General features: G+C 66.0%; 36 protein-coding genes and 1 tRNA gene. 14 read left to right on the top strand and 23 right to left on the bottom strand.

Annotation, left to right across the window (positions count from 1 at the left end; all coding sequences use genetic code 11):
- Positions 1-7 precede the first annotated feature (7 nt).
- Positions 8-901 (top strand): S8 family peptidase, encoded by an 894-nt coding sequence (locus tag HMPREF9006_RS09920; RefSeq protein WP_083806978.1) that lies wholly within the window; start codon positions 8-10, stop codon positions 899-901.
- A 166-nt stretch (positions 902-1,067) separates the two neighbouring features.
- Here HMPREF9006_RS09920 and HMPREF9006_RS09915 read toward each other — a convergent pair whose 3' ends face one another.
- From HMPREF9006_RS09915 to HMPREF9006_RS09905, 3 genes are all read right to left on the bottom strand, one after another.
- Positions 1,068-1,418: a hypothetical protein gene (locus HMPREF9006_RS09915; protein WP_009213471.1), complete on the bottom strand. Its 351-nt coding sequence runs from the start codon at positions 1,416-1,418 to the stop codon at positions 1,068-1,070.
- A gap of 220 nt (positions 1,419-1,638) precedes the next feature.
- The gene (locus HMPREF9006_RS09910; protein WP_009213470.1) at positions 1,639-2,271 is read right to left on the bottom strand and encodes a DUF4232 domain-containing protein; all 633 of its coding nucleotides are present in this window, start codon (positions 2,269-2,271) and stop codon (positions 1,639-1,641) included.
- 108 nt (positions 2,272-2,379) lie between these two features.
- A complete protein-coding gene (locus tag HMPREF9006_RS09905; protein ID WP_009213469.1) occupies positions 2,380-3,882 on the bottom strand; it encodes an amino acid permease in 1,503 nt (500 codons plus the stop codon).
- Between the two features lie 196 nt (positions 3,883-4,078).
- Here HMPREF9006_RS09905 and HMPREF9006_RS09900 point away from each other — a divergent pair, with 196 nt between their 5' ends.
- Positions 4,079-4,771 (top strand): MgtC/SapB family protein, encoded by a 693-nt coding sequence (locus HMPREF9006_RS09900; protein ID WP_009213468.1) that lies wholly within the window; start codon positions 4,079-4,081, stop codon positions 4,769-4,771.
- A gap of 73 nt (positions 4,772-4,844) precedes the next feature.
- Here HMPREF9006_RS09900 and HMPREF9006_RS09895 read toward each other — a convergent pair whose 3' ends face one another.
- From HMPREF9006_RS09895 to HMPREF9006_RS09880, 4 genes are all read right to left on the bottom strand, one after another.
- A complete protein-coding gene (locus tag HMPREF9006_RS09895) occupies positions 4,845-6,815 on the bottom strand; it encodes a variant leucine-rich repeat-containing protein (RefSeq protein ID WP_009213467.1) in 1,971 nt (656 codons plus the stop codon).
- 147 nt (positions 6,816-6,962) lie between these two features.
- Positions 6,963-7,039, bottom strand: a tRNA-Met gene (locus HMPREF9006_RS09890).
- A gap of 108 nt (positions 7,040-7,147) precedes the next feature.
- Positions 7,148-7,888: a hypothetical protein gene (locus tag HMPREF9006_RS09885; RefSeq protein ID WP_156794410.1), complete on the bottom strand. Its 741-nt coding sequence runs from the start codon at positions 7,886-7,888 to the stop codon at positions 7,148-7,150.
- Positions 7,889-7,931: 43 nt separating this feature from the next.
- Entirely contained in the window at positions 7,932-10,961 is a 3,030-nt protein-coding gene (locus HMPREF9006_RS09880) for a UPF0182 family membrane protein (RefSeq protein WP_009213465.1), read from the bottom strand.
- 175 nt (positions 10,962-11,136) lie between these two features.
- Here HMPREF9006_RS09880 and HMPREF9006_RS09875 point away from each other — a divergent pair, with 175 nt between their 5' ends.
- The gene (locus HMPREF9006_RS09875) at positions 11,137-11,703 is read left to right on the top strand and encodes a PPA1309 family protein (RefSeq protein ID WP_009213464.1); all 567 of its coding nucleotides are present in this window, start codon (positions 11,137-11,139) and stop codon (positions 11,701-11,703) included.
- Between the two features lie 93 nt (positions 11,704-11,796).
- Here the strand turns inward: HMPREF9006_RS09875 and HMPREF9006_RS09870 are convergent, their stop codons facing one another.
- Positions 11,797-12,975, bottom strand: coding sequence for a YlbL family protein (locus HMPREF9006_RS09870; RefSeq protein WP_034232434.1), 1,179 nt, complete (start codon positions 12,973-12,975; stop codon positions 11,797-11,799).
- 137 nt (positions 12,976-13,112) lie between these two features.
- Between HMPREF9006_RS09870 and HMPREF9006_RS09865 the strand changes: the two genes are divergently transcribed.
- Both HMPREF9006_RS09865 and HMPREF9006_RS09860 read left to right on the top strand, forming a co-directional pair.
- Positions 13,113-14,591 carry a zinc-dependent metalloprotease gene (locus tag HMPREF9006_RS09865; protein WP_009213462.1) on the top strand — a complete coding sequence of 493 codons (1,479 nt, stop codon included), beginning with the start codon at positions 13,113-13,115 and terminating at the stop codon, positions 14,589-14,591.
- 95 nt (positions 14,592-14,686) lie between these two features.
- Complete coding sequence (locus HMPREF9006_RS09860) at positions 14,687-15,565, top strand: hypothetical protein (protein WP_009213461.1); 879 nt, start codon at positions 14,687-14,689, stop codon at positions 15,563-15,565.
- 7 nt (positions 15,566-15,572) lie between these two features.
- On the opposite strand, the gene HMPREF9006_RS09855 is transcribed toward HMPREF9006_RS09860, so the two are convergent.
- Positions 15,573-17,585 carry an ATP-dependent DNA helicase UvrD2 gene (locus tag HMPREF9006_RS09855; protein ID WP_009213460.1) on the bottom strand — a complete coding sequence of 671 codons (2,013 nt, stop codon included), beginning with the start codon at positions 17,583-17,585 and terminating at the stop codon, positions 15,573-15,575.
- A gap of 15 nt (positions 17,586-17,600) precedes the next feature.
- A complete protein-coding gene (gene nudC / locus HMPREF9006_RS09850) occupies positions 17,601-18,545 on the bottom strand; it encodes an NAD(+) diphosphatase (RefSeq protein ID WP_009213459.1) in 945 nt (314 codons plus the stop codon).
- Between the two features lie 36 nt (positions 18,546-18,581).
- Here nudC and rph point away from each other — a divergent pair, with 36 nt between their 5' ends.
- Entirely contained in the window at positions 18,582-19,349 is a 768-nt protein-coding gene (rph, locus tag HMPREF9006_RS09845; protein WP_009213458.1) for a ribonuclease PH, read from the top strand.
- Positions 19,346-19,960: an RdgB/HAM1 family non-canonical purine NTP pyrophosphatase gene (rdgB, locus tag HMPREF9006_RS09840; RefSeq protein ID WP_009213457.1), complete on the top strand. Its 615-nt coding sequence runs from the start codon at positions 19,346-19,348 to the stop codon at positions 19,958-19,960. The genes rph and rdgB overlap by 4 nt, the downstream gene beginning before the upstream one ends.
- A 429-nt stretch (positions 19,961-20,389) precedes the next feature.
- Here the strand turns inward: rdgB and HMPREF9006_RS09835 are convergent, their stop codons facing one another.
- Positions 20,390-20,722, bottom strand: a complete 333-nt coding sequence (locus HMPREF9006_RS09835; RefSeq protein WP_009213455.1) for a CBU_0592 family membrane protein — start codon at positions 20,720-20,722, stop codon at positions 20,390-20,392.
- An 86-nt stretch (positions 20,723-20,808) separates the two neighbouring features.
- Between HMPREF9006_RS09835 and HMPREF9006_RS09830 the strand changes: the two genes are divergently transcribed.
- Positions 20,809-21,723 carry a LysR family transcriptional regulator gene (locus HMPREF9006_RS09830; RefSeq protein WP_009213454.1) on the top strand — a complete coding sequence of 305 codons (915 nt, stop codon included), beginning with the start codon at positions 20,809-20,811 and terminating at the stop codon, positions 21,721-21,723.
- Positions 21,724-21,746: 23 nt separating this feature from the next.
- Here the strand turns inward: HMPREF9006_RS09830 and HMPREF9006_RS09825 are convergent, their stop codons facing one another.
- Genes HMPREF9006_RS09825 through clpS form a run of 4 tightly spaced genes read right to left on the bottom strand, consistent with a single transcriptional unit; the run spans position 21,747 to position 24,252 of the window.
- Positions 21,747-22,544 carry an MBL fold metallo-hydrolase gene (locus HMPREF9006_RS09825; RefSeq protein WP_009213453.1) on the bottom strand — a complete coding sequence of 266 codons (798 nt, stop codon included), beginning with the start codon at positions 22,542-22,544 and terminating at the stop codon, positions 21,747-21,749.
- Positions 22,541-23,371: a glutamate racemase gene (gene murI, locus HMPREF9006_RS09820; protein ID WP_009213452.1), complete on the bottom strand. Its 831-nt coding sequence runs from the start codon at positions 23,369-23,371 to the stop codon at positions 22,541-22,543. Before murI ends, HMPREF9006_RS09825 begins: the two co-directional genes overlap by 4 nt.
- A gap of 16 nt (positions 23,372-23,387) precedes the next feature.
- A complete protein-coding gene (locus HMPREF9006_RS09815) occupies positions 23,388-23,960 on the bottom strand; it encodes a DUF2017 family protein (RefSeq protein WP_009213451.1) in 573 nt (190 codons plus the stop codon).
- Between the two features lie 4 nt (positions 23,961-23,964).
- Complete coding sequence (clpS, locus tag HMPREF9006_RS09810) at positions 23,965-24,252, bottom strand: ATP-dependent Clp protease adapter ClpS (protein ID WP_009213450.1); 288 nt, start codon at positions 24,250-24,252, stop codon at positions 23,965-23,967.
- 82 nt (positions 24,253-24,334) lie between these two features.
- On the opposite strand from clpS, the gene HMPREF9006_RS09805 reads away from it, so the two are divergent.
- The gene (locus tag HMPREF9006_RS09805) at positions 24,335-25,678 is read left to right on the top strand and encodes a nicotinate phosphoribosyltransferase (RefSeq protein WP_009213449.1); all 1,344 of its coding nucleotides are present in this window, start codon (positions 24,335-24,337) and stop codon (positions 25,676-25,678) included.
- A gap of 22 nt (positions 25,679-25,700) precedes the next feature.
- Here HMPREF9006_RS09805 and HMPREF9006_RS09800 read toward each other — a convergent pair whose 3' ends face one another.
- The 7 genes from HMPREF9006_RS09800 to HMPREF9006_RS09770 form a co-directional block, all read right to left on the bottom strand.
- Complete coding sequence (locus HMPREF9006_RS09800; RefSeq protein WP_009213448.1) at positions 25,701-27,440, bottom strand: DEAD/DEAH box helicase; 1,740 nt, start codon at positions 27,438-27,440, stop codon at positions 25,701-25,703.
- Complete coding sequence (locus tag HMPREF9006_RS09795; RefSeq protein ID WP_009213447.1) at positions 27,437-27,760, bottom strand: DUF3039 domain-containing protein; 324 nt, start codon at positions 27,758-27,760, stop codon at positions 27,437-27,439. The genes HMPREF9006_RS09800 and HMPREF9006_RS09795 overlap by 4 nt, the downstream gene beginning before the upstream one ends.
- A 125-nt stretch (positions 27,761-27,885) precedes the next feature.
- Positions 27,886-28,659: a glucosamine-6-phosphate deaminase gene (gene nagB, locus HMPREF9006_RS09790; RefSeq protein WP_009213446.1), complete on the bottom strand. Its 774-nt coding sequence runs from the start codon at positions 28,657-28,659 to the stop codon at positions 27,886-27,888.
- A 70-nt stretch (positions 28,660-28,729) separates the two neighbouring features.
- A complete protein-coding gene (locus HMPREF9006_RS09785; protein ID WP_009213445.1) occupies positions 28,730-29,407 on the bottom strand; it encodes a copper homeostasis protein CutC in 678 nt (225 codons plus the stop codon).
- The gene (locus HMPREF9006_RS09780) at positions 29,404-30,336 is read right to left on the bottom strand and encodes an ROK family protein (protein ID WP_009213444.1); all 933 of its coding nucleotides are present in this window, start codon (positions 30,334-30,336) and stop codon (positions 29,404-29,406) included. Before HMPREF9006_RS09780 ends, HMPREF9006_RS09785 begins: the two co-directional genes overlap by 4 nt.
- Positions 30,333-31,790, bottom strand: a complete 1,458-nt coding sequence (locus tag HMPREF9006_RS09775) for a M81 family metallopeptidase (RefSeq protein ID WP_009213443.1) — start codon at positions 31,788-31,790, stop codon at positions 30,333-30,335. The genes HMPREF9006_RS09780 and HMPREF9006_RS09775 overlap by 4 nt, the downstream gene beginning before the upstream one ends.
- Positions 31,787-32,935, bottom strand: a complete 1,149-nt coding sequence (locus HMPREF9006_RS09770; RefSeq protein WP_009213442.1) for an ROK family transcriptional regulator — start codon at positions 32,933-32,935, stop codon at positions 31,787-31,789. The genes HMPREF9006_RS09775 and HMPREF9006_RS09770 overlap by 4 nt, the downstream gene beginning before the upstream one ends.
- A 250-nt stretch (positions 32,936-33,185) precedes the next feature.
- On the opposite strand from HMPREF9006_RS09770, the gene HMPREF9006_RS09765 reads away from it, so the two are divergent.
- The 4 genes from HMPREF9006_RS09765 (at position 33,186) to HMPREF9006_RS09750 (ending at position 39,004) form a co-directional block, all read left to right on the top strand.
- Complete coding sequence (locus HMPREF9006_RS09765) at positions 33,186-34,985, top strand: peptide ABC transporter substrate-binding protein (protein ID WP_009213441.1); 1,800 nt, start codon at positions 33,186-33,188, stop codon at positions 34,983-34,985.
- A gap of 77 nt (positions 34,986-35,062) precedes the next feature.
- The gene (locus HMPREF9006_RS09760; protein ID WP_009213440.1) at positions 35,063-36,022 is read left to right on the top strand and encodes an ABC transporter permease; all 960 of its coding nucleotides are present in this window, start codon (positions 35,063-35,065) and stop codon (positions 36,020-36,022) included.
- Complete coding sequence (locus tag HMPREF9006_RS09755; RefSeq protein WP_009213439.1) at positions 36,019-36,918, top strand: ABC transporter permease; 900 nt, start codon at positions 36,019-36,021, stop codon at positions 36,916-36,918. Before HMPREF9006_RS09760 ends, HMPREF9006_RS09755 begins: the two co-directional genes overlap by 4 nt.
- A 10-nt stretch (positions 36,919-36,928) precedes the next feature.
- The gene (locus HMPREF9006_RS09750) at positions 36,929-39,004 is read left to right on the top strand and encodes an ABC transporter ATP-binding protein (RefSeq protein WP_009213438.1); all 2,076 of its coding nucleotides are present in this window, start codon (positions 36,929-36,931) and stop codon (positions 39,002-39,004) included.
- A 158-nt stretch (positions 39,005-39,162) separates the two neighbouring features.
- Here the strand turns inward: HMPREF9006_RS09750 and HMPREF9006_RS09745 are convergent, their stop codons facing one another.
- Positions 39,163-39,444 (bottom strand): HU family DNA-binding protein, encoded by a 282-nt coding sequence (locus HMPREF9006_RS09745; protein WP_009213437.1) that lies wholly within the window; start codon positions 39,442-39,444, stop codon positions 39,163-39,165.
- A gap of 432 nt (positions 39,445-39,876) precedes the next feature.
- Here HMPREF9006_RS09745 and HMPREF9006_RS09740 point away from each other — a divergent pair.
- Positions 39,877-41,758, top strand: a 1,882-nt coding sequence (locus HMPREF9006_RS09740) for a solute carrier family 23 protein (protein WP_034231776.1), incomplete at its 3' end; no start/stop codon positions are given.

Here is a 41,758-nt window from a genome sequence, read left to right as displayed (position 1 = left end):
TACGAGTCTGGCGAGCAAAACCCACGGGACCGCAGTCGTGTCAGTTCTCGCCTCGCCTACATACGGTATGGCTCCCAAGGCCACCGTACTGAGCTATCGAAGTCGGGTAAAGTCCGATCCGGATGCGTTGGGCGAAGATTGCAAGAGTAAGTCAGGAAGCATGATCGCTCAGGTTGCGCTCATCAACCAAGCAGTCAACGACGGTGCCGAGATCATTAGTGTCTCCCAGAGCACGGATGAGGAACTCAAATGGGCGATTGCGCATGCACTTAGCCGCGGAGTTATCGTTGTTGCTGCCGCCGGTAACGAGGGGGAGGATGTCTTTTCCACCCACTCCCTCGACAGGTGGTCCGGTGTCGTGGGCGTCGGAGCGATCACGACCGAGGGCGTTCCCACGGCGTATTCCTCCAAGGGCCAGGGAGTCACCACCGCGGCACTGGGCGGCCCCGTTCTCGCGCGCAACTACGAGAGCGGGCAGAACGAACCCGCCAACGGAACGTCCATGGCCACTCCGATGGTCGCCGGCTTCCTGGCGCTTGCCCGCCAGAAGTGGCCCGACGCCACCGCCAACCAGCTCCTGCAGCTGCTCACCAAGACGGCGCTCAACAACGAGGGCGCGTGGAACCCGTACACGGGATACGGCGTGGCGTCCCTCGGCGCGATGCTCAGCACGGATCCCTCCCAGTACCCCGACGAAAACCCGCTCATGGACAAGGGGGGAGGCCTCGCCCCCTCCCCCACGGCGGAGGAGGTCCGGCTGTACGCGGATGGCTTGGTCAGTCCTTCCGAAATCGAGGAAGACTCCTCCTACGTCTATCGCGGCCTCGACGAGTCGCAGCTGAAGGCCGCCACAAACTCCTACCCCACCCACATCGGGACCAGCCCCCGGTACCACCGCTGAGTGGCGTCCGCGCGGGGGCTTTCGCCCCGGCAACGCCCGCCCGTGTCCCCCGCGCGCCCTCACACGCAGATCCACAGGCACGAAAAGCCTCCCATTCCTCAGACGTCAATATCCATGTCCAAGAAACGGGAGGCAGCTCAGCCAGCCGAGGCCACGTCGCGCGCCGTCAGGAGCGGGCAACCTCGGTGGCGGGGGTCTGCACCAGACTCGACAGCGCGGTGATGAATCGGGCGATCATCGAGCGGTTGCGGCTGTCCTGCATGAGGTTGGGGAGCCCCTTCGTCGAGCAGGTCACCTCGATGACGGTGCCGCCTTCGACGGGGATGAAGCCGACGACGATGCGTTCACCCCACGACATGAGGCCCAGCGGCGTTTCGAACGTGACGACGCGGCCGTTCATGTCCGCACCCGTCAGCGTCGTCGACGGGATCGTCTGGACGGCCGCGGGGGCCGCCTGAAAAAGCTGCTCAAACGGTAGGTTGATCTGGAACGACTGCGTTGTTGTCCGCATGCCCATGGGTGTCTCCTTACGGTTGTGGTGAACGGCGCTCGCGCCTATCCAGCGAGGCTCTGGTTCCGATGACGAAAGGAATTCCTCGCCGACGCCGCCACCCCCTCGGGGCGGTGGCGCGCGTGCGGACCCTTCCAGCCGGTATAGAGAGTATCAGGCTTGTCTCCCAGAACCTATTCCGGTCGCCTGCTTCTCCCAACGAGGGTCCACGAACAGACAGAAGCTCTCAGGGGCGCGGCTCGAAGGGGCTGACCGCGACCGAGGGGATCTCCTGGCACACGCGCAGGGGCAGCTGCAGGGAGGTCGAGGCGCCGCCCCCGTCGGAAGAAACATCGACCATGTCCACGTCGGTCGGCGTGCAGCCCTCGACGCCGTCCACTGCCTCGGCGGTCAGCGTCACGCCGACGCGCCCACCCTCGGCGATCGTGTAGACGTTACCGGGATCCTCCCCGTCACGCACGGCGCTGGGCGCGGTGGTCCCGGCCGAGGAGAAGACGACCGACGGGAATCCCCCGATCCAGCACGCCGGTCCCTCGTTCGTGAACGACAGCTCAACGTATGTCGTCCCCCCGGCCTCCTGGCGGCTCGCGACTGCGGGCTGAAGGTTCGCCAGATCGCAGCGGGCCTCGTCGTCGGTGACGTTCACCTCGGGTGTCTGGGTCCCCTCGCTGCTCGCGCCGCTCTGCGCGGCGGCGTCGCTCTGCGGCGGAGCCTGCGTCGGGGAAGCCGAAGGACCGGGGGTGGTGGCCGATGCCGCGGGATCCGACTGCTGCTGGCCTGCCTTCGGCGAACACGCGCTCGCCCCGAGGGCAAGGGCGGACAGTGCGATGGCGGCAAGGATGCGTCGCGTGTTGATCATGGGCCCATCCTAAGGACCCTGGCACGAGCTTCTCCCCGCCACGCCGAGGAAAGCGCCAGGGGTGACACGACGCGCATCGGCGTGCCCCCGAGGCGGACCCGGCGCAGGCTACCGGGAGATCGGCTCGATATCGACGCCTGCCACGTCCATCTCCTCCAGGGAGACCATCCGGTCCTTCCTGGCGACGTGGAATCCCCACCACACGAGAGCAAACAGGGGCAGGCCAATGTAGGAGGAGGCGACCTCCCACACCTGCCCGTGCAGGACGGCCTCGTAGTTTTGCCCGGCCATGACCACCAGGCACATGACGAACGCGATGATCGGCCCGGCCGGGAAGAACGGGGATCGGTAGGGTAGGTCCTCCAGACGGTTGCCCTGCAGGAGGTAGGCACGCCTGAAACGAATATGACTGACGGCGATGCCCAACCACATGATGATCCCGGAAATGCCGACGATGTTGACCAGCCACGTGTAGGCGTCCTCAAACACGAGCTGCGTGAGGAAGCCGCAGGCCGCCATCACCGTCGTCAGGGCCATCGCGTAGCCGGGGACACCGCCCTTGGTGACGCGCGCGAACAGGGCGGGGGCCTGCCCCTTGAGCGCCATCGAGTGCAGCATGCGCGAGGCCGCGTACAGGCCCGAGTTGCCCGCCGACAGGATCGAGGTGAGGATGACCGCGTTCATGACGGCTGCCGCGGCTCCAATGCCCATGCGCGCGAAGACCAGGGTGAAGGGCGACTGGGCTACATTGTTGGCCGTGTCGTCGGCGGCGCTCAGCAGGCTCGGGTCCGTGTAGGGAAGGAGGGTACCGATGATCGCGATCGCTCCGATGTAGAAGAACATGATGCGCCAGAAAACCGTGCGGATGGAGCGCGGAACATCCCGGCGCGGATTCTCGGACTCCCCCGCCGCGACTCCGACGAGTTCGGTGCCCTGGAAGGAGAACCCGGCGATCATGAAGACCGCGATGATCCCAACGAAGCCGTTGTGGAAGGGGGCATCGCCGGTCGTCCAATTCGACAGGCCCGGCGAGTTCGTTCCCATCACCCCGGCGATCATGAAGACGCCCGAGATCACGAAGACGACGACGATGACCACCTTGACCGCGGCCAGCCAGAACTCCGCCTCGCCGTAGACGCGTGCCGACAGAGCGTTGAGACCGACGACGATGACGAGGAACACGACCGCCCAGATCCACGAGGGAACCTGAGGGAACCAGTAGGCCATGACCAGCCCGGAGGCGACCAGGTCGGCCGCAACCGTGACCGCCCAGTTGAACCAGTAGTTCCACCCCATCGCAAACCCGAAGGACGGGGAGATGAACTTCGTGGCGAAGGTCTGGAACGATCCCGCGACCGGCTGGTGAGCGCTCATCTCCCCCAGAGACTGCATGAGGAGAAGCACCATGAGGCCGATGGCGGCGTAGGCGACGAGCGCACCGCCCGGTCCCGCGTTGGCGACGGTCGCACCGGAGGCCAAGAAGAGACCTGTTCCGATTGCTCCGCCGATCGCAATCATCTGCATGTGGCGCGATGCCAGGCCGCGCTTGAGCTGGGTATCCGTGCGCTGGCGCAGCTCGCTGGCGACGTCATCGGGGGTTGGGGTTGCCATGACTGGGTTCCTCGTCTGTCGGTCGTGAGTCCCATCTTAATGCCCGAGGCATTGCGTCGTCGTTGAGCCTCTCTTTCCTCGGTCTTTAACGAGGCCGTGGCCGCTTTCCTCTCCTCGGTGTCCTCGTTGCGCCCCGCGTGGCCCGGCGGCGCGGCCCGGCTAGACTAATCCCACCCGTGCACACCAGGAGGCCACCATGTCGCAATCCCTCGAAAGCATCTGTTGGATGCTTCTCGCCCTCGTTCTCTCTGCCGCTATCGGCATTGAGCGCCAGATTCGCGGAAAGAGCGCGGGCATTCGCACGCAGGCGATCGTCGGCCTGACGGCTTGCCTCATGATGCTCATCTCCAAGTACGGCTTCTCCGACATCCTCGTTGACGGCATCACGCGGTATGACCCCTCGCGAGTAGCCTCCCAGATCGTCTCGGGAATCGGTTTTCTCGGGGCGGGTATCATTCTCACCAGGCACGGAGCAATCCGAGGGCTGACCACCGCTGCCACCATTTGGGAGACGGCGGCGATTGGCATGGCGTGCGGGGCGGGCTTGTGGTGGCTCGCCATCGCCGGGACTGCGCTGCATTTCCTCGTGATCGCCCTGTTGACGCCGCTCGTACAGTTCATCATCATGCGCACGCACGGACACAAGGTGACGCTGACCGTCCACTACACGCCCGGTCACGGGGTTCTCTCCGCGCTCCTCGGCCAGGTTTCTTCCCTCGGTTGGGCGGTCTCCGCCGTGTCCACCCGCACGTCCTCGAGCGATCGTTCGTCCACGGCACGTTTTACCGCCGCCACGCGCCAGGACCTGTCTCAGTCGTTACTGGTGACGACGTTGGCCGACCTTGATGGGGTTGCCGGTGTGGATGTCACCGAGGAGGAGGACGAGTAGCGCTCTTCGCACGCGCAAAGGGATGAGCCCGCGTCGCCGCGGGCCCATCCTCCTCTATCCTCCTGTCAGCACCTCACGCCTGCGGGCCGAAGGGGTTGTAGGGCTTGTTCGACTGCTGGCCCGGCTGGCCGCCGTACTGGCCCTGACCAGCCTGCGGTGCCTGGAAACCACCCTGACCCTGCGCACCGCCATACTGACCCGGCTGGCCGCCGTACTGGCCCTGACCAGCCTGAGGAGCCTGGAAACCACCCTGCCCCTGCGCACCGCCGTACTGACCCTGACCGGCCTGCGGGGCTTGGAAACCACCCTGACCCGGTCGGCCGCCGTACTGGCCCTGACCAGCCTGGGGCGCCTGGAAACCACCCTGGCCCTGCGCACCACCGTACTGACCCGGCTGGCCGCCGTACTGGCCCTGACCGGCCTGAGGCGCCTGGAAACCACCCTGCTGCTGCGCACCGCCATACTGGCCCTGACCAGCCTGGGGAGCCTGGAAACCACCCTGACCCGGTCGGCCGCCGTACTGGCCCTGACCGGCCTGAGGCGCCTGGAAACCACCCTGACCCTGCTGGTTCGCGGGTGCGGAGGCGAAGGTGCCGCCAAATGCAGTCGGGTTGTTGATCGGCGCGACCTTTCCGTTCTTGAGTTCAAGGAGGAGCAGAACGCCTCCCGCGCCGAGGCCGATCGAGAAGAGGAAGAAGAGAATGCCACCAAAGCCAAGGTCCGCGATGCCGAACACGATCTGCAGGACCCGAATAATGCCGAAGAAGGCGGCGACAATGCCGGTGGCACCGGCAGCAATGAACGCCCACTTCTGGTTGGTGAACCAGTAGGCAACACCGAGGCCGGCGACCGCCAGGAGAAGCACCATGTGGAAGAAGGCATAGCCGCCGATATCAAACAGGGAGACGGAGTAACCGCCGTACGACGCGAACGGCAGAACCATCGAGATGAAGGACAGGACGACCGCGGCGAACATGCCGATCAGCGAGTAGGTGGCGCGCACGGAGCGTCCGCTCACCTTGCCGGTTTCTGCCACGACGGCGGTCTGGAACTGATTGAACGCGGTGCCGGCGGCCGCGCCGAACTGCTGAGCGGCCGCGCCGAACTGCTGTCCCGCGCTGGCCCCCTGCTGGCCACCCTGGGGGCCGTACTGGCCCTGTCCCTGCTGGGGACCGGGGGCATAGCCCCGCTGGCCGCCCTGGGGGCCGTACTGAGCCTGCCCCGGCTGGGAGGCGGGCGCATACCCGGGCTGACCGTACTGGTTCTGTCCGAATCCCTGCTGCGGGCTCCCCTGCTGCGCGTAACCGTTCGCTTGGACGCCCGCGCCGTACTCTTCGGCGGCGATCTCAGCGGCCGTCTTCTCGCGCGTTCCTTCGACGATGGTCCGTTCGAGGTCCTCGTCCGACAGGGTTACTCCCGCCGACTGCGTTGCCTCGCTCGCCGGAGCGTATGGGCCGACCGGCGCCTCGGAAGTCCCATGGGAGACAGTGGTCTGCGCCGCGGGCGGCTCTTCGACGGGGGCGGTCATCTCTTCGACGGGCGCGAACGGGGGTTCCTCCACCGGGGAGGAGGCTTCCTCTGCCAGCCCGAGCGGAGCCTCGTCCGACGGATGCGTCTGCTCGATGGGGGCCGACACCGCTTCTGCGGGTGCCTCGGTGGCCCCGTCGTAGGTCTCGGGCGCTGCCGAGTCCGTGGTCCCCTCAGGAAGAGGATCGGCGGCGTTTCCCTGAGCCGTGGCATCGGGCTGCGCGGCCCAGGAGTCATTGGGGTTGTCGTGAGCCGCCTCGGCCTCGGGCTGCGGGTCGTAGGCTTGTCCGACCTCGGGGCTCTCGGCGAACGGCGCAGGGGCGGCCATCGGAGGCTGCGCGGGCACCACGCCCTGGTCCGCCAGCCACTGGCCGAGGGCGGGGTAGAGAGACGGGTGGGTTGCAACGTAGGGGCGCAGATCCGGGCGCGCGGCCGTAATATCCGCAAGATCCTGGGGCGTCAGCGACGGATTGCTCATGTCGGCAGCGCTGAGCTGCGACGGGTCGATAGTGCTCATCTACATTCCTCTCGCACCCAAAGGCGCACTTCCTGATGACCAACGGTCAATACTATCGCGGCGACTGACCGATAAGTCAAGGCGTTCACAGCGTGAAACGACCGGAGAACAAACAAGACCCGGCCCCTCACGGGACCGGGTCTGTGGTGGTAGCGGGGACAGGATTTGAACCTGCGACCTCCGGGTTATGAGCCCGGCGAGCTACCGAACTGCTCCACCCCGCGTCGGCTCTGTATAGTTTAGCGCCCCGCCGGGAGGGGCACAAACCGAAAGCGGTGATGTACGTCCTAGGCGCAACGGGAGCCGCGGCAGCGGTGGTGTCGGTTTCTCACCTAGTGCGGCGCGCCGCGATCCTCCTCGTCCGTCACGGCGACGGGCGTCCCGCTCGGGGGAGGAAAGGCAGCGGTTGGTACGGCGACGGGCGTCCCGCTCGGGGCAGGAAACTCTTGCCCCGCTCGGGCCCCGGAAGTCGCGCCGACGCCCGCCGCTCCCCCTCTCGGCGCGGGCGTTGGGTGCGGGCCGACGAGAGCGCCCTGCGCGGTGGCACCGCCGAGTGCACCCTCCTTGTCGCCGCGCCGTTCGGGGATCGCCAGGCAGATCGCGCAGGCGACAAGAACCCACCCGAGCACCCAGAAAGCGAGCGAGCGCCAGTAGAAGAAGGCCGACATATTGGCGTAGAGACCGTAGTTGGGAGGTCGGAAAGCAGAGTACCAAGGGGCATTGTCGCAAAAGACGCTGACGGCGGGTCTCACTAGGAGCCTCGCGACCAGGAGGAGTCCGGCGAGGGCGTAGCGGGCTCCCGTCGCGTGCGTCACCGCCACGACCACCGCGAGGATGAGCGCGGCCAGGTCGATGGCATACCACATCCACATGGACCAGTGGGAGATCAGATGGAGATACACGTCCATGCTCACCGAACCCACTGGGAGGAAGCGGGTTACCAGGTAGGTCGACTGGAGGGCCAGCACGATGCCGAGGCTCACGCGGGCGCGCAACGAGGGGGTGTTGTACGCCCGGCGCGCTCCTCCTGAAGCGAGCGTCGGCGCCGCGGTACCGGCGGCTCCGCAGACCACTTGCAGGACGCCACCGCGCGCTCCCTTGCCGGTCGGCCTCGTCCTACGAGCCGCTCTGCGGCTCAGCCGAGGGCGAGGCGCTCGGACTCGGCGAGGAGGTGGGTGTTCCCGCCGCGCCAAGCGCGCTCTGGGCGGCCTCGGCGCGAGAGAGGGCCTCGCGCAGGCGCGTCTGAGCCTGCCCGTACGCCGCCCAGTCGGACTTGCTCATCGCCGCGTCCGCGTCGCGCATCGCCTGCGCAGCGTCGTGGACGGCTTGGGTCAGCTGAGCGCTTGCGTCTGTCGAGGGCGCAGTTGCCCCGGACTGGGTGCCGTCGTCGGGGGACGGGTTCGCAGGCGCGGCCGGGGCCCTCGATGATCCCCCATCGTCAGCGACGAGCTGACGCAGGGACTCTTCGAGTGTCGGCGCGAATCCGACCTTGTCGCCGAAGGCAGTCAGGACCGAGCGAAGAACCGGGTAGGACGCCGATCCTGTGCCCTGGACGTAGACGGGCTGCACGTACAGCAGTCCCCCACCAACCGGCAGCGTCAGGAGGTTTCCGCGAATGACGGTCGAATCCGCCTGGTTGAGTAGATTCAGCTGGGTGGCGATCTTCTCGTCCGAGTCGTACTTGTTCTGGACCTGACCCGGTCCGGGGACGGTCGTGGAGGAGGGCAGCGCGAGGAGACGGAGCTTGCCGTAGCCCTCACGCACCTGGCCGGCAGTGTTTCCCGTCTCGGAGTCGACGGCCAGGAATCCGGCCATGGCTTCGCGGCGTCCCTCCCCGCCGCCACCGGGAACGAAGACTGACGTCAGCGAGAACTCGGCGCTGTCCTGGCCGGGCATCTGCATGGTCAGGTAGTAGGGGGGCTGAAGCGCTGTCGGCGGCGCAACGGGGTTGCCCGCGGCATCCACGCGCTCGGTTGCCTTCGTGGAAGAAGCTCCCCCGTAGGTTGAGGTCTCCTCGGCGAGGCGCCAGCGGTCACCACCCGAGTAGAAGCCTGCGGCATCGGTGACGTGGTAGGTGGCCAGCAGGTTGCGCTGCACCTTGAACATGTCCTCGGGGTAGCGCAGGTGGCTCATGAGGTCACCGGAGATCGCGGACATGGACTCCACGGAGCCGGGGTAGATCTTCTCCCACGTGCGCAGGATCGGATCGGACTCGTCCCACCGGAACAGGCGCACCGACCCGTCGTACGCGTCAACGACGGCCTTGACAGAGTTGCGCATGTAGTTGATCTTGTTTGCCTGGACGTACTGGCCAATCTCGGTGGACTGGGAGTCGACGGTTGCGTCCGAGAGGGCCTCGTGCTGCGCGTAGGGGTAGTTGTTCGTCGTGGTGTAGGCATCCACCACCCACACGAGACGCTTGGGCGTCGAGGCGTCGTCGTCCATGTCGACGACCGCGGGGTAGGCAGACTGCTCGAGGGTGAGGTAGGGGGCCACCTTCGCCACCCGCTGCAAGGGGTCTCGATCGTAGAGGATCTGCGACGCCTCGTTCGTCTGAGAGGAGAAGAAGAGGTCTGTTGACCCGAACTTGATGGAATAGAGGAGCTTGTTCCACACGTTGCCCACCGATGGCCCGCCGTTGCCGGTGAACGTCGTGGACACTTGGCCGCCGACGGCCGTGTCATCCGGATAGTCGAGTTCCTGCGGCTCGGCTCCCTCGGGCGCACCGACGATGGAGTAGTCGGGCGCATTCGGGCTGAAGTAGACCCTCTCCTCATAGTCGCCCATTTCACCGATTGACGGCACCGACTGCTCCCAGTACGAGGGCAGCCCATCGCTGGTCAGCTGGTTGCCGTAGGCGGCGATGGCACCGTACCCGTGTGTGTACACGGTGTGCTGGTTGACCCACGTCTGCTGTTCGGCGGACAGGCCGGAGAGGTTGAGTTCACGAACGGAGATCACGGTGTCGCGACGCTCGCCCCCCACGTTGTAGCGATCGACTTTCATTCCGGAGTTGAAGCCGTAGTACAAGCGCGACTGCTGCAGCTGCTGGACCGTCTTGGTAATGACCTTCGGATCGAGCAGGCGCACCTGCGAGGTCAGCGTCTCGTTGTCGAATTGTCCCGCCGAGGCGGTGGTTGCGGCATCGTAGTTGGTCTGATAGTCGAGGTTCTCCAACCCGTAGGCAGCCAGCGTGGCGTCGATGTTGCGCTGAATGTAGGGTGATTCGAAGCTTCGCTGGTTCGGGCGCACGCGGAACTGCTGGACGAGCGCGGGGTACGCGCCCCCCAGCACGAGGGCGGCGATGACGGTGACGGCCACACCCGTCACGGGCAGCCTCCATGTCCCGCGGAAGGCGGCGACCACGAAGAGGACGGCAACCAGGGCGGACACGGCGGCCAGGATCGAGTAGGCGGGCAGCGTCGCGTTGATGTCGGAGTAGAGGGCCCCGTGGATCGACCCGGAGTCCTGGGTCAGTAGCTCGTAGCGGCCGAGCCAGTAGTGCGCCGCGATGAAGAGCGACAGGCACGCCGCCATGATGCCGCTTTGGAGGCGCGCGTGTTTGGAGGCGTGGGGTCGTGGGGTCAGCCGCATCGTCCCGTAGAGGTAGGACACGACGATGGAGGCAACCAGTCCGATGCTGGTCACCGTCATCAGGAAGGAGACCAGCACCTTGAGGGCGGGCAGCACGAACACGAAGAAGGAGATGTCCAGCCCGAACTGTGGGTCCACCTGGCCAAAGGAGGAGCTGTTGAGGAACTGGAGGAGCGTCTGCCACTCGGTGGCCAGTCGGGCACCGTTCGTAAACCCGAAGAACAGGGCTACCGCCCAAAATGCCACGCGGCGAACGGGTTCGAGGGCCTCCTGATACCCTCGCAGCGCCGCAGACGTCTCGCCGCGCACCGAGGAGGCACGGTGTCGGTAGGCGTAGGCCATCGCACAGTACACCATCGCGGTTGCGGCCAGAAAACCGACCGCGAAGAGGCCGATGTGCGCCCCCCACTGGGTGAGGATGACGCGGGTGGCACTCATCTGGCGGTACCACAGGATCTCCGTCCACACGATGGAGGCCGCGTAGATAATGGCGCCCAGGGCGATAAGAACGACGAGCGTGATCGATGCCGGACCGGGCTTGCGGGGCTTCACGCGCGAGGTGGGCGCGTCACCGTCTCGTCGTGGCCGAGACCCGGGCGAGCGAGGGAACGAAAAGGGGGAGCTCACGGCATTCCTCTCTGTTGTACCGGCAGCTTCACAACAGTGTAGCCGCGGTCAGGGTCTTCTTCGTGTCGGCTGTGTCCGCTCTCCGTGAGATTATGGGGTCATGAGTGTTGAAATGATGCCGAGTGCGCGCCAGGTCGCGCTGGCCAACGTCGTCGTCGACATCGAGAAGGGGGCCGCGCGCGTTGGGTGGGATCACGCGCCTTCCATCTATGCGCTGGTGCCGACGTCCACGCTGTTGGCTGATCCTGGCCTTCCCGCCGACATCGCCGATCAGCTCCGCGCGGGGTGGGACGGCTCCCAGGACCATCTGAGTGCGATCATTCAGGAGGATCTCGCCCAGGACGATATCGAGCAGGTGCTCGCCCACCTGGCGTGGCCGCAGACGGTTCCCGGGGCGGCGATCACCGTGGAGCGCATCGTCGTGCCTCCGGAGGTTGAGGATGAGGCGCCCGAGGATCCCGAGGAGGCCCTCGCCTTCATCTCCGCCCATCCCTCACGCACGGACGTGCGCCTGGCGGTGGGGGTCTTGCGTTCGGGCGAGTCGTGGTGCGCGCTGCGCACCCGCGCATTCGATTCCGATGACAAGGTTGGGCAGGGTTCGGTCCTCGTTCCCGCCCTGGTCGACGCACTGCGCGCGTCACTCGAGCCGGTCGACGAGGACGACTGAGCACTGGGTCCGCGCCTCGCCCGCACCGACAGGTGAGGCCCCGCTTCCGATGCACCCGTCTCTCCTCGGGTGGTCATCGAAGCGCTCGGGACGCTACTGGCAGGTCGGCAGGGTGTCCCCGGAGCCGCTGGCGATCGAGGAGAGCGCGGTAACGGCCTCGTCAAGCGTGGAGACCGAGACGACGTGCAGGCCGTCGGGAACGTGCCCGACCACGTCGGAGCAGTTGTCGGCGGGGGCAAGGAACCACTGGGCTCCGTCGTCGTGGGCACCCCACATCTTCTGTGCGATGCCGCCGATGGCTCCGACTCGCCCGTCGTAGGACATGGTTCCGGTTCCCGCGACAGCGTTGCCCCCCGTCATGTCACCCGGCGTCATGCGATCGATGATCCCCAGAGAGAACATCATGCCCGCGCTGGGCCCACCGATTCCCTCCAGGTTGAAGGCAATGTCCACCGGGAGCGTCGGGGCGACGGACAGGTAGATGCCCAGCTTGGAGCCGGGCTCACCCTGGGAGGCGGCGACGGAATCGAAGGAGATGTCCTGCTGCTCACCATCTCGCTCGATCGTGAGGGTCATGTGTGATCCGGCCGGGACCGTGCGCATGAGCGTAAAGGGCATGGCTGCGCTGGTCACGTCGTGTCGGGTTCCGTCGGGGGTGGTGATCGCGAGCAGGCGGTCTCCCTGGGCAACGACTCCTTCCGCGTGTGACCCGTCGGTGGCCCCCTCGATGGTGACGGTCGCGGGTACTTCCCAGCCGAGGTACTCGAGCGCGGCAACCTGGGAGGTGGTCTGAGAGTTGCGCATCATCGCCTGCTGGGCCTCACTGACCTTCTCGCGCGTGGCATCGGAGGGGTAGACCGCATCATAGTCGAAGATGCGGGAGTGGGGGTCGAAGTATGCGCCGATCAGCTCCGCGAAGCTGAGGCGTTTTCCGGGTCCGCCGGATTCGGAGACGGTCACCATGCGCAGCTGCCCCTGCCCGGGCTTCGCTTTGTCCTTGTAGGATGCCGACTGCGGTTCGTCGAGCTGCACGTCTTGCCCGGTCGTGGGATCGGTTCCCGAGATCTGGATCATCGGCTCTCCGTTGAACGATCCGAGGACGTTGAAGGTCGGTCCGGGGCTATTGACCACGAAGGGGACCGGGATCCAGAAGAGCACGGCAACCATCGCGAGGGTCGCGACGATAGCCGTGACAAGACGCCAGCTGATGAGCGGTGGCTCCCCGGCGGCACCGTCGGTCGGCCTCATCACGTCGTCAGCTGCGTGGGTCATCTCCATGTCAGTCACCGGTTCATTGTGTCCCAGGCGCGACCGCATCGCACGCGCTCCTCCCCCATTCCCCTTTAGCTCTCAGCGTTTTCGCAGGCTTTTGTCAGCCCAAGCGCACGCGCGGCCGCTAGTCTGATGACATGAACGAGAACGACTCCGGCACCCCTTTTGAGGATTTCCTGCGCTCGATCCTGGGCGATGAGGCCGCCGCCGAGGCAGCCCGGGCCCTTGAGGCTCAGGGCTTCGACCCGGCGCAACTGCCACCCGAGTTCTCCAATCCCGAACGCATGCGAGCAGCTCTCGGCCAGTTCCAGTTCCTCATGAACACCACCGCGGGCCCCGTCAACTGGCGTGTCGTGGAGGATAGCGCCAAGCAGACGGCTTACGCGGGCGGGGATCCCGCACCGACGGCGACCGAGGCCGAGGCTGCCCGCCAGGCGATGAGTGTGGCCGATCTGTGGCTTGACGCGGTCACGGAGTTTGCCTCGGGTCCTGTGACGCGCGACGTGTGGACCAGGGTTGCCTGGGTTGAGCACACGATCCCCATGTGGAAGCGGATCTGCGAGCCGATCGCGCTCAATGTCTCTCGCGCGCTCTCCTCGGCTCTCTCGCAGCAGTTCGATCAGGGCGGCCTGGGTGCTATTGACTCCCTGCCCGAGGGCATGGCGGCCATGCTGGGCAAGACCCAGGAAATGATGCCGCGCCTGTCTGCGATGATGTTCTCAGCCCAGATCGCGCGCGCGCTGGCGGCCCTGGCCGGGGAGTCCTTCGGCACCTGTGACACCGGCATCCCTCTGTCCGACGCCTCGCACGCTGTCCTCGTGCCGCACAACATCGCCCAGTTCTGCGAGGGGCTGGATATTCCCTTCGATGAGGTCCGCCAGTTTCTCGCCGTCCGAGAGGCCGCACACAGGCGCCTGTTCGCATCGGTTCCCTGGCTCGAGGGCGACTTGGTGCGCGCCGTTGAGCGCTACGCGTCCCAGATCGCGATCGACACCGACGCCATCACACAGGCGGCTCGTTCCGTCGATCCCTCCGATCCTTCCTCCGTTGAGTCGGCCCTGAGCGGGGGCGTGTTCGCTCTGTCGACGACCCCCGATCAGCGCCGGGCTCTCACGCGCCTGGAGACGATGCTGGCCCTCATCGAGGGGTGGGTCGAGGTGGTGACCGCGCAGGCGACACTGCCCTACCTGCCCCACGCCGACGCACTGCGCGAGATGATGCGCAGGCGGCGCGCCACGGGCGGGCCCGCCGAGGAGGTCCTGGGCTCGCTCATCGGGTTGCAGATGCGCCCGCGGCAGGCACGAGGAGCCGCGTCGATCTTCTCCCTGGTCGAGGCCGACGGGGGGCGAGGAGCGCGAGAAGCACTCTGGTCGCACCCCGACATGGTTCCTTCGGAGACGGAGCTCGCAACCCCGGAGACCTTCCTGACGCTGCGTCAAGCGGCGGCAGCCGAGGACGCCGAGATAGATGCCGCCCTGAATTCGTTGCTGGATGGAACGCTGGGGTGGGCCGACGGCCTTCGCCCCGGAGACGAGGCCACCCCGGACTCGCAGGCGCCAGAGTCCCTTGATGACGCCGGCGACGAGGTGGAAGGCGCGGACGGCGAGACGAAGTAGACCGGTCAGTTATCCACAGACTACTCAAAAGACGAGTTCTCTGAGACAAAACAGATCATGATGGATCCAACAGGTAACAACTGAAGGAGAACATCATGAACCTGTCGCGTTACACCGCCGTCCTGTGGAGGGGGCCCGGCCGCGCCCAAGTCGGCGGCGATCGAAGCCACCACGTCCTCCTGGACAACCTGCACGCGTGCGATCAGCTATGGCTCGCCAATCACACCAATGTCGGCCAGCGCCCGGCTTCGACCACGCCCTCACCGGAACTGCTCGCCGCGCTGTCCGGGTCCGGCCTGCTCGACCACACCGACCGCAGGCCCCGCCTGTCGGTTGACGTTCTCGGCGCGGTACCGGCCACCCTCCTGGCGCTGCGCAGCCTGGTCGATTCCCTCTCCTTCGCGTTGCGCGTCGATGGCACGCTCCTCGTCGACGAGGACTGGGACCGCGTCTTTGGGGGAACCAACACCGGAACGCCACGCGCGCGGGCCGTACGGCGGGAGCTTTCGGACCTCATCTGCCCTTCTCAGCTTCACTACCAGGGTGCCACGGACCTCGCTATCGTTTCCGGCGACCGGGCGATCGACCCCGCCATCCCCTTCGATCTCACCGTTCGGGACATCCCCCACCTCCTCGTCGTTCGAGGGGAGCATTCCTACGAGATCGGCCCCTTCGTCATCCCGGGGCACACCCCCTGCTACCAGTGCGAGGAGCGGGCACGAGCGGAAAATGATCCCTTTCACCTGACGAACCTGCGAGAGCTCATCCGCTGGCCTCTCGGACCGCTCAGCCTGCTTGCACACTTCGCGGCCGCGGCATGCGTGGCTGGCCTCGTCCGCGACTTCGCGTCGGGAGCACTCAGCGTCGAGGCGTGCTCGCGGGTGACGACAATCGACGAGGAGGGACACACCACCGTCGAGCGGGTGGCTCCGTCACGGGAGTGCGCGTGCGGCATTGACACACTGGCCCTCTAGGCGCGGCTCACGCCCCCTCGTCGACGATGACTTCCTCACCGCGTACGAGGGCGAGGACCGGCGCGGCAAAGCGCTGCACCTTGACATCGCCGATCCCCCGAATCACGCGCAGCTGAGTGGTTGTCTTGGGCATGGCGACGGCTATATCTCGCAGCGTCTGGTCGGTAAAGACGGCAAAAGGCGGCACCCCGGCCTGTCGGGACACCTCGAGGCGCCACGCCCTGAGGCGCCCAAAGAGCTCGACGGCCTGCGGCGACGCCTCCTCCTCGAATGCCCGGTTGAGGGCGCGACTGGAGGAACGAGGCTTTCTCTTGGGCGCTCCGACGCCGTCAGCCTCGGGCCAGATGCCGTCGAGCAGGCGGCTGCGCTTGCGTCGCCCGCGCCCATCCGTTCCCCGCGAGCGCGCCCACGAGAGGGAGAGCAGATCCCGGGCGCGGGTGACGGCCACGTAGAGGAGCCGCCTCTCCTCCTCGCGTGCCTGCTGGGTCTTTGCGTAGGAGATGGGCAGGAGTCCTTCGGCGACACCAACGAGGAAGACGGCGTCCCATTCAAGTCCTTTCGCGGCGTGAATGGTTGCCAGCTCCACTCCCGACTTGTCGGGTTCGACCTGATAGGCGATCCTCTCGTCGAGTTCGCTGACGAAGTCGGCCAGGCTCGTCGCCCGAGAGTCATCGGCCCACCCAACGATGGCATTCATGTTGGACCAGCGTTCGGATCCCGCCTGTCCCGAGGGAGCCTCGGGCGCCCAGCCGACCCCGGAGAGAACGTCCCGCACGAGATCTGCGAGCGCCCCCTCCTCGCGTGCGGCTGCAACCGCGCGCAAGCGAGCGATGGCGGTGCGCACATCGTCGCGCGCGAAGAAGGGTTTTCCTGCGGCCACGGCGACGGGAATCCGCCGCGCACCCAGGGCCTCTTCGAAGGCTTGGGATTGGCCGTTGGTGCGCATCAACACGGCGATCGAGTGGGGGGCCATGCCGCCGGCTATCAGCTCGGCGATCTGGTCGGCGACGCCCTCGGCCTCCGCACGGTCATCCTCGTAGGTGCGGTAGGCAACCCGCGCGCCGCCATCGCGCTGGCTGGACAGACGAACAGTTCCCTCTCGGTGTTGGGACCGTTCGAGGACGTCATTGGCCAGGGAAACGATCTGCGGGGTCGACCGATAGTCTCGCGTGAGCTGGGCGATGCGCGCGCCCGGATGCTTACGCCCAAATCCGGTCAGGTACTGCGGCGAGGCTCCCGTGAAGGAGTAGATGGTCTGCGCGACGTCGCCGACGACGCAGACATCGTGGCGTCCCCCGAGCCACAGGTCCAGAAGCCGAGCCTGCAGGAGGTTGACATCCTGAAACTCGTCGACGACGAAGGATCGATACTGTTTGCGCACGACGGCGGCCACATCGGCTCTTTCCTGAAGCATGCCGCACAGGTAGATGAGGATGTCCTCGAAGTCGATGACGCCCCGCTCGGCCTTTGCATCCTCGTAGACGTCCAGCAGCCGCGCCATGTCGGAGGCGTCGAGTCCGGCGGGAACTTCCCGCCCGAGGCGCCCCACGCGCGCGGCGTAGTGCGCCGCGTCGACCATCGTGACCTTCGCCCACTCGACCTCGGCGGCGATGTCACGCACGTTTGTTCGATCGATGGCGATGCCGAGCCGTGCAGCGGAGGCGGCCACGAGGGATGCCTTGTGTGGAATCACGTCCGGGAGCGGCCCCCCGACGACGGTCGGCCAGAAGTGCCGCAGCTGGCGCAGGGCGGCGGAGTGGAACGTCCGCGCCTGCGCCTTGGGAACGCCCAGCTGGGCCAGACGATGCCGCATTTCGAAGGCGGCACGCTGAGTGAAAGTGACGGCCAAGACGTTCGACGGGTCGACCGCCCCAACCGCGGCACCGTAGGCGATCCGGTACGTGATCGCGCGGGTCTTTCCCGTTCCGGCTCCGGCGAGGACCGCGAGGGGCCCGGCAACCTGGGTCGCGACGGCACGCTGGTCGGGATCCAGGGCGTCAAGTAGTTCCTCGGGGATCATGCTCTCATTGTCCCATTAGCCTCTATCGGGTGCGTCCCGCGTGCCCGGGCCTTCCGGCAGGTCGCCCCCGTACCACTGGGCGAGCATCGCGTACGCGATCGACGAGCGTCCCGGGGCGCTCACGTCGCCGCCTTCCAGGGCCTGGGCGAGCTGACCGCGGCTGAAGAAGCGCGCCCACTCAATCTCTACGCCGTCGGCGATCGGGGTGGGAGCCTCCTCGGCTGTGCGCGCCCGGTATCCCATCATCTGCGAGCGTCCGAACGGCCACGGCTGGGTTGCCACGTAGGACACGTCTTCGATGGCGACGCCGACTTCTTCGCTCACCTCGCGCGCGACCGCGACATCCGGAGATTCCCCAGCCTCAACATAGCCGGCGATGAGCGACACGAAACCGGGTTTCCACAGCGCGTTGTGAGCCAGGAGGACGCGGTCACGGCGGTCTTGCACGAGGACGATCACTGCGGGGTCCTGTCGCGGATACTCCAGTCGATCGCAGGAGTCGCATCGCGCGGCCCATCCGCCGGTCACCAGCTGCACCGGCGCCCCACAGCACGGGCAGAAGCGGTAGTTGGCATGCCAGCCCGCGAGCGCGAGCGCGCTCAGCGCCAGGGCCGCGTCGTCCCCGTCAAGTTGCCACCCGACCGCGCGCAGGTGCTCCCAGCGGCCCCGAACCTCGTCCCGGGTCGTCTCGATCGCGACGACGGAGCGTCCGCGCGCGACCCCGATAAACGAGGCCGTCGCTCCCTCAGCAGCACGCGTGGCTTCATCCCCGGTCAGGCGCAGCAGGATCGGGGCGTTCGAGGAGGAAGCCTCGGCCTCGTCAAGGAGGACAAAGCCGGCGCCGTCCACGACGATGACATCGGCCTCACCGGCGCGCACCAGGGCAACGGGAGCCACGGATTCACGCAGAGCGACGGCCGGGTCGACGTGACCGCGGACGAGAGGTAGATCAAGACTCATGTCTCCACGGTAACGCGGTGAGCTACCCTAGGCACTATGACAAATTCTCCCCTGCGCGCCGATGGCCGCACCCCGTCCCAGCTTCGTCCCGTTTCCCTGACCCGCGGCTGGTCGGGAACCGGGGAGGGCAGCGTTCTCGTTGAGTTTGGCAACACCCGGGTCCTGTGCGTTGCTTCCTTCACCGAGGGGGTTCCGCGCTGGAAGCGGGACTCGGGTGAAGGCTGGGTGACCGCCGAGTACTCGATGCTCCCGCGCGCAACCGAGCAGCGCTCCTCCCGAGAGTCCGTCAAGGGTAAGGTGGGCGGCCGCACTCAGGAGATCTCGCGCCTCATCGGTCGTTCCCTGCGCGGCATCGTCGACGTGTCCGCCCTGGGCGAGAATACGATCGTCCTGGACTGTGATGTCCTGCGCGCCGATGGCGGCACCCGCACAGCATCCGTCACCGGCGCCTACGTCGCCCTTGCCGACGCGATCGCGTGGGCGAAGGAACGCGGAATCCTCACGCCCTCAGCGCGGGTCCTGACGGACTCGGTCTCGGCCGTGTCCGTGGGGATCATCGACGGCACGGCCATGGCGGACTTGCCCTACGTCGAAGACGTGCGGGCGCAGACGGATATGAATGTCGTCCAGACCGGCGACGGGCGCTTCATCGAGGTGCAGGGCACGGCCGAGCATGCACCCTTCAGCCGCGAGGAGCTCTCCGAGCTGCTGGATCTGGCAACGGCGGGCAACGCGCAGCTGGCGCGAGCACAAAAGCTCGCGCTTGAGGCTCCCCTGATGGAACGCGTCGAGGTGACTCCGTGAGCGCACGCCTGGTCTTCGCCACCTCAAACGCGCATAAGATCTTTGAACTCGAAGCGATTCTCGCCGATGCGTGGCGAGGTTTTGAAGCCGGATGCATTGCGCCAATGAGTGCCTTTGACGTCCCCTCCCCCGTGGAGGATGGGGTGACATTCGAAGAGAACTCCCTCATCAAGGCGCGAGCCCTGGCGCGCGCCACCGGCCTGGCAGCGATCGCGGACGACTCCGGTATCACGGTGGACGTTCTGGGCGGCGCTCCCGGGATCTTTTCCGCGCGATGGTCGGGCCGACACGGAGACGACGCCGCCAACCTGTCTCTGCTCCTCGACCAGCTCAGTGACGTGCCCGACCCTCATCGCGGGGCAGCCTTCGTATCCGCGGCTGTCCTGGTGACGCCGGGCGGCGAGGAAGTCGTTCGCCGAGGCGAGGTGCGCGGTACGCTCACGCGCGAACCTATCGGGCAGGGCGGCTTCGGCTACGACCCGATTTTCATTCCCGACGGCTATCGGGTGACCACCGCGCAGATGAGTCCGCAGGAGAAGAACGCAATCAGCCACCGCGGCATCGCGTTCCGCGCCCTCATGCCCGCCATCGTGGACTATCTGCGCGGCTGAGGCCACCCCTGGCTCGTATGCAACCGTGCCGGGCACCCGCGGGTGTCCGGCACTCTTGTTGCGCTCGCGTTCACATCATCAGCGGGCCACGAGGTTACCGATGATGGGACGGTCCATCGAGAACTGCAGAGGGTTGCGTTGTTGACGTCCTCTGCGCTGATGGACGAGACGCTGAAGGAGTGATGCGATGAAACGGGACATTGTGTGCTCCTCTTTGAGTACGTGCGATGGATCTATCACAGCACCGCACCTCCATGATGAGCGTTCTTCCGCGACTTTTCCATCGATTCTCGCTTACACCTCCATGAAGCTGGCCTTACAGACCTTTCCTTGGTGAGCCTTGACAGATCCTTGACCCGCGCCAGGATGCCGCAGGCACGCATTCGGGGGCTGGGCCCCGCCCAACCCCCGAGTTGCGCCTGGCGCCGTTCAGCGCGCGCGTGCGGGACGCAGTCGGCGGGGCATGTAGCGGCGCACGTCAAAGAAGCGGAGGACCTGCATGATGCGGCGGGCGAGACGATCGCGCACACGCCAGATCATCGTGGCGCCGACGCTGATGAAGATGGCGTTCGTCAGGAAGGACGGCCACGCGCCGGTGGACGCGCATGCGATCGCCAGGAACACGCAGCTGGAGACGTTGAGGGAGTGGTAGCGCAGCGAATCGGGCGCAAAGCGCTTGGAGGACACCAGGTAGTAGGCGGCGATCGAGGCTGCCGCGCCCACCCATCCGAGGATCGTGATTGCAAGAGAGAAGATGGTCATGACATGTATAGTGCACCCTCCACTGGTCAAGCACAATTGAATGGTTCTATAGTTATCTTACAGTTTGCCTTAATCAAGGAGTTCGCATGGACATCGATCCTCGCCGACTGCCCTTCCTCCTGTCCGTCGCCCGCGAAGGCGGCATCGTTGCCGCCGCCGACATCCTCATGGTGTCCCCCTCGGCAGTGTCCCAGCAAATCCAGAAGTTGGAAGAAGAAGTCGGCCTCAAGCTCGTCGAACGCACGACGTCCGGAGCGGTGCTCACCCCCGCGGGAAACATCGTCGCCGATGCCGGCGAACGTATCAACGCCGACATCGCCGAGGCGCTCAAGGCCCTGCGCCCCCTGACCGGTCAGGTCACCGGAACCGTCACCCTTGGGGCCTTTCTCACAATCTGCCGCTCAACCCTCATCCCTGCCCTACCGGATCTGACGGAGGCTCTTCCCGGCATCGACCTGCGCATCGAGGAAACCGAGGAAACCCCCGGCATGGCCTCCCTGCGCACCGGCCGCTACGACATCCTCGTCATCGAAAGAGACGAGAACCCTGGCCTGGCTCCGCGCGGATACACGGACGTGCCCTTCATCGACGAGCCCTGGGTCCTCGTCACCCCCGACTCCGCGCCCCCCATCGGATCGATCGAAGACCTCGCCGACCTGACCTGGCTGCGGGTCAGTCCGGGAAGCAGCGGCGACCACGTCATGCGCCGCATCACCAAGGCCTTCCCCTCCACGACGTGGGCCCCCCATCTCTACACCACCTACGAGGCCGCCCGTTCCTTGGTGCGCGCCCGCACCGGATCCACGATCCTGCCCGCGATGGCCTTGGCCGGCGCCCACACCGACGGCATGCGCGTGACCCCGCTCCCCTCCCTCGGCACCCGCAAGATCCTCCTGCGACACAAGAACCACGGCTGGTCAGAGGCGGGCGGCCCGGCCCGCGTGACCGCCTACCTCGCCGAGTGGCAGCGGCATAACGCCTACTCCACCCACGCCGACTAGCGGCTCCGGCGTCTCCTCCTCGCTCAGAGTGACACCTGCAAGCCCGCAGCCGCGAACCCCAGGGGCCCATCCCACGTCTGCCGGATCTCCGCCGCCACCCGCTCGCGGGGGGTCCAGGGCTGTATGTGGGTGGCGAGCATCCGCTTGACGCCTGCCCGCCTCGCGACCTCGCCCGCCCGACGGCCGTCCATGTGCATGTCAGGCTCGGTCTCATCGGAGGTGAAGCCCACCTCACTCAGCAGCAGATCCACGCCGCGGGCGCCCTCAATGATCGATTCGCACAGGTCGGTATCGCCGGTGTAGAACAGAGCCACCGTGCGCGACGGATCCTCCTCCGAAGGCCCCTCGATGCGCAGGCCGAAAGCCTCAACCGGATGCAGCGCGCGATACGGGCGCACGGTCAGGGGCCCCACCTCGTAGGCGTGATCAAGGCGAAGCTGAGTGAATGCAAACTCGCACTCGTATCGCTCAGGCTCCGCCGCGCCCTCGATCTGCCTGACGCGCGAAAGTGTCTGCGCGGGCCCGAGCAGCGACAGCGGCGGGCAGGAGGAACCCGGCCCCCACTTGCGATACACCTGCAGGGAAATGATGTCGCCCATGTGGTCCGCGTGACAGTGAGACAGAGCCAGCGCGTCCAGGTCCCGGGGACACACGTGCCTCCACAGAGCACCGAAAGCGCCCGGGCCGATGTCACACACGAGCGAGAACGTCCGCTCCTGCCCCGAGGCCCGATCACGTCCGCGTGCTTGAATCAGGTAGGAGGATGCGGGCGATTCCGGACCCGACATGGAGCCGGTCGCACCGATGACGGTGAGCTTCACGCGATCCCTCCACCGGTGCGCACGCGCCCGACTGATCCGACCTCGGGTCCAAGGAACCGCCTGGCCAGCAGCGGGAAGGCGTCCGAGGCGCCGGTCGCCAGGAACTGATGCTCGGGCCGAGCTCCCTCTGACCACGGGTCGTGCAGGAGAGCGCGGTCCACCAGCTCGTTGTAGGTCATGTTTGCCGTGGCCTCCGAGGACGTCACAAGGGTCACGCCATCGCCCATGACGCGACTGATGACCCCAGTGAGCAGCGGGTAGTGAGTGCATCCAAGGATGAGCGTGTCAACGCCCGCTGCCTTGAGCGGGGTCAGGTACTCGGTAGCCACCGCCTCGATCTCGTCGCCGGTCGTCACCCCGGCCTCGACAAAGTCAACAAACGCCGGGCACGCCTGCTGGGTAACCCGCAGCCCCGGGACCGCGGCGAGGGCACGCAGGTAGGCCTCCGACTGGATCGTTGCCTTCGTTCCGATGACGCCGACGTGGCGGTTGCGGGTTGCGCTCACGCTCTGTCGGGCCGCGGGAGTAATGACCTCGATGACGGGTATTCCCGCGTCGATCCAGTAGCGTTCGCGAGCATCCGCGAGCGCTGCGGCCGTGGCCGTGTTGCAGGCGATGACGAGGGCTTTGACGCCGCGAGAGGCCAGCTCATCAAGGGCGGAGAGCGTCAGCGAGCGCACCTGTGCGATCGCGCGCGAACCGTAGGGCGTGTGCTCGGTGTCACCCAGGTAAATGATCTCCTCGTCGGGAAGCTTGTCGATGACGGCACGCGCGACGGTGAGACCACCCAGACCCGAGTCGAAGATTCCAATCGGGGCGTTGTTCATGGTTTGACCTTATGCGTTAGCGCGGATTATTCACAGCTTCCAGGAGGGAGTCCTGCCACCATGTTACGAGCATATAGATGGCGGCGACAACCTGCGCGTGTTCCCCTGTCGGCTCACTCGCGGCCAGCCTCTCAACGCGCCGCGCATCCGATTGATCGGCCAGCCCCAGCTCGCCGGCCAGCCCCAAGCGAATGTCGTTGAGCGCGCCGAGCCAGGACCAGACCGCCTCGGGGCGCACGATCAGCGTGTCGGCGCCCCCATGAACGATACTGTCGAGGTCCGCGATGATGGAGCGTAGGCGCGCCGACTTCTCGGCCCGAAGCAGATCCTCCGTCAACGCGCGCATGCGGGCCGCATCCTCGCAGTCCGCACTCATGGGAGGAAGGAGCATCCCCAGGCTCCGCTCGCGCGGGGCTTCCCTGCGCAGTTCGGTCTCGGTGAGCGCGCTGAGTACCGAGGGCGTCACGGCGCACTCGCCCGGATCGTCAAGGACGACGAGGACCTCGCTGGCCAGCTGGCGCAGGAGGAGAGCCTCGCCGCTGCTCATCGACGAGGCGTAGCCGCCATCTCGAGGAGCGAAGCCCTCCATGCGCCTATCCCTTGTCCTCTTCGAGGGTGGCTCGAAGCCCGTAGGAGTGCATCGCCATGACGTCGGCCTCGATGCGCTCGCGCACCCCCGTCGAGACGGTTGCCCGTCCGCGAGTGTGTACCCTCATCATGAGTTCTTCCGCGCGCGCCGTTGAGTATCCGAAGTACTCGCGGAAGACCGCGGTCACGTAGGTCATCAGGTTCACCGGGTCGTCCCACACGACAGCGCGCCAGCGCGGCACGGCGGAAGCCGCCTCGTGCGCGCGCGGTGCCGGCTGCAGGATTGTTGTCATACGCCAACCCTAGGGTGAATCGGGTGTCCATGGAAGCGCATTCGCGCCCCCGGTGACACGCTTCTCACGGTAGACTCACACTATGCCTGCATCGACATCCACATCTTTCCTCACCGACATGTATGAGCTCACGATGCTCGACGCCGCCCTGAAGGACGGGACCGCGCATCGGCGCTGCACCTTCGAACTCTTCGGGCGCCGCCTGCCCGCGACGCGACGCTTCGGCGTCGTGGCGGGAACGGGACGCATCCTCGAAGCACTGGAACGCTTCGAGTTCGACGGCGAACAAATCGAGTGGCTTTCCAGCCGAGGGATCATCTCCGAGGAGGCCGCCTCCTTCCTGGCCACGTGGCGCTTCACGGGCGACATGTGGGGCTACGCCGAGGGAGAGTGCTACTTCCCCGGGTCTCCCCTGCTCACCGTCGAGGGGAGCTTTGCCGACTGCACCCTGCTCGAAACCCTCCTGCTGTCCATTCTCAACCACGACTGCGCGGTTGCTTCGGCAGCGTCGCGCATGACGATCGCAGCTCACGGACGCCCCTGCATGGACATGGGCGCACGCCGGGCTCACGAGCGAGCCGCCGTGTCCGCGGCACGCGCCGCCATCATCGGTGGCTTCCAGGGCACCTCCGATCTGGAGGCCGCCAAGCGCTACGGGATCCGCGCGATCGGAACCGCCGCCCACGCCTTCACCCTGTTGCACGACAGCGAGCGCGACGCCTTCGATTCGCAGGTGGCGTCCCTGGGAGCGGGCACGACTCTGCTCGTCGACACCTACGACATCGCCCAGGGAGTTGTCAACGCCGTTGAAGCGGCGCGCGCCGCGGGTGGCGAGCTGGGGGCCGTGCGCCTGGATTCCGGCGATCTCGTTGCTCAGGCCTTCAAGGTGCGCGGGCAGCTGGACGCGATGGGAGCAACCTCCACGAAGATCACGGTCACCTCCGACCTTGACGAGTATGCGATCGCAGCGCTGGGCGCGGCCCCCGTCGATTCCTACGGCGTGGGGACCAGGCTCGTGACGGGGTCCGGAGTCCCGACGGCCGCGCTGGTCTACAAGGTTGTGTCGCGCGAGGACGCCTCCGGAGCTATCGTTCCGGTCGCCAAGAAGTCCGAGTCGAAGTCGACGGTCGGCGGCCGCAAGGTGGCCGGGCGCGTGATGGGCGACGACGGCTATGCCTCCGAGGAGCTCCTCCTCGTCGGCACCTCCATGGAGGAGGGGCAGAAGCTGCTTGCTGAGCGCGGAGCTCGCCCCCTGCAGGTCCCGCTCGTGCGCCAGGGCGTCATCGATTCGACCGCTTGGAGTCCCGACGCTCTCACCCGCGCCCAGGAGCACCATCTTCGTGCCCGCAACGAGCTTCCCTACCAGGCGTGGCGGCTGTCCGAGGGAGAGGTGGCGATCCCGACCCGCTACGAGGCGATCGCCTAGGCCGGGCGCCGGGGGCGCAATCTCAGTGCCGCCCGACGAACCACTCGCGCAGCAGAGCGATGCGCGCCTCAATCTGCTCGGTCGTCGCCTGGGCGACTTCGGGACCGCCACAGCGCGAGCGCAGCCGCGAGTGGATGGTCGCGTGGGTGTCTCCCGAGCGGCGTGACCAGGTCGAGACGAGGTGCTGAAGTTCCTTGCGCTTGGCCGCGCGCAGCTTGTGGGCGGGAATTCCCGCGTTGTCCTCGCGCATCTTGCGCGCGCTTCGGCTCTTTCGCTGGGCGGCAACCTGGTCGGCCTGGCGTGCGCGTAGCAGCGTCGTCACCTGGTCGGCGTCGAGGAGGCCGGGGATGCCGAGATACTCCTGCTCCTCTTCGGAGCCAACCTCGGCCCCCGCACCCCACGCTGCGCCGTCGAAGAGGACGCCGTCGAATTCGGCGTCGGCTCCGAGGACCTCGAACTGCGACAGCAGGTCGGAGGAGGCTTTCTCCTCGCGGTTGGCAGCCGCCACCATCGCGTCCTCGGGGTTCCACATGGCGTCTTCGTCATCGCCGCGCTTGGGCCGGTCCAGCGCGTGATCGCGTTCGACCTCCATGTCTCCGGCGAGGGAGAGCAGGGGGAGGACGGAAGGGATGAAGACAGTGGCCGTCTCTCCCCTCTTGCGGGCGCGCACGAAGCGTCCGATGGCCTGGGCGAAGAACAGCGGAGTCGACGCGTTCGTGGCGTACACTCCGACGCAGAGCCTCGGCACATCGACGCCCTCGGAGACCATGCGCACGGCAACCATCCACTTGTCGGTGGAGGCGGAAAACTCAGAGATGCGATCAGAGGCATCCGCATCGTCGGACAGGACAATCGTCGGTGCCTTTCCGGTGATGAGACGCAGATGGCGGGCGTAGGCTCGCGCTTGTTCCTGGTTGGATGCGATGACGAGTCCGCCGGCGTCGGGAACGGCGCGGCGCACCTCCTCCAGGCGCAGGTCTGCCGCACGCAGGACCGCGGGAATCCACTCGCCCTTGGGGTCGAGGGCGGTACGCCAGGCCTGCTTCATCATGTCCTTTGTGAGGGGTTCGCCCAGGCGCGCGCTCACCTCGTCACCGGCGTTGGTGCGCCAGGCCATCTGCCCCGAGTAGGACATGAAGAGAACGGGGCGCACGACGGCGTCCTTGAGCGCGTCGCCGTATCCGTAGGTGTAGTCGGCGCGGGAACGCCGGATACCTTCGTCGTCTTCCGCGTAGGTGACGAAGGGAATTGGGGAAGTATCGGAGCGGAAGGGTGTTCCCGTCAGGGCGAGTCGGCGCGTGGCCTCGGCGAAGGCTTCGCGCACGCCATCGCCCCACGACAGGGAGTCTCCCGCGTGGTGGATCTCGTCGAGAATGACGAGGGTGCGATAGGCGCGGGTGCGGGCGGAGTGGACAGCGGGGTTGGACCCCACCTGCGCGTAGGTGACGGCAACCCCGTCGAAGTGCGATCCGGCGACGCCCTGCGAGTTCGTAAAGTCGGGGTCGATGTGGATCCCGAAACGCGCGGCGTTGGAGGCCCACTGGCCTTTGAGGTGCTCCGTGGGGCACACGACCGTGAGCTTGTCGACGATGCCGCGGGCAATCAGTTCGGTGGCGAGCGTCAACGCGAAGGTGGTTTTTCCGGCTCCGGGCGTCGCGACCGCCAGAAAGTCGCGCGGCGCACAGCTCATGTAGCGTTCGAGGGCGTCGGCCTGCCAGGCACGCAGCCGACCAACCGGTGCGCGCCGGGTCGTCTCGCTCACTTGTCGGAGCCCTTTCCGCCGTCGGAGAACGGCCAGTTGCGCCCGTTCTTGCCCATCGAATCGCGCAGTTCCTTGCAGGTGGGGCACACGGGGTACTGGGAGGCGTCGCGGGTAGGAATCCATACCTTGCCGCACAGGGCGACCACGGGCTGCCCCGTCACCATCGAGGAGTTGGCCTTGTCCTTGCGAACAAAGTGGGCGAAACGATCGCCGTCGCCGCCGGTGCGTTCCCGCCTGGTCTCGGTGCGCTCCAGTAGCCCGGTCGAGGATGCTGTGGAGGGCGCGGAGGGGCCGGTGGGTTCGTCGAGGGCATTACGCATGCACTCATTGTACGTCCCGCCGACGACGCCGAGGCAGTGATGCCGTGCGCCGGGAGCTAAACCCGGCAATGAGGCTGGCCTCGGCTTCGCAAGCGAAGCCGAGGCCAGGGGTCGTGGGCCGCGTGTTACAGGTGCTCCTTGGCCCACACCTCCTTGTAGAAGTCCGCTAGCTCAAGCTTGGAGGCGGCCGCCTCATCGAGGAGGACCGTCACATCCGGGTGGTGCTGCAGGATGGAGGCGGGCCAGCGCTGGGTGACGCCGCCCTCGACCATGGCCTTGACCGCGTCCGCCTTGCCTTCGCCGGTGGCGATGAAGATGTGCGCGCGCGAATCCATGATGGTTCCCAGGCCCTGGGTGACGCAGTGGGTTGGCACGGCGTCGATGTTGCCGTCGAAGAAGCGGGCGTTGTCGCGACGGGTCTGCTCGGTGAGGACACCCACGTGCGTGCGCGACGCGAGGGTCCCGCCGGGCTCGTTGAAGCCGATGTGGCCGTCCGAGCCGATTCCGAGGACCTGGATGTCGATGCCTCCGTCTGCCTTGATGGCCGCGTCGTAGGCTGCGGCGCCGGCCTCGAGGTCGTCACACCAGCCGTCGGGGCCGTGCGCGGCACCCTCGGGCATGTCGACGAGGTCAACGAGGTTGCGGTGGATGAAGTTCGCATACCCCTCGTAGTGATCGCGGGGCAGCCCGACGTATTCGTCGAGGTTGTAAGAGCGAACCTGGGCAAAGGAGATCTGACCGGCCTGGTAGCGGCGCACAAGCTCAGCGTAGAGCTTGAGAGGCGAGGACCCGGTGGCCAGGCCGAGCACAAAGTTCGGCTTGGCGCGGTACACCTCGAGGATGCGGTCTGCTGCCAGTGACGCGATCTGATCTTCGTCGTTGAAAATTCCAATTCTCATGTGGTTAACCTTACACCATGATCATCGATTTGTCAGACGAATCGATGAACAGTCGTTCTCTCTGTTCCACTCAGCGAAGCGCGGCGACGACGCGCTCGACCTCTTCCTGGTCCGTTCCGCACGCCCCGGGCGCCCGCATGTGCACCTCGCGAGCGCGCGAGGCGGCCACAACGTCGGCGACGTTGTGGGCGCGAAGCCCACCGGAGACCAAGATGATGATGTCTTCCCCTCCTCGAGCCACGAGGCGAGCGAGTGCCTCGGGCCTGGCCACCGCAGGGTCTCCCCCGGTGGTGAGAACCCGGTCATAGCCCAGCTCCATGAGGACATCGAGCCCGCGATCGAGATCCTCCACCTGGTCGAAGGCGCGGTGGAAGGTGAGCGGAGCCTCCCCCGCCTCGTCACGCAGACGAGCCGACGCGTCGACATTGATCCGGCCTCCCGGCTCGAGCACACCCACGACGAAGCCGAGGGGAACCGTGGCTCCCCTGCCCACGGAGGCGAGCTGGGCGATGTCGGAGGCGATCCGATCGACTTCTTCGCGCGAGTGCACGAAGTCTCCGGGGCGAGGCCGCACGAGCACCTGGACGCCGCCAGCGGGAGCAACCTCAAGGGCCGCCGCGACCTCGTCGAAAGCCGGGGTTAGGCCGCCGCAGGACAGGTCCCGACAGACTTCCACGCGGTCCGCTCCGCCGTCGCGTGCCCGGCGAACCCCCAGGGCATCTTCGACGCAAATTTCAACAACCGTCACGGCTTCCACCTTTCGTAGCAGCTGGATCCGCCGACGCGGGCCGCCAGGATCGCCGCGCCCCAGCGTCCGCCGGCCCCGCCCAGGGAAGCCCGCACGATCTCGGGGGCGTCGCGGAAGGTGAGCATCGACGCGAACTCCTCGCGCAGGGGGGCCAGCAGGTGTTCGCCGGCGTGGGACAGTCCGCCGCCGATGATGATGCGCTCGACATCGACGGTGAGCGTCATGTGGGTCAGCGACAGGGCAAGCGCACGCACGGCGGTCCCCCACACCTCGCTCGCCACGGGGTCCCGACCAATCCCGTCCTCGACGGCCTTGGCGCCGACGTCGCGGCCTGTTGCCTGCTCGTAACGGCGCGCGATTCCCTTGGCGGAGGCGTAGACCTCCAGGCATCCACGCGAGCCGCAGCGACAGGGCTCTCCTCCGGGGAAGACCGGGGCGTGCCCGACCTCCCCCGCGCTGAAGGTTGCCCCGCTCCACAGGCCATCTTTGAGCATGAGCGCCACGGAGATGCCCGTCCCAATCGGCATCATCAGGAAGGATGAGGCTCCGCGTCCCGCGCCGAGCAGCCCCTCGGCCAGGCCGGCGGCTCGCCCGTCGTGCATGAGGGCGGCGGGCACCCCCGTCGCCTCCTCGACCGCGCGCGCGAGTTGCACTCCGCGCAGCTCAAGGTTCGCGGCGTAGACAACGGTTCCGCTCTCCTCGTCCACGAGGCCGGGGCAGATAAGCCCGAAACCCACCAGGCCCGGATGACCGTGGGCGAGACGCTGGCCAATCGCCCCCACCTGGGACGCGACGGCCTCACGATCCGTCGCTTCGTTCCCGTCTGCGAGGATCGATCCGGCCTCGTCGACGATCATCCACTTGATGGAGGTTCCTCCGATGTCGATGCCGGCGAAAACCGGGCCGGGCGAGTCCTTGACGGTACTCATGGCTCCACGACCTGTGCGCGCAGATCGGGGGCGGTCATGTCCGGGTCGAAGGGGAACATCGGGCGTTCGATCTTGTGATGGCCCAGGCGAATGAGGTCCTGGTCCACTCCGCCGGGGGTGAGCGCCATGAGCCAACCCTTCTGCGTGTTGTACAGGTCGGGTTCGAGGTATCCGATCTTGACGACGACGACATCCGCGGCGGTGATGTCAATGTCGAGGGGCTCGAACTGGCTGAACATCGTGTACTGGTTGCGATTCGTCGTCACGATAAAGCGCAGGCCACCGACGCGTAGCGCGGCGGTGCGCCCACCCATTGGGTCGTCGGTGAGCGCCTCGACGGTTGCCCGCACGCGAATCGGTCCGGGTTCACGCGTGTCAATGTGTCCGCCCACCTCGACATCGATCTCGGCGCCGATCCCGGCCTCCCAGGCGCCCGCGGCGGCACCCGGGTCGATGATCGAGGCGTAGACAACGTCCAGGCTCGCGTCCTGGACGGGCTTCCATGCCAGGAGGGCGGCGAGCGCGACCGTCACGTCGTCGGCACCTCCGGCGCCCGGATTGTCCCCGGAATCGGAGATGAAGAAGGGCTTGGGCCCTTCCTCGGCTGCCGCCAGGCATTCCTCCATGGAGGCAACGGGTGCGACAAACTCGAAGCGATCGTGCACGTCCCAAAAATACTGGCCAATGCGCTCGGCCTGCTCCTTCACGAGATCCGCGTCGTCACCCGTGACGACGACCGCTCCCTTGCAGCGGGGCTGGTCCGCCCACGCGAAGCCGATCCAGATAGCCGCGTCGAGGATGCCCTCCATCTCCTCGATGGGGTCGATCATCTTGTAGAGGGACTTGGCGGGTTCGATGCGTGTCGAGGTCTTTTCGCCGGGTAGCAGGACGGGAACGTGGACGAGCGCCTTGACGGGCTTGGGCGCACCGTCCAGAAGGCGCCGACCCAGGTTGTATGCGGCACGGCGACGCGATTCGAGCGCGTCCTCGTGGGGGGCAAGGCGATAGCACGTGAGCAGGTCGCACCCATCGAAGAGGTCCTGGGAGACATTGCCGTGCAGGTCCATGGACGCACTGACCATGGGATCGGGGCCGATGACGCGGCGAATGGCGGTCATGAGGTCCCCCTCGGCATCGTCCATGCCCTGGACGCTCATGGCACCATGGATGTCGAAGAAGAGGCCGTCAAGGGGACCTGCCTCCCCCAGCCCCCGAAGGATCTCCTCCTTCCAGGCGTCGTACGCGCCGCGCTCGACGACGCCGCCGGGAAGGGCGCGCGCGTGGAGGATGGGGATCCACTCGATCTGTCGAGCCCAGTCCTCGTCCCTCCAGTAGAAGCGCTCCATGAGCTCGCTTCCCCGGGTGACGATGAAGTCCTCGGCTGTCGAAACATAGGGCGTGAAGGTTGAAGACTCGATGTGGATCCCTGCAACGGCGATGCGGGGCTTGGTCATGAGCGATTCTCCTTTGAGATCTTGTGGGGGGTGAGTGTCGATAGACCCCAGAGCGCGGCGTCGCGCCCTGAGCGGGATGACTCAATCACGAGGTGTTCCATGATCGAGGGGAGGCAGGATTGGTGGAGCGCGGCTCGCACTCCCGCGCTGAACGCATCGACGGCGGACAGCGCCCCGCCGACGATGACGCCCTGGGGAGCAAGGAAGGAGACGAGGTGTGCCACGCTATGCCCGAGGAGGGTGCCTGCCTGACGGATGGCTGTGGCCACCTCGGGGATTCCGTCGCGTGCCGCCTCGAGCAATTGAGCGTTGTTCTCGTAGGCGAGGCCGACAGCGGCCAAGTCGGAGCGGATCGAGTCAGCCGAAGCGATGGTTTCGAGGCATCCGACGTTGCCACACTTGCATGGTCGCCCCGCTGCCGCGTCAACGGGAATGTGGGAGATGTCGCCGGCGAGGCCGCCTCGTCCCACGAGGGGGACGCCCTCCATGAGGTAGGCCCCGCCGATGGCCGAACCCGCCTTGATGTAGATGAGCGTGTCGATGGGAGACACTCCCGACAGTCGGCGTCGATAGACCGATTCTCCGATGGCGCCCGCGCGCGCATCGTTTTCGATCGTGGCGGCGAGGCCGCATTGTCGGCTCACCGCCTCGGCGACGTTGATTCCATCCCACCCCGGCATGCGGGCCGGACGGATCACGCGCGTGTGCTCGGCATCGACGGGGCCGGGCACGGCGATGGCAAGTCCACCGACACGCACTCCCGCAGCCTTTTCTTGACGGCTGACCTCCTCCATGACGACGTCCAGGACCGCTTCGGGGCCCCGAGCGATGTCGACGAGAAGGCTGGTAGCTTCCCCCACTCCGCGGGCAGGATCCGTGAGTGCCACCAGGCCGTGGTGAGCACCGAGTTCGACGAGCGCGAGCGCGCCCGCTCCGTCGGCTGCGACGAGGCGACGAGCTCTGCGCCCACCCGTTGACACGGATTGATCGCTTTCCTCGATGACGCCGGATTCAACGAGCCGGGACACCGCTGCCGACACCGTGGACGGAGCCAGTCCCGTCTGCTTGACGATCGCTGGGCGCGTGTCCGCTTGGCCGGACACGATGAGGGTCAGGACAGTTTGGTCGACATCATGAGCGGCCATGGCACCTCCTCTTGAGCATGCACGCAGTAACCGCAACGTTACACGGCACTCCCCGTTGAGAACAGGATCAATTATGCACCATCGAATAAAGTATGGTGCTACTTTCGCCAAAGTTCATCGTTATTTTTTCGTAACATTAGCGATTTCTTCCAACTTGGCAACACTGCTCAATAAACTGTCATATGATGTATGCCATCTGGCAGGGTTGACTCCGGCCAGAGTCCCCGATCAACGTTGATTTGGAGCAGTCATGAACCTCAGAAAGAAGCGGTGGATCGCCACCGGAGCGGCGCTCGCGATGGTCGCCACTCTGGGCCTGTCCGCCTGCGGCGGCAGCAACCGCGCCGTCACCTCAGAGACCGGAAAGAACGAGGTCACCATGGCCTCGCGCATCCCGAACTGGATCTTCCCGGTCTCCGCCAAGGGATACACGCAGGGCGAGAACGGGAACTTCATCCAAGCGATGTACCGCCCCCTCTTCGCCTACAAGTCCACGTCCGAAACCCCCTACAAGATCAACCTCCCCAAGTCCCTGGGTACCGTTCCCGAGGTCTCCGAGGACGGCCTGACCTACACCATCACCCTGCGCGAGGACGCCAAGTGGAGTGATGGCACACCCGTGACCACCCGCGACGTGGAGTTCTGGTGGAACCTCGTGACCAACAACAAGGACGAGTGGGCCTCGTACAAGAAGGGCTTCTTCCCCGACGGTGCGAAGCTGGAGGTCAAGGACGAGCGCACCTTCTCGATCACGACCGAGGACAAGTTCGCCCCCGCCTGGTTCATCGACAACCAGATCAACAAGGTTGCTCTCCTGCCGCAGCACGCCTGGGACAAGTCCAGCGCTGACGAGGCCGTCTCGGACCTGGACCGCACCCCCGAGGGCGCGCAGCAGGTCTTCGCATACCTCCAGGGAGAGGCCAAGAACCTCTCGACCTACGCCACCAACCCCCTGTGGCAGACCGTCAACGGCCCCTGGAAGGTCTCCTCCTTCACGCCCGACCAGGGCCTGGAGATGGTCCCCAACGAGAACTACTGGGGCGAGGACAAGCCCAAGATCGACAAACTCATCTACAAGGCCTTCACCGGTGACGACGCCGAGTTCAACTCCGTGCGTTCGGGCAGCATCGACTTTGGCTACATTCCCGCCGCGCAGTACAACCAGCGAGGCGCCGTCGAGAGCAAGGGCTACAACGTCTTCCTGTGGCCCGGCAACTCCATCACCTACCTGGCAATGAACTTCTACCCCAAGGCCCCCGGCGCCAAGTTCACGAACCAGAAATACATCCGCCAGGCAATGCAGCAGCTGATCGATCAGAAGACCCTCTCCGAGAAGATCTGGTCGGGAACCGCCTCCCCGACGTGTGGCCCCGTCCCCATGGAACCCGACAAGGTCGGCACCCTGGACGGCTGCGTCTACCCCTTCGATCCCGATGCGGCCAAGAAGCTCCTGGAGGATCACGGCTGGAAGATCAACCCCGACGGCGCCTCCACCTGTGAGAACCCGGGCACGGGAGCCAACCAGTGCGGCGAGGGTATCGGACAGGGCGACGCCCTGACCTTCAAGCTCGTGTCCCAGTCGGGCTTCGTTTCCACACACCAGATGTTCGAGGACATCATCTCCAAGTTCGGCAAGGTCGGCATCAAGCTCGACATGAACGAGGTCCCCGACTCCGTGGGTGCCTCCCAGGCGTGCGATGACGAAACCCCGTGCACGTGGGACCTGTCTTTCTTCGGGTCCCAGACCTCGTGGGGTTTCCCGATCTACGCCTCCGGCGAGCGTCTCTTCGCCACTGACGCCCCCGTCAACCTCGGCCAGTACTCCAACCCCGAGGCCGACAAGCTCATCGAAGAGTCCACGCGTTCGTCGGAGCCCAACGCGCTGAAGGCATACAACGACTACCTCGCCGAGGACCTGCCGGTCCTGTGGATGCCTAACCCCTACTACCAGATCACCGCCGTGAAGAAGACGCTCGACCTGGGCGACATTGACGCGACCGGCGACACCTGGCCCGAGGACTGGTCCTGGACGACCGGCGAGGGTAAGTAACACCTCGCTTAGCGCCTCACGGGCAGGCGCCCGCACCCGCTCACGCGGGCGCCTGCCCCCTAACCGTGGAGTTCGCAATGATCCAATTCATCCTCAAACGCCTCGGCCAGGCAGTCGTCGTGGTCTTCCTGGTCACCATCATTACCTTCATTCTCCTCCAGTCCCAGCCGGGCGGCGCAGCCCGAGCGGCGCTGGGCAAGGACGCAACCAAGGAACAGCTCGCCGCCTTCGACCACGAGAACGGCTACGACCGTCCGATTCCCGAGCAGTACGTCACCTACCTGAACAAGATCGCGCACGGAGACTTCGGCTACTCCTACCAGCACAACCAGTCCGTCAACGACCTGCTGGCCGCACGCCTACCGCGCACCATCTTCCTGTCTCTTCTGTCCACCATTCTCGCCCTCATCATTGCCATCCCCCTGGGCGTGTGGCAGGCGGTCAAGCGTAACAAGGCGCCCGACTACGTCGTCACGATCGCATGTCTCCTGGCCTACTCGACCCCCATCTTCTTCGCGGGCCTCCTGCTGATCGTTCTCTTCTCGCAGGTGTGGCCCATCCTCCCCAACGATGCGCCGCAGGGCGAAGACCTCTCCGTCATGTGGGAGCAGTGGGATCACCTGATCCTCCCGGTGTGTGCGCTCTCAATTGGAACAATCGCCGCGTACGCCCGCTACGTCCGTTCCTCCATGGTGGATAACCTCAACGAGCAGTACGTTCGCACCGCTCGCGCCAAGGGATTGTCGGAGTTCCGCGTGGTCTTCGTCCACACGCTGCGCAACGCCATGTTCCCCGTCATCACCATGATCGGCCTCTACATTCCCGCGATGTTCTGCGGCGCCCTCGTCATCGAAACCCTCTTCAACTTCAACGGCATGGGATACCTGTACTACCAGGCGACGGGAAGACGCGACTACCCGATTCTCCTGGGCGTCGCCCTGATCGTCTCTTTTGCAACGGTCATCGGCGCCCTGCTGGCAGATTTCCTGTACGCCGCCGCTGATCCTCGCATTCGACTGGCAGGACGATCCAAATGACCACAGCAACCGCAGCCCCCACAGCGCCCGTGAAGGCGCGCGCCGTCCGCAAGTCCACGAAGCTGCAGGGCCTTCAGGTTTTCATGGAGAACCGGCTCGCCGTCTTCGGCGTGTGCCTCATCCTCATCCTGATGGCATTCTCGTTCATCGGTCCCCTCTTCTACGTGACCGACCAGATCCACACGGACCCATTGAACTCGGCCCTGCCCCCGTCCGCCGAACACCCGCTCGGCACCGATACGGTCGGCTACGACCAGCTCGGACGCCTCATGAAAGGCGGCCAGACCTCGATCATCGTCGGCCTCTTCGCGGGTATCTTCGCAACCACGATCGGCACGCTGTACGGCGCGATCGCGGGCTTCGTCGGGGGCTGGGTCGATGCGATCATGATGCGCATCGTTGACGCCCTCATGTCCGTCCCCGTTCTCTTCCTCTTCATGCTGATCGCCACGATGATCCCGCCGACCGTCCCCGTCCTCATCATCATCATGTCGGCCCTGTCCTGGCTGGGAACCTCCCGACTGATCCGAGGCGAGGCGCTGTCCCTGCGCACGCGCGAGTACGTCATCGCGATGCGCGGCATGGGCGGCTCAATGCCCCGAGCGATCCGGACGCACATCGTGCGCAACACGATCGGAACCGTCATCGTCAACGCTACCTTCCAGGTTGCCGACGCCGTCCTCTACGTCGCCTACCTGTCGTTCCTCGGCCTGGGTGCACAGCCTCCCGCCACCGACTGGGGGGCCATGCTCTCCAACAGCCAGTCGCAGGTCTATTCCGGCAACTGGTGGTTGCTCTACCCGCCGGGCGTCCTCATCATCCTGCTGGTCCTGTCGTTCAACTTCATCGGCGACGGCCTGCGTGACGCCTTCGAAGTTCGACTGCGCAAGAGGTGAGCATACAACCATGAATACTCCACTCCTTCAAATCAAGGACCTACACACCGACATCGAGATCCGCTCCGGCGTGGTTCGCGCCCTTTCGGGTGTCGACCTGCACGTGAACCCGGGCGAGACCCTGGGCATCGTGGGCGAGTCCGGCTCCGGCAAGACCATGACAGCGCTGTCTCTCATGGGCCTTCTCCCCCAGGGCGGCAGGGTCTCCTCCGGCTCCATCATCCTCGACGGACAGGACCTCACCCAGCTGCCGCTCAAGGAGAAGCGCAAGCTGCGCGGCACGAAGGTCGGCATGATCTTCCAGGACCCTCTCACGAGCCTCAATCCGACGATGAAGATCGGACTCCAGGTGTGCGAGCCGCTGCGCGTCCACGAAAAGATGTCCAAGAAGGACGCGCTTGAGCGGGCCGTCGAGATCCTCAAGCGCGTCGGCATGCCTCGCCCCGAGGTGGTCATCAACAACTATCCGCACCAGCTCTCGGGCGGGATGCGCCAGCGCGTCATGATTGCGATGGCGCTCGTGTGCCAGCCACGCATCCTCATCGCGGATGAGCCCACCACGGCTCTCGATGTCACCACGCAGATGCAGATCCTCGATCTCATCGACGAGCTGCGCGACGAGTACAAGATGGGCGTCATCCTCATCACGCACGATCTCGGCGTCGTCGCCGGACACACCGACCGCGTGTCCGTCATGTACGCGGGGCGCATCGTGGAGACGGCACCCACGAAGACGCTCTTCACCGAGCCGCGGCACCGCTACACGAGCTCCCTCATGGCCGCGTTGCCGGAAAGGGCGCTCGCTGCAGGGACGAAGCTCTTCTCCATTCCCGGCGCTCCCCCGTCGCTGACGAACCTTCCGGTCGGGTGCCGCTTCGCAGCGCGCTGCCTGTGGGCCACCGATGAGTGCCGCGCCGGCTACCCGGACCTGAGCGGAGACGAGAACCACTCCTACGCGTGCTTCCACCCCGTTCAGGACACGGACGAGTCCCCCGCGCTCCTGCAGGCAAAGCTCGACGCCGAGGCCTCCCCTGAGGACTCGGAAGACGCGGCGAAGGCGGCGAGTGTCCCCGTTGCCGCCCGCTCCCACGATGCTCTGCTAGACGTGAAGGAAGCCTCCCGAGAGTACGAGTCGGCGGGTTCGGGGTTCTTCAATCGCAACAAGGGCGTGGTGTCTGCGGTCGACCGCGTGTCGATCACGGTCAAGAAGGGCGAGACCTACGGTCTGGTGGGCGAGTCCGGCTGCGGTAAGTCCACCGTGGGTCGCCTCATCGCTGGCCTTGAGCCTCCGTCGGGCGGCGCGATCGAGCTGCTCGGACGCGACCTGGCCACGCTCAAGGGGCGTGATGCGGTCAAGATGCACCAGGACGTCCAGATGATGTTCCAGGACTCGTACGCCGCCATGGACCCGCGCATGCGCATCGACCAGATCTTGGCCGAACCGATGAGCATCCAGAAGACCGGCACCGCGCGGCAGATCGCCGAGAGGATCATGGAAATCCTGGAGCAGGTGGGCTTGACCGAGGAGATCCTGGATCGTTACCCGCACGAGTTCTCGGGTGGGCAGCTCCAGCGCATCGGTTTCGCCAGATCCTTGACGCTTGCTCCAGACCTCATCGTCGCCGACGAGCCCGTGTCCGCATTGGACGTGTCGGTTCAGGCTCAGGTTCTCAACCTCATGAAGGATCTGCAGGAGGAGCTCGGATTGTCCTACCTGTTCATCAGTCACGACCTGGCCGTCGTCCAATACATGGCCGACCGCATCGGCGTCATGTACCTGGGGAGGATCGTCGAGGAGGGCCCCGCCAAGGAAGTTGTCGAGAATCCCAAGCACCCGTATACGAAGGCTCTCATCGATTCCATCCCGGTGCCCGACCCCGAGTTCGTCCACGACGACGAAGCCATCAAGCTCACGGGCGAGCCCCCCAGCGCCGTCAACCCGCCCGAGGGCTGCCGGTTCCGCCCGCGCTGTCCTTTCGCAGGCGAGGAATGCAAGGTGCAGCCCGTCCTCACCGACGAGACGCATCGTGTGGCCTGCCACCACCCGCTGCTGCAGGAGCGTGCTCCGCAGGAGGTGGGGGCCTAGAGCGCTCGTTCATGGCGCTCCACGCGGTGTCCCCGGCCCGAGGAGTTGGGCCGGGGACACCGCTATCCGGTACAGGCGCATGAGGCACGGCTGGCATAATGCGCGTGGGGCGCGACCACGCGGTCGCGCCCCACGGCGTTTGGCTTCGGGTCAGCGCCTCACTTGGCCACGGCCTTCTTCAGCGTCGAGCCAGCGGAGAGCTTCACGCCGTAGCCAGCCGGGATCTTGATCTCTTCACCGGTGCGGGGGTTGCGGCCGGTGCGGGCGGCGCGCTCAACGCGCTCGACCGAGAGGAGGCCGGTGACCTTGACGGCCTCGCCCTTGGCCAGGGACTCAACGAGGACGGCCTGGAAGGCGGCCAGGGCCTCATCGGCCTTCGCCTTGGTCAGGTCGGCACGTTCGGCAATCTGAGCGACAAGCTCGGTACGGTTCACGGACATTGAGAAACCTCATTCCTGTTCGTTCTTGTTACCACTGTCGTGGCCACGAAAGACACACTACGAAATCTCTGGCGTTTTCGCCGACTTTAGGGCGGGTTTTCGCGGAATTCACGAAAAATGGGCACATTTGAGGCCAAAATTCCCCCGATTCTGTGTCACCGATCACCCCGGCCGGGTCGCCCGGTCGCCCGCCACGCTCGCGGAACAGGCGACGACCGGCATGTTCTTCGGTAACGCACGGCGTCCCGTCGACCGCGTTCCCACCGCGTCCAGGCACCCGCGTCCCTCCGTTGCTCAACGGAGAGCATCCATGCGACGTTGCTGGCCCGGTGCCCGCCGATAGCTACCCGAAAAATATAACGCGCCACACTTTTCTTTCTCTGAGCTACGCAACTACCTCGATCATCGACAATGGAGGGGTCCTTTCAACACTTGCGTTTAGGTCCAGGAGACACGCATGCACCAAGCCCCTCGTCCGCTCCCCACCCCGTCGATCAGGTTCCGTCCTTCGCTAGACTCACCGTTCTCGGCATTCAGCACGTCCTCGCGTTTTACGCAGGTGCCGTTATCGTCCCCTGGGTCATCGCGCAGAACCTCGGGCTCGATACACACACACTCATTCACCTCATCAACGCTGATCTGTTCACCTGCGGCATCGCAACCATCATCCAGTCGGCCGGCATCGGCCGCTTCATCGGCGTCAAGCTCCCCCTCATCCAGGGCGTCACCTTCACCGCGGTCTCGCCGCTGATCGCGATCGGCGCGGCAGCCACGCCCCCGGGCGCCGATCCCAAGACCGGCCTGGCCACCATGTACGGCTCGATCATCGCGGTCGGACTCATCGTTTTCCTCGTCGCCCCATTCTTCGCCAAGCTTCTGCGCTTCTTCCCTCCGATCGTTACCGGCACGCTCTTGACGGTCATGGGCACGACCCTCTTGTCTGTCTCGGCGGGTGACATCGTTGCCTGGGCAGACAAAGCAGCGGACGACTCGGCGAAGGCCTCGGCGACCTTCGAGGCCCTCGGCTTCGCCTTCGGAACGATCGCGATCATCGTCGTCATTCAGCGTCTCTTCAAGGGCTTCATGGGCACCCTCTCGGTCCTCCTCGCGCTGCTCGTCATGACGGCGCTCGCCTTCGCGATGGGCAAGACGAACTTCTCCGGCGTAGGCGAGGCCTCCTGGTTGGGCGTCACCACGCCCTTCTACTTCGGCCTGCCCCGTTTCTCGGCGACCGCGATCCTCGCGATGATCATCGTCATGGCGGTCACCGCCGTCGAGACGACGGGCGACGTCTTTGCTACGGGCGAGGTCGTGGGCAAGCGCATCACGCCGCGAGACATTGCCAACGCCCTGCGGGCCGACGGCCTGTCCACGCTCCTGGGCGGCGTCCTCAACTCCTTCCCCTACACCTGCTTCGCTCAAAACGTGGGACTGGTGCGCCTCACCCGCGTGAAGTCCCGCTGGGTCGTCACGGCGGCGGGCGTCATCATGATCATCCTCGGTCTGCTCCCCAAGGCTGCCGCAATCGTCGCTGCCATTCCCCAGCCCGTCATTGGCGGGGCTTCCCTGGCAATGTTTGCCAACGTCGCCGTGGTCGGCATCCAGACCCTGTCGAAGGTCGACCTGCGCGACACCCGCAACGCCATCATCGTTTCCACGTCGATTGGCCTTGCCCTCCTCGTGACTCTCAAACCCGGGATCGTCTCGGTCATGCCCTCCTGGTTGCAGATCATTTTCGGATCCGGTGTCACGATCGGCTCGTTGACGGCCATCATCCTCAACATCCTGTTCTTCCACGTCGGACGTCAGGCCTCGCCGGACGTGGCCGTCGTCAATGGCAAGAAGATCAACCTGGACGACGTCAACGCGATGGACCGCAGCGAGTTCGTCTCCACCTTCTCCGTCATGTTCTCTCAGCACACGTGGCCGGTTGAGCGCGCGTGGGAGTCCCGCCCCTTCGCATCCGTCTCCGAGCTGCGCTCCTCCTTCGAGGATGCCGTGCTCACGGCCACTCCCGACGAGGCCGAGGAACTCATCGCATCCTACACGGACGTCGTGTCGCTGGTTCTCGACGGGCAGGGCGACGAGCAGTCGAGCTCCGATCTGTCGACGCTGTCGGTCGGCGACGCGACCGATGAGGAAGCCGAGGAGCTGCGGGCCCTGTCCACGGCCTACCGCGACAAGTTCAATCGCCCGCTGGTGATCTGCGCGGACAACGTGGTGGACCGCAAGCACCTGCTGTCCTCCGGTTGGCGCCGAGTCGAGCACTCGCCGGCGCGCGAGGCGCGCTTCGCTCTCGGCGAGGTGATTGACA

Origin of the sequence: Actinomyces sp. oral taxon 180 str. F0310, from assembly GCF_000185285.1 — a bacterium.
GTDB lineage: Bacteria > Actinomycetota > Actinomycetes > Actinomycetales > Actinomycetaceae > Pauljensenia.
This window is presented reverse-complemented; position numbering and strand designations above follow the sequence as displayed.

Excerpts from the sequence above, each read along its gene's own strand:
- HMPREF9006_RS09745 (WP_009213437.1), bottom strand. The coding sequence starts at position 39,444 with ATGTCCGTGAACCGTACCGAGCTTGTCGCTCAGATTGCCGAACGTGCC.
- HMPREF9006_RS09860 (WP_009213461.1), top strand. The coding sequence starts at position 14,687 with ATGAACCTGTCGCGTTACACCGCCGTCCTGTGGAGGGGGCCCGGCCGC.
- nudC (WP_009213459.1), bottom strand. The coding sequence starts at position 18,545 with ATGAGTCTTGATCTACCTCTCGTCCGCGGTCACGTCGACCCGGCCGTC.
- HMPREF9006_RS09765 (WP_009213441.1), top strand. The coding sequence starts at position 33,186 with ATGAACCTCAGAAAGAAGCGGTGGATCGCCACCGGAGCGGCGCTCGCG.
- HMPREF9006_RS09895 (WP_009213467.1), bottom strand. The coding sequence starts at position 6,815 with ATGAGCACTATCGACCCGTCGCAGCTCAGCGCTGCCGACATGAGCAAT.
- HMPREF9006_RS09855 (WP_009213460.1), bottom strand. The coding sequence starts at position 17,585 with ATGATCCCCGAGGAACTACTTGACGCCCTGGATCCCGACCAGCGTGCC.
- HMPREF9006_RS09755 (WP_009213439.1), top strand. The coding sequence starts at position 36,019 with ATGACCACAGCAACCGCAGCCCCCACAGCGCCCGTGAAGGCGCGCGCC.
- murI (WP_009213452.1), bottom strand. The coding sequence starts at position 23,371 with ATGAACAACGCCCCGATTGGAATCTTCGACTCGGGTCTGGGTGGTCTC.
- HMPREF9006_RS09805 (WP_009213449.1), top strand. The coding sequence starts at position 24,335 with ATGCCTGCATCGACATCCACATCTTTCCTCACCGACATGTATGAGCTC.
- HMPREF9006_RS09865 (WP_009213462.1), top strand. The coding sequence starts at position 13,113 with ATGAACGAGAACGACTCCGGCACCCCTTTTGAGGATTTCCTGCGCTCG.
- HMPREF9006_RS09870 (WP_034232434.1), bottom strand. The coding sequence starts at position 12,975 with ATGACCCACGCAGCTGACGACGTGATGAGGCCGACCGACGGTGCCGCC.
- HMPREF9006_RS09815 (WP_009213451.1), bottom strand. The coding sequence starts at position 23,960 with ATGGAGGGCTTCGCTCCTCGAGATGGCGGCTACGCCTCGTCGATGAGC.
- HMPREF9006_RS09795 (WP_009213447.1), bottom strand. The coding sequence starts at position 27,760 with ATGCGTAATGCCCTCGACGAACCCACCGGCCCCTCCGCGCCCTCCACA.
- HMPREF9006_RS09780 (WP_009213444.1), bottom strand. The coding sequence starts at position 30,336 with ATGAGTACCGTCAAGGACTCGCCCGGCCCGGTTTTCGCCGGCATCGAC.
- HMPREF9006_RS09830 (WP_009213454.1), top strand. The coding sequence starts at position 20,809 with ATGGACATCGATCCTCGCCGACTGCCCTTCCTCCTGTCCGTCGCCCGC.
- HMPREF9006_RS09835 (WP_009213455.1), bottom strand. The coding sequence starts at position 20,722 with ATGACCATCTTCTCTCTTGCAATCACGATCCTCGGATGGGTGGGCGCG.
- HMPREF9006_RS09875 (WP_009213464.1), top strand. The coding sequence starts at position 11,137 with ATGAGTGTTGAAATGATGCCGAGTGCGCGCCAGGTCGCGCTGGCCAAC.
- HMPREF9006_RS09770 (WP_009213442.1), bottom strand. The coding sequence starts at position 32,935 with ATGGCCGCTCATGATGTCGACCAAACTGTCCTGACCCTCATCGTGTCC.
- HMPREF9006_RS09760 (WP_009213440.1), top strand. The coding sequence starts at position 35,063 with ATGATCCAATTCATCCTCAAACGCCTCGGCCAGGCAGTCGTCGTGGTC.
- HMPREF9006_RS09905 (WP_009213469.1), bottom strand. The coding sequence starts at position 3,882 with ATGGCAACCCCAACCCCCGATGACGTCGCCAGCGAGCTGCGCCAGCGC.
- HMPREF9006_RS09775 (WP_009213443.1), bottom strand. The coding sequence starts at position 31,790 with ATGACCAAGCCCCGCATCGCCGTTGCAGGGATCCACATCGAGTCTTCA.
- HMPREF9006_RS09910 (WP_009213470.1), bottom strand. The coding sequence starts at position 2,271 with ATGATCAACACGCGACGCATCCTTGCCGCCATCGCACTGTCCGCCCTT.
- HMPREF9006_RS09750 (WP_009213438.1), top strand. The coding sequence starts at position 36,929 with ATGAATACTCCACTCCTTCAAATCAAGGACCTACACACCGACATCGAG.
- rph (WP_009213458.1), top strand. The coding sequence starts at position 18,582 with ATGACAAATTCTCCCCTGCGCGCCGATGGCCGCACCCCGTCCCAGCTT.
- HMPREF9006_RS09900 (WP_009213468.1), top strand. The coding sequence starts at position 4,079 with ATGTCGCAATCCCTCGAAAGCATCTGTTGGATGCTTCTCGCCCTCGTT.
- nagB (WP_009213446.1), bottom strand. The coding sequence starts at position 28,659 with ATGAGAATTGGAATTTTCAACGACGAAGATCAGATCGCGTCACTGGCA.
- clpS (WP_009213450.1), bottom strand. The coding sequence starts at position 24,252 with ATGACAACAATCCTGCAGCCGGCACCGCGCGCGCACGAGGCGGCTTCC.
- HMPREF9006_RS09915 (WP_009213471.1), bottom strand. The coding sequence starts at position 1,418 with ATGGGCATGCGGACAACAACGCAGTCGTTCCAGATCAACCTACCGTTT.